Origin of the sequence: Nocardia coffeae (assembly GCF_019890715.1) — a bacterium.
Lineage (GTDB): Bacteria > Actinomycetota > Actinomycetes > Mycobacteriales > Mycobacteriaceae > Nocardia > Nocardia jiangxiensis.
The window spans coordinates 1-43,161 of record NZ_JAINZY010000028.1 but is presented as its reverse complement, the minus strand read 5'-3'; the positions used below and the strand labels follow the sequence as shown (position 1 = coordinate 43,161).

General features: G+C 68.0%; 32 protein-coding genes. 14 read left to right on the top strand and 18 right to left on the bottom strand.

The window, feature by feature from the left end:
- Window positions 1-209 precede the first annotated feature (209 nt).
- From K7711_RS45765 to K7711_RS45730, 8 genes are all read left to right on the top strand, one after another.
- Window positions 210-1,412 (top strand): sensor histidine kinase, encoded by a 1,203-nt coding sequence (locus K7711_RS45765; protein ID WP_222979230.1) that lies wholly within the window; start codon window positions 210-212, stop codon window positions 1,410-1,412.
- Between the two features lie 87 nt (window positions 1,413-1,499).
- Window positions 1,500-2,159 (top strand): response regulator, encoded by a 660-nt coding sequence (locus K7711_RS45760; protein ID WP_040824134.1) that lies wholly within the window; start codon window positions 1,500-1,502, stop codon window positions 2,157-2,159.
- An 87-nt stretch (window positions 2,160-2,246) separates the two neighbouring features.
- Entirely contained in the window at window positions 2,247-2,729 is a 483-nt protein-coding gene (locus K7711_RS45755; protein WP_040823028.1) for an FxsA family protein, read from the top strand.
- Between the two features lie 117 nt (window positions 2,730-2,846).
- Window positions 2,847-4,445 (top strand): amidohydrolase, encoded by a 1,599-nt coding sequence (locus tag K7711_RS45750; protein WP_222979229.1) that lies wholly within the window; start codon window positions 2,847-2,849, stop codon window positions 4,443-4,445.
- A 70-nt stretch (window positions 4,446-4,515) separates the two neighbouring features.
- Complete coding sequence (gene lnt, locus K7711_RS45745) at window positions 4,516-6,204, top strand: apolipoprotein N-acyltransferase (RefSeq protein WP_235748833.1); 1,689 nt, start codon at window positions 4,516-4,518, stop codon at window positions 6,202-6,204.
- Window positions 6,205-6,463: 259 nt separating this feature from the next.
- Complete coding sequence (locus tag K7711_RS45740; protein ID WP_222979227.1) at window positions 6,464-20,152, top strand: non-ribosomal peptide synthetase; 13,689 nt, start codon at window positions 6,464-6,466, stop codon at window positions 20,150-20,152.
- Window positions 20,149-21,141, top strand: a complete 993-nt coding sequence (locus tag K7711_RS45735; protein ID WP_222979226.1) for an ATP-binding cassette domain-containing protein — start codon at window positions 20,149-20,151, stop codon at window positions 21,139-21,141. Before K7711_RS45740 ends, K7711_RS45735 begins: the two co-directional genes overlap by 4 nt.
- Window positions 21,142-21,215: 74 nt before the next feature.
- Window positions 21,216-22,013 (top strand): ABC transporter permease, encoded by a 798-nt coding sequence (locus K7711_RS45730; RefSeq protein ID WP_174435044.1) that lies wholly within the window; start codon window positions 21,216-21,218, stop codon window positions 22,011-22,013.
- A 204-nt stretch (window positions 22,014-22,217) separates the two neighbouring features.
- On the opposite strand, the gene K7711_RS45725 is transcribed toward K7711_RS45730, so the two are convergent.
- The gene (locus K7711_RS45725) at window positions 22,218-22,553 is read right to left on the bottom strand and encodes an RNA polymerase-binding protein RbpA (RefSeq protein WP_040823025.1); all 336 of its coding nucleotides are present in this window, start codon (window positions 22,551-22,553) and stop codon (window positions 22,218-22,220) included.
- 196 nt (window positions 22,554-22,749) lie between these two features.
- Here K7711_RS45725 and K7711_RS45720 point away from each other — a divergent pair, with 196 nt between their 5' ends.
- A complete protein-coding gene (locus tag K7711_RS45720; protein ID WP_222979225.1) occupies window positions 22,750-23,076 on the top strand; it encodes a hypothetical protein in 327 nt (108 codons plus the stop codon).
- A gap of 14 nt (window positions 23,077-23,090) precedes the next feature.
- On the opposite strand, the gene K7711_RS45715 is transcribed toward K7711_RS45720, so the two are convergent.
- The 3 genes from K7711_RS45715 to K7711_RS45705 form a co-directional block, all read right to left on the bottom strand.
- A complete protein-coding gene (locus K7711_RS45715; RefSeq protein ID WP_222979223.1) occupies window positions 23,091-24,116 on the bottom strand; it encodes a hypothetical protein in 1,026 nt (341 codons plus the stop codon).
- 151 nt (window positions 24,117-24,267) lie between these two features.
- The gene (locus tag K7711_RS45710) at window positions 24,268-25,254 is read right to left on the bottom strand and encodes a glycosyltransferase family 9 protein (protein WP_222979221.1); all 987 of its coding nucleotides are present in this window, start codon (window positions 25,252-25,254) and stop codon (window positions 24,268-24,270) included.
- 303 nt (window positions 25,255-25,557) lie between these two features.
- On the bottom strand, window positions 25,558-26,043 hold the full coding sequence (locus K7711_RS45705) for a hypothetical protein (RefSeq protein ID WP_222979219.1): 486 nt from the start codon (window positions 26,041-26,043) through the stop codon (window positions 25,558-25,560).
- A 173-nt stretch (window positions 26,044-26,216) separates the two neighbouring features.
- Between K7711_RS45705 and K7711_RS45700 the strand changes: the two genes are divergently transcribed.
- Window positions 26,217-26,567: a hypothetical protein gene (locus K7711_RS45700; protein ID WP_040824124.1), complete on the top strand. Its 351-nt coding sequence runs from the start codon at window positions 26,217-26,219 to the stop codon at window positions 26,565-26,567.
- Window positions 26,568-26,675: 108 nt separating this feature from the next.
- Here the strand turns inward: K7711_RS45700 and K7711_RS45695 are convergent, their stop codons facing one another.
- The 8 genes from K7711_RS45695 to K7711_RS45660 form a co-directional block, all read right to left on the bottom strand.
- Window positions 26,676-27,866 (bottom strand): Dyp-type peroxidase, encoded by a 1,191-nt coding sequence (locus tag K7711_RS45695; protein WP_222979217.1) that lies wholly within the window; start codon window positions 27,864-27,866, stop codon window positions 26,676-26,678.
- Window positions 27,859-28,377 (bottom strand): copper chaperone PCu(A)C, encoded by a 519-nt coding sequence (locus K7711_RS45690; protein WP_222979215.1) that lies wholly within the window; start codon window positions 28,375-28,377, stop codon window positions 27,859-27,861. The genes K7711_RS45695 and K7711_RS45690 overlap by 8 nt, the downstream gene beginning before the upstream one ends.
- A 372-nt stretch (window positions 28,378-28,749) precedes the next feature.
- The gene (locus K7711_RS45685) at window positions 28,750-29,313 is read right to left on the bottom strand and encodes a hypothetical protein (protein WP_222979214.1); all 564 of its coding nucleotides are present in this window, start codon (window positions 29,311-29,313) and stop codon (window positions 28,750-28,752) included.
- A 29-nt stretch (window positions 29,314-29,342) separates the two neighbouring features.
- On the bottom strand, window positions 29,343-30,116 hold the full coding sequence (locus K7711_RS45680) for an SGNH/GDSL hydrolase family protein (RefSeq protein ID WP_222979212.1): 774 nt from the start codon (window positions 30,114-30,116) through the stop codon (window positions 29,343-29,345).
- Between the two features lie 164 nt (window positions 30,117-30,280).
- Window positions 30,281-30,781, bottom strand: coding sequence for a GtrA family protein (locus K7711_RS45675; RefSeq protein ID WP_222979231.1), 501 nt, complete (start codon window positions 30,779-30,781; stop codon window positions 30,281-30,283).
- Window positions 30,782-30,875: 94 nt separating this feature from the next.
- Window positions 30,876-33,275 carry an ATP-binding cassette domain-containing protein gene (locus tag K7711_RS45670; protein WP_222979209.1) on the bottom strand — a complete coding sequence of 800 codons (2,400 nt, stop codon included), beginning with the start codon at window positions 33,273-33,275 and terminating at the stop codon, window positions 30,876-30,878.
- A 68-nt stretch (window positions 33,276-33,343) separates the two neighbouring features.
- Window positions 33,344-33,754: a VOC family protein gene (locus K7711_RS45665; protein ID WP_222979207.1), complete on the bottom strand. Its 411-nt coding sequence runs from the start codon at window positions 33,752-33,754 to the stop codon at window positions 33,344-33,346.
- 5 nt (window positions 33,755-33,759) lie between these two features.
- The gene (locus K7711_RS45660; RefSeq protein ID WP_040823016.1) at window positions 33,760-34,209 is read right to left on the bottom strand and encodes a helix-turn-helix transcriptional regulator; all 450 of its coding nucleotides are present in this window, start codon (window positions 34,207-34,209) and stop codon (window positions 33,760-33,762) included.
- 79 nt (window positions 34,210-34,288) lie between these two features.
- Between K7711_RS45660 and gloA2 the strand changes: the two genes are divergently transcribed.
- The gene (gene gloA2, locus K7711_RS45655) at window positions 34,289-34,675 is read left to right on the top strand and encodes an SMU1112c/YaeR family gloxylase I-like metalloprotein (RefSeq protein WP_222979205.1); all 387 of its coding nucleotides are present in this window, start codon (window positions 34,289-34,291) and stop codon (window positions 34,673-34,675) included.
- 106 nt (window positions 34,676-34,781) lie between these two features.
- A complete protein-coding gene (locus tag K7711_RS45650) occupies window positions 34,782-35,273 on the top strand; it encodes a peptidylprolyl isomerase (RefSeq protein WP_222979203.1) in 492 nt (163 codons plus the stop codon).
- Window positions 35,274-35,320: 47 nt separating this feature from the next.
- On the opposite strand, the gene K7711_RS45645 is transcribed toward K7711_RS45650, so the two are convergent.
- Entirely contained in the window at window positions 35,321-35,815 is a 495-nt protein-coding gene (locus K7711_RS45645) for a phosphoribosyltransferase (protein ID WP_222979201.1), read from the bottom strand.
- Between the two features lie 286 nt (window positions 35,816-36,101).
- Between K7711_RS45645 and K7711_RS45640 the strand changes: the two genes are divergently transcribed.
- The gene (locus K7711_RS45640; protein WP_222979199.1) at window positions 36,102-36,584 is read left to right on the top strand and encodes a Pycsar system effector family protein; all 483 of its coding nucleotides are present in this window, start codon (window positions 36,102-36,104) and stop codon (window positions 36,582-36,584) included.
- A 40-nt stretch (window positions 36,585-36,624) separates the two neighbouring features.
- Here K7711_RS45640 and K7711_RS45635 read toward each other — a convergent pair whose 3' ends face one another.
- From K7711_RS45635 to K7711_RS45620, 4 genes are read right to left on the bottom strand one after another with little or no spacing between them, the layout of a single operon-like run.
- Window positions 36,625-37,704: an SPFH domain-containing protein gene (locus K7711_RS45635; protein ID WP_222979198.1), complete on the bottom strand. Its 1,080-nt coding sequence runs from the start codon at window positions 37,702-37,704 to the stop codon at window positions 36,625-36,627.
- Entirely contained in the window at window positions 37,701-39,959 is a 2,259-nt protein-coding gene (locus K7711_RS45630; protein ID WP_222979197.1) for a hypothetical protein, read from the bottom strand. Before K7711_RS45630 ends, K7711_RS45635 begins: the two co-directional genes overlap by 4 nt.
- Complete coding sequence (locus tag K7711_RS45625; protein WP_222979196.1) at window positions 39,956-40,687, bottom strand: hypothetical protein; 732 nt, start codon at window positions 40,685-40,687, stop codon at window positions 39,956-39,958. The genes K7711_RS45630 and K7711_RS45625 overlap by 4 nt, the downstream gene beginning before the upstream one ends.
- Before the next feature lie 51 nt (window positions 40,688-40,738).
- Window positions 40,739-41,386: a Crp/Fnr family transcriptional regulator gene (locus K7711_RS45620; RefSeq protein ID WP_222979195.1), complete on the bottom strand. Its 648-nt coding sequence runs from the start codon at window positions 41,384-41,386 to the stop codon at window positions 40,739-40,741.
- Between the two features lie 316 nt (window positions 41,387-41,702).
- On the opposite strand from K7711_RS45620, the gene K7711_RS45615 reads away from it, so the two are divergent.
- On the top strand, window positions 41,703-42,131 hold the full coding sequence (locus K7711_RS45615) for a hypothetical protein (RefSeq protein WP_222979194.1): 429 nt from the start codon (window positions 41,703-41,705) through the stop codon (window positions 42,129-42,131).
- Window positions 42,132-42,205: 74 nt separating this feature from the next.
- On the opposite strand, the gene K7711_RS45610 is transcribed toward K7711_RS45615, so the two are convergent.
- The gene (locus K7711_RS45610) at window positions 42,206-42,937 is read right to left on the bottom strand and encodes an SDR family oxidoreductase (protein WP_222979193.1); all 732 of its coding nucleotides are present in this window, start codon (window positions 42,935-42,937) and stop codon (window positions 42,206-42,208) included.
- Between the last annotated feature and the right edge of the window lie 224 nt (window positions 42,938-43,161).

The window sequence follows — 43,161 nt, the reverse complement described above, 5'->3', positions numbered from 1 at the left end:
GGGACGGAGACGCTTCGCCGCTGGGCACCTTCGAGGTGGTCGGGTCGATACCCCTCTGAGGTCGATACCCCTCTGAGACGGGGCTCGCCTGCGGCGTCGGAGGATTGGTGTGGTGGCGGGGTGTGTTTCCTGGTTGTCCTGGTGTGGCGATGTTTTGCGGGTGGGTGCGTTGGTCGGGGAGTGAGGTGATGCCCACATAGGGTGGGGTGGTGCGTCGATTCAGCTTGTGGCTTCGGGGGAAACCGCTCGTCGCCGATTCCATGTTGGCGGTCGCGCTGGTGCTGGTCGATCTGGCGACCATCGGGCACAAGCGGAATCTGTTGGTGTATCTCGTCTTCGCGGTGATCGTGCCGGTGCCGGTGATCTTCCGGCGCAAATATCCGCGTACGAGTGCGGCGGTGCTGCTCGCGCTGGCGATCGTGTCGACTCTGGTCAGTCGGTTGATCGGGGAGGATTTGCAGGTCACGGCGTTGGTGGCGGTCGGCATCGCGCTGTACACGCTGGTTGCGTACGTGGGTCGGCGGGAGGGGCTGATCTATCTGGGCGGTCTGGTGGTGGACGCCGCGCTCACGGATCTGCTGCTGCACGAGTCGGTGCTGATGACCGTGGCGTTCCTGACGCTGTTCTACGCACTGTGCTGGACGCTCGCCGAATTCCTCGGCGCCCGGCACGCGTACGACACGGAGGTGGCCGCTCGGCTGGCGGTGGCCGACTACGACCGCGAACGCGGTGCGCACGAGGCGGTTTCGGCCGAACGCACCCGGATCGCGCGGGAGCTGCACGATATCGTCGCGCACGCGGTGAGCGTCATCGTCGTGCAGGCCGACGGTGCGAAGTTCGCGCTCCGTAGCGACCCCGACGCCGCCGAACAGGCCCTGGGCACGATCGCGGCCACGGGGCGCGACGCCCTGCGCGAGCTGCGTCGCACGGTCGCGCTGCTGCGCACCGAGCACGCGCCCGAACAACTGCCCCAGCACGGCACCGCCGGATTGGCGAAGGTGGTGCAGATGATGCGCAGCGCGGGGCTCGCGGTCGAGTTGGAGATGACCGGTGAACTCGACGACGTGGCTCCCGAGGTCAGCCTCGGGGTCCACCGCATCGTGCAGGAGTCGCTGACCAACACCTTCCGGCATGCCGGACCGGCCCCGAAGGCGTGGGTGCGGGTGCACCGCCGGGACGCCGACATCCTGGTCGAGGTCAGCGACCTCGGTCACGGTGCGGGTCCGTTGGTCGGCGCGGTGCCCGAACCGGACCTCGCGGTGCGCAACGGTATCGCGGGCAGCGGCCTGGGTCTGGTCGGTATGCGCGAACGCGTGGCGGTGCTGGGCGGTGCGCTCGAGGCCGGGCGGCGTCCCGAAGGCGGCTGGCGGGTGCGGGCGACGATACCGCTCGTGCGTGAGGTCGCCGAGTGACCTCGACGATCGGATGTGCCCGGCGCCCTCGGCGGTGACCGGATCGGTTGGGGCGAGGTGGGAGCGCGGTCCCAGTATGTTGGTCACGTGCCGATCACCGTGCTAGTCGTCGACGACCAGGAACTGATGCGAGCCGGGCTGCGGATGGTGCTGGGGGCGCATCCGGATCTGACGGTCGTCGGGGAGGCCGACAACGGCGCCGCGGCAGTGCAGCGGACCCGCGAACTCGTCCCGGACGTGGTGCTGATGGATGTGCGGATGCCGGTCGTGGACGGTGTCACCGCCACCGGGCAGATCCTCGAATCCGGTTGTGGCAGCAAGGTTCTCGTAATGACCACCTTCGACCTCGACGAACACGCCCTGGGCGCGTTGCGTGCGGGCGCGAGCGGCTTCCTGCTCAAGGACACCCCGCCCGAGGATCTGATCTCGGCGATCCGCAGCGTCGCCGCCGGTGACGCGGTGGTCTCCCCGAAGGTGACCAAACGTCTGCTGGATCGGCTCATCGCGGACGATCCGGGCAGCACCCGCGACGCGGCCGTACTCGATGTGCTCACCGCCCGCGAGCGCGAGGTGCTCGAGCAGATCGCCGCCGGACGCTCCAACGCCGAGATCGCCGCGGAACTGTTCCTGTCCGAGGCCACGGTGAAAACCCATGTCGGCCGGGTGCTCACCAAACTCGGTCTGCGCGATCGGGTGCAGGCGGTGGTGCTGGCCTACGAGACCGGGCTGGTGCGGCCGGGCGCCTGAGATTCTCAGCGACTGCTCAGGCGGGATCGGGAGAAAATCGGACGATCCGGTCGTTGGATGGGGTAGATGGTTTTCGAAAGGATCGCCATGCCCGCGCTGCTGTTCGCTCTCTACCTCGTCGTCGAGATCGCCGCCCTCGTCGTGGTCGGCCACTTCATCGGTGTCGTCGCAACCATTCTGCTGCTCATCGCCTGTTCGGGGCTGGGCCTGATCCTGGTGCGCTCGCAGGGCCGCCGGGTGTTCGACCAGTTCCGGCGCGCGAGTCGCGGGGAGATCGCTCCCGGCACCGCGGTCGCCGACGGTGCGCTGGTCACTCTGGGTGCGGTCGCGATGTTCGTCCCCGGCCTGGTCACCTCGGTGCTCGGCCTGCTTCTGCTGCTGCCCACCCGTCGTCTGCTGCGCCCGGTCGTCTCGGCCTTCGCCACTCGCCGGATCGACCGGCTGAGCATGGCCGCCGGTTACCGCGGCGTGGTCGTCGACCCGTCCGGTGACGTGGTCGACGGCGTCGTCGTGCAGGAGTACTACGACGACGGTCAGGGCCCTGCCCGTCCGATGCTCGACGGCCGGTAACCGACCTCTTGTCACACCGGATCCGGATGGTGGTGACACCATCCGGATCCGCTGTCGTACAGGACGCCGTGACGCCGGAGCCGGTGCGCAAAACGCCGTGCGGCAGACTGATGAGCCGTGAGTACCCAGTTGCTGGTCGGCGGTCGCATCCACAGCCCTAGTTCGCCCGATGCCACATCGATGGCGGTCGAGGACGGCATGGTGGTGTGGTTGGGCGCCGAGCGGCCGGGGCGGGCGCTGTATCCCGGTGCGGAGGTCATCGATCTGGACGGTGCGTTCGTCGCGCCCGGCTTCGTCGACCCGCACGTGCACGTGACCGCGCTCGGTTTGCAGCTCACCGGACTGGATCTGTCCGGGGCGACGTCGCTGGAACAGTGCCTGGCCCTGGTGGGCGAGTACGCGCGCACGCATCCCGACGCGGTGGTCATCGGCGAGGGCTGGGACGAGACCGCGTGGCCGCAGGCCCGCCCGCCCGCGTCGGCGGAGATCGATGCCGCGGCCGGACCCGGCCGGATCGTGTATCTCGTTCGCGTGGACGCACATTCGGCGGTCGTCTCGACCGCCCTGCTGGAATCGGTGCCGCAGATCGCCACGGCAGCGGGATACACCCGCGGTGAGCCGCTGTGCGCGCAGGCGCATCATCTCGCCCGCAGCGCGGTACTCGATCGGCTCGATCGCTCCCAGCGTGACCGTGCCCGTCGTGCGGCGCTCGACCATGCCGCCGCCAATGGCGTTGTGGCCGTCCACGAATGCGCCGGGCCGCAAATCTCCGGCCCGGACGATGTGACCGAATTGCTGGCGTTCGAGCACGGCGTCGAGGTGCGTGCCTACTGGGGTGCGGCGGTGCGCACCGCCGACGAGGCCCGCACTCTGGTCAAGGAACTCGGCGTACACGGGCTGGCCGGAGACCTGTTCGTCGACGGCTCACTCGGCTCGCACACCGCCTGGCTGCACGCGCCCTACGCCGATCGGGACACCCACGGTCTCGGATACCTCGACGTCGATGCCATCGCCGCCCATCTGAGCGCCTGCACCGAGGCCGGGATCCAGGCCGGATTCCACGCCATCGGCGATGCGGCCGTCACGGCCGTGGCCGATGCGGTGGCCCGGGTCGCCGCCGAGGTAGGCGGTCCCGCGCTCGCCGCTCGCGGCCACCGGGTGGAGCATGCCGAAGCGATCGGTCCCGAGCAGATCGCGATCTTCGCCGAATTCGGCGTACTCGCTAGTGTGCAACCGGGATTCGACGCGGCCTGGGGTGGGCCGGACGGCATGTACGCCGCGCGTCTGGGCGTCGAGCGCGCCGCCGCGCTGAATCCCTTCGCGGCCATGGCGGCTGCGGGGATCGGCCTGGCCATCGGCTCGGATGCCCCGGTCACCGAGTTGAATCCGTGGGCCGCGGTGCGTGCGGCCGCCCATCACCGCACTCCCGGACAGCGGATCTCCCCGCGCGCCGCCTTCGCCGCGGCCACCCGCGGTGCGTGGCGGGCCGGTGGCGTCCGGGACGGCGTGGCCGGCACCCTGACGCCCGGTGCGCCCGCCTCCTACGCGATCTGGGACGCGGCCGATCTGGTCGTGGCCGCGGCCTCGGATACGGTGCAGCGCTGGTCCACCGATCCGCGGTCCCGGGTTCCGGGTCTGCCCCCGCTCGACCCGGGCGCGCCGCTGCCGCGCTGCCTGCGTACCGTGCACCGGGGAAACACCATTTATGCGGCGTGAGAGGGACGAGCTCGTGGACGTGCAACAGGACCACGAGAACCCCGGCGCCGCAACGGGTCCGCTCCCGCGACTGACCGCCGCGGCACTGCGGCGCCCGGCGCTCGTGCGCCTGATCGGCGCGATCGTGGCGGGCCTGTTGATCTACGCGAGTTTCCCGCCGCGCACCTGCTGGTATCTGGCACCGCTCGGCATCGCGTTGCTGACCCTGGTGGTGCGGTCGACCCGCACGCTGCGTGGCGGATTCGGCTACGGGCTGCTCGCGGGCCTGGCCTTCTTCGTGCCGCTGCTGCCCTGGACGGGCATCTACGTCGGTCCGATGCCGTGGCTGGGCCTGTCGCTGGCGTGCGCGATCTACGTCGGGCTGTTCGGCCTGCTGGCGCGGCTGGTGAGCGTATTGCCGGGCTGGCCGCTGTGGGTGGCGACGACGTGGACCCTCACCGAATGGGGTCGCTCGAATTTCCCGTTCGGCGGATTCCCCTGGGGCCGACTGGCATTCGGTCAGGGCGACGGTTGGTATCTGCCGCTGGCCTGGCTCGGCGGCGCACCCGGGGTGAGTTTCGCGGTGGCGCTGACCGGAACGGCGTTGGCGGCCTTCATCATCGGCCTGCGCGAGCGGCGCGGCGCCCGGTGGCGAATCGGAATCGCCACCGCCGCAGCGGTTGTGGTTCTCGTTCCGGTCGCCGGGTTGATCTTCCGCACCGCCCTGCCCGCGCCGACCGACGGCGACCGGACGATCACGGTCGCCGCCATCCAGGGCAGCGTGCCGCGCCTGGGCCTGGACTTCAATGCGCAGCGACGCGCGGTGCTGGACAACCACGTCCGGGAGACCGCCGCGCTGGCCGACGCCGTCGCCGCGGGCCGCGCGGCGCAGCCGGATGTGGTGATCTGGCCGGAGAACTCATCCGATATCGATCCGTTACGCAATAGTGACGCGTACGCGGAGATCACCGCCGTATCCGAGCGGATCCACGCGCCGATCCTGGTCGGCGCGGTGCTGGTGAACGACGACGAGACGACCACCAATTCGGTCATCGTCTGGAACGGGGCCGACGGTCCCGGGGAGCGGCACGACAAGAAGATCATCCAGCCGTTCGGCGAATACCTGCCGTACCGGGACTTCTTCCGACACTTCTCGAAATACGCCGATCGAGCCGGATATTTCGTGCCCGGCCACGGTGACGGCGTGGTGCACGCCCAGCCCGTGCCCGGCGGCATGAGCGGGTCAGGGCCGGAGGCGGCAGCGCAGCGTAACCACGCAGGCCCCCCGCTCATGCCCGATGGACAGAGCAAGCCGGTCGCGATCGGTGTGGCAACTTGTTATGAAGTAGCCTTCGACCGCGCGTTCGAGGATTCGATGCACGCGGGCGCGCAGCTGCTGACCGTGCCCACCAACAACGCCACCTTCGGCGACAGCGAGATGACCTACCAGCAACTGGCCATGTCCCGGGTACGCGCGGTGGAACACGGTCGCGCGCTGGTCGTGGCGGCTACTTCCGGGGTCAGCGCCATCATCACCGCCGACGGTACGGTGCAGCAGCAGACGTCGAAATTCGTGCCCGCACGGCTCGAGGCGGCTCTGCCGCTGCGACACAACACGACGCCCGCGACCGCGCTGGGTTCGTGGCCCGAGTGGGTGTTGTGTATCGTGGCCGGGATTGCTGTTGTGGCTTCGGCTATCCGGCGGCGAACCATGCCGTTCCCGGAACCGGCGGGTGATGAGGCTGTCGGCGACCGGGCCGGTCGCCAGCCGCGGATGTAAGCGTTTCCGGATCAGGCTCCCGGTGTCACCCGTTTTCCCTGCGTGATCGAATGTCATCGCGAAGTTTGCGAAGAGGTAGCTGACTAAAGGTCCTATCCGCCAACGCTGTTCGATTCAGAACATTACGAGATCGCTACCGATCCGCACGTCCCGACGCTCCGAATAGTAGGGCGTGGATCAGGTCCCACGGTCGGTGCATGCATGCCTACCGTGGCGATGCTCGGGGAGTTGCGTCAACAGCGGCAGAACGGAGTGATTGATGAGGTCATTGGCCACCGATCGTGTAGACCAATGCTCTTCTGGCGAACTATCAGCACAACCCTTCGAACTGTCGCCCGCACAGACCGCCCTCTGGTACGCCCAACGGATCCGCCCCGACATTCCCCTGACCATTGCCCAGTACGTCGAGATCCACGGTGATCTGGACGTGGGCCGCCTGCTGTACGCGGTCGAACGGTCCGGCGCCGAGACCCAGGTCGGTCAGGTCCGGCTGGTCGAGATCGACGGCGTCCCACATCAGCTGGTCGATCCCGCGCAGCGGCCCGGCTGGGCGCGGGTGGATCTGCGGCACGAGGCCGATCCCCGCGCGGCCGCCCTGCGCTGGATGAACGACCACGCCAGCAGCCAGATCGATCTGGAACACGATCCGCTGATGACGAATGTCGTGCTGCGCACCGGCGAGCGCGACTACATCTGGTACTCCCGGGGGCACCACATCGCTATCGACGGCTACGGCGCGATGAACGCGGTCACCCGGACCGCCGAGATCTACACGGCCCTGGAGAACCAGAGTGAACCGGTGGCCTCCCGCGCGACACCGCTGGCCGACATCTACGCGGGTGAAACGAGCTACCGCGACACCGGCCGGTTCCGTTCGGACCGCGAGTACTGGCTCGAACAGCTCGCCGGTGTCGGTGCGCCCATGAGCCTGTCCGCGTCGGCGGCCTCGGCGCCGGGCTCCGATTCCGGTCGGCATCGCGCGACCCATAAGCTCGGTCCCGAGGTTCAGGCGGAATTGACCAACGCCACGGGCGTTTTCGATACCCAGAACTCCACGATGTTCGTCGCAGCGCTGGCCTGCTACGTCCGCGCGGTGACCGGCAATCAGGATGTGGTGCTGAGTCTGCCGGTCTCCGCGCGCACCACCGTGGCGTTGCGGCGCTCGGCGGGCGTGGTGTCCAATGTGGTGCCGATTCGGGTCCGCTTCGACGCCACCACCACCTTGCGCGATGTGGTCAAGGCCGCCGAACTGCAGATCACCGGTGCGTTGCGGCATCAGCGCTACCGCTCCGACGACATCCGCCGCGACTGTGGGTATTCGCCGGATTCGCGCGGATTCTTCGGGCCGATGGTCAACATCATGCTGTTCCACAGCGAGTTGCACTTCGGCAGCCTGGTCGGCTCGCTGAACGTGCTGTCCACCGGTCCGGTCGAGGACCTGTCGCTCAACCTCTACAACGGCACCGGCGACCGCATCCACGTGGATTTCGAGGCCAATCCGCTGCTGTACGACGTCGATGAGCTGGCGGTCCACCACGGCCGCTTCGTGGATTTCCTGGCCCGGCTGTTGACCGCCGATCCGGACGACGCCGTGGCCGAGGTACCGGTGGTCACCGAGGTGGAGCGCGATCTGGTTCTGCGCCAATGGAATTCCACCGAGGTGCCGCAGTGGCCGGGCACGCTGTCCGACTTGTTCGGCGAGCGGGCCGCGACCTGCCCGGACGCGGTGGCGCTGGAATTCGGCGACGAGACGATGACCTACGCGCAGTTGCGTCAGCAGGCCGACCGGCTGGCCCGGGTGCTGATCTCGCGCGGTGCGGGCCCGGATACGGTGATCGGCCTGGCCGTGCGACGCAGCCTGGATCTGGTGATCGGCATGTACGCGATCGTGCGGGCCGGTGCGGCCTATCTGCCGATCGACCCGGACCACCCCGCCGAGCGCAACGCGGACATCCTCGAGCAGGCGCGCCCGCTGTGCGTGGTGACCGCCGGCGCCGACAGTGTCGAGTTGCCCGAAGACCTCGCCCGGTTCGACCTTCGTGCGATCGACCTGTCCCGGATCTCCAGCGCGCCGATCACCGACATCGACCGCCGCACCCGGCTGCGCCCGGACCACCTGGCCTACGTGATCTTCACCTCCGGGTCCACCGGCCGCCCGAAGGGTGTGGGGGTCTCGCACGCCGCGATCGTCAACCGGTTGCGCTGGATGCAGCACGAATACCGGCTCGACCGCACCGATGTCGTGCTGCAGAAGACCCCCGCCACGTTCGACGTGTCGGTGTGGGAGTTCTTCTGGCCCTTGCAGATCGGCGCGCGCCTGGTGATCGCGGCGCCCGACGGGCATCGCGATCCGGTGTACCTGGCCCGGGTGATCAGCGAGAAGTCGGTCACCACAGCACATTTCGTGCCGTCGATGCTGTCGGTGTTCGTCACCGACACCGAGGTCGGCGGGTGCACGGCGCTGCGGCGGGTGTTCTGCAGCGGCGAGGCGCTGCCCGCGGCGACCGTGCGCGATTTCCATGCGGCACTGGGACATTCGGCTCCGGGTACACCGACCGGGGATCCGTGGCTGCACAATCTGTACGGTCCCACCGAGGCGGCGGTCGACGTGACGGCCTTCAGTTGCGAGGTGGGACAGGACAGCGTGCCGATCGGCGCGCCGATCTGGAACACGCAGGTCTACGTGCTGGACGAGCGTTTGCGGCCGGTGCCACCGGGTGTCGTGGGTGAGCTGTATCTGGCCGGGACGCAGCTGGCGCGCGGCTATCTGGGACGTGCCGGGCTGAGTGCGGGCCGGTTCGTGGCCAACCCGTTCACCCCGGGCGTGCGGATGTACCGCACGGGCGATCTGGTGCGCTGGCGGGCGACCGGCGGCGTGCTGGAATACCTGGGCCGCAGCGATTTCCAGGTGAAGATCCGCGGACTGCGCATCGAACTCGGTGAGATCGAAGCGGCGCTGCTGGCCGCACCGGGCGTGGCGCGGGCGATCTGCGTGGCGCACCACACCCACGGTGGTGACGAACTCGTCGGATATGTGGTTGCCGCACCGGATTCCGACCTCGAGGTCGCCGAGCTGACCCGTGCACTGCAGCGCACTCTGCCCAGCTACATGGTGCCCGCCCAGCTGATCGTGCTGGACGAAATGCCGTTGAGCGCCAACGGCAAGGTGGATCGCCGGGCCCTGCCCGAACCGGAATCCGGTGCGCAGCGCTCGGGCTCGGTCATCGTGCCGCGCACCGAGGTCGAGCGACGGGTCGCCACGATCTTCGAGGAGATCCTGGGCGTCGAGGAGATCGGCGTCGAGGACAGCTTCTTCGAATTGGGCGGTAATTCGCTCTCGGCGGCCCGTGCGATCGCCCGGATCAACACCGCATTGGGCGCGGAGCTGACCATTCGGGATCTTTTCGAATCCGCCACGGTGGCCACACTCGCCACTGCCCTGGATGATCGTTACCCGCTGTCCGCGCAACCCAAACTCGTCGCCGCCGAACGGCCGGAACATATTCCGCTGTCGCTGGCTCAGCAGCGGCTGTGGATTCTGAACCGGTTCGCCGAGCACGCTTCGGCGTACAACATGCCGCTGGCCGTGGAATTGACCGGCAGGGTGGATCCCGACGCGTTGCGCGCGGGTGTGCTGGACGTCCTGGAACGGCACGAGAGCCTGCGCACCACCTTCCCCGATTCGCCGCAGGGGCCGCGTCAGCTCGTCCACTCGGCCGCGCAGATCCCGCTGGCTCTGGACGCGATCGACGCAGAGGGCGCGGACGTGCTGGCCCTGGCCGCCGAATACGCCGGGTACGGCTTCGATCTGCGCACCCAGGCGCCGTTCCGCATCGCGCTGTACCGCACCGGGCCGGATCGGTACGTCTTCCTGGTGATCCTGCACCACATCTGCGGTGACGGCTGGTCGGTCGCGCCGCTGGCCCGTGACCTGATGACGGCCATCGCGGCACGCACCGCCGGGCACGCACCGCAGTGGATTCCGCTGCCGGTGCAGTACGCCGATTTCGCGCTGTGGCAGCGCGAACTGCTCGGCGACGAGGAGGATCCGGCCAGTGCGCTGGGTCGGCAGCTGAGTTACTGGCGTACCGCCCTGGCCGATCTGCCCGATCAGCTGGATCTGCCGCTGGACCGGCCGCGTCCGCAGCAGCGCACCACCGAGGGCGCCCGGGTGGGCGTCACGATTCCGGCCGCGGTGCGCACCGCGGTGGCGGCGCTGGCCGCCGAGCGCGGGGTGAGCGCGTTCATGGTGTTGCACGCCTGCCTGGCCGTGCTGCTCTCGCGGCTGTGCAACACCCGCGACATCGCGATCGGCACTCCGATCGCCGGACGTTCGGATCCGGCGCTGGACGATCTGGTCGGCATGTTCGTCAACACGCTGGTGCTGCGCACCGAAGTAGATCCGGCCGCGGGTTTCGACCGCATGCTCGATCGCGTGCGGGAAACCGATCTGGACGCCTTCGCCAACGCCGATGTGCCCTTCGAACGGCTGGTGGAGGTGGTCAACCCGGCGCGTGATGCCGGACGCCACCCGCTGTTCCAGGTGATGCTCTCCTACGAGAACGATCCGGATCTGCGAATCAGCCTGCCGGGCATGGACGCTCGCGTGCTGCCGATGGAATCCGGCGTCGCCAAATTCGATCTGCAACTGACCGTCCAGGAGAGCAGCGATACGCCGGACGGTCCGTTGCATGCCGAATTCGGTTATGCCACGGACGTATTCGACGAGGCGACGGTGTGCACCATCGCACAGCGGTTCGTCCGCCTGGTCACCGCGACGGTCACCGCGCCCAGCGTGCCCGTCGGGGATCTGGACATCCTCGACGCACGTGAGACGGCCCGGCTGGTGCCGATCACCGGTGCACCGGCCGAACCCCCGATCACCCTGGCCCGCCTGCTCACCGAGACCGCCCAGCACGTTCCCGACGCCGTCGCGGTGCGCTACCTGGGCCGGGACACCAGCTATCGGGAACTCGACGAGGCCTCGAACCGGTTGGCGCGCGTACTGATCGGATGCGGCGCCGGACCCGAGGTGGTGGTGGCGGTCGCGCTGCCGCGCGGACTGGACGCGATCACCGCGATCTGGGCGGTCGCCAAGACCGGTGCGGCGTACGTGCCGATCGATCCGGGATATCCGGCCGAGCGGATCGCGCACATGCTCGCCGATTCCGGCACGATGCTGGGTCTGACCGATGCGAAATCGCATGCGGCCATGCCGGAGTTGCCGGCGCGCCGGGGGCGGCATCGCAAGCGCGACATGGATTGGCTGCTGGCCGGATCGCCGGAGCTGGCCGCGGAGATGATGCGCCAGTCCGGCGCCCCGGTCACCGACGCGGATCGGCCGCATCCGCTGCGGGTGTCGCATCCGGCGTACCTGATCTACACCTCCGGATCCACCGGAATGCCCAAGGCCGTCGTGGTCACCCACGCCGGGCTGGCCTGCCTCGCGCACGAGCAGCGACATCTGTTCGGCGTCACGGATTCCGCACGCACACTGCACTTCTCGTCGCCGTCCTTCGACGCGTCGGTGCTCGAGCTGCTGCTCGGATTCGCCGCGGGCGCGGCGATCGTGGTCGCCCCGGCCGGGCTCTACGGCGGATCCGAACTCGCCGAGCTGCTGCGCGACGAGCGGGTGACCCACGCCTTCATCACACCGGCCGCGCTGGCGACCGTGTCCAGCGAGGGACTCGACGATCTCGAGGCGGTGATCGTCGGCGGCGACGCCTGCTCCGAGGAACTGGTGAGCACCTGGTCCGCCGGGCATCGCATCCACAACATGTACGGCCCGTCCGAGGCGACCGTCGCCGCGACCGCCACCGGGCCGATGGTCGCGGGGCGTCCGGTGCCGATCGGTATGGCCGTGCGCGGTATGCGGCTGTTCGTCCTGGACAACCGGCTGCACCCGGTGCCGCCGGGCGTCCCGGGTGAGCTGTATCTGTCCGGGCCCGGTGTGGCTCGCGGGTATCTGGGTCGTCATGCCCTGACCGCGCAGCGGTTCCCGGCGAATCCGCACGGCCGACGTGGCGAACGCATGTACCGCACAGGCGATCTCGTGGTCGCCGACGCGAACGGGCAGTTGCGGTTCCTGGGCCGGGCGGACGATCAGGTCAAGATCCGCGGCTTCCGCATCGAACTGCGCGAGATCGACCACGCGCTGCGCACGTACCCCGGAGTGCAGTTCGCGCACACCATCGTGCACACCGGCGAGCACGGCACGATGCGGCTGGCCTCCTACATCACCGCCGAGGGGCCGATCGATACCGCGGCCGTCCTCGACTCGGCCCGCCGCCGGCTGCCCGCGTACATGGTTCCGGCCGCGATCGTCGTCATCGACGAGGTGCCGGTGACGCCGTCGGGCAAACTGGACCGAAAGGCGTTGCCGGAACCGGTTTTCGCGTCGGCGAGCGGTTCCCGGGCACCCGAGCCCGGACTCGAGCAGCGGGTCGCGGAGGTCTTCGCCGCGGTGCTCGGGCACCCCATGCCCGGTGCGGAGGACAGTTTCTTCGAGGTCGGCGGCAACTCGCTGCTGGCGACCCGGCTGTCCTCGGCGCTCTATGACGAATTCGGCGTCGATCTGCCCGTGCGGGCGGTTTTCGAGGCGCCGACGGTCGCCGACATGGCCGTGCGGCTGATCGAAACGCCCCGGACGCAGCGAACTGCGCTGGCTGTGCGAGACCCGCGTCCGGGACGTCTCCCCTTGTCGCTGCCGCAGCAGCGGGTCTGGTTCCTCAACCGCTATTCTCCCGAATCCAGCGCCTACAACATCGCTTTCGTGATACGAATCGACGGCGATCCGGACATCGCCGCGTTGCGGGCGGCGCTCACGGATCTGGTGGGCCGGCACGAGGTGTTGCGCACGGTGTTCCCGGAGGATCGCTCCGGTGCGTATCAGCTGATCCTGGACACCCACCGGTGCATGCCGGTGCTCGAGCCGGTCGAGACCGACGAGGCGGATGCGGCCCTGGCGCTGCGGACCCTGGCACAGCGCGGATTCGACCTGACCCGCGAGATCCCGGTGCGAATGACGTTGCTACGCACGGGACCTCAGCAGTTCCGCCTGGGCATCGTGCTGCATCACATCGCGGCGGACGGCTGGTCGCTGATCCCGCTGACCCGTGATCTGGCGATGGCCTATGCCTCCCGCTGCGGCGGGTCGGCTCCGGCCTGGCAGCCCCTGCCGGTGCAGTACGCGGATTTCAGTCTGTGGCAACGTGATTGCCTCGGCGACGAGGACAACCCGGTCAGCCTGGCGGCCACTCAGCTGCGGTTCTGGCGCGAGACGCTGGACGGGCTGCCCGAGGGGATGCCGCTGCCCTACGACCGGCCGCGGCCCGAACAGCCCACCCAGCGTGCGGGCACGGTGCGGTTCACCCTGCCCGAGCATGTTCGCGACGGCATCGACGAGCTCGCCCGCGAACGCGGCGTCAGCTTGTTCATGGTGTTGCGGTCGGCGCTGGCGGTGCTGCTGCGCTCGGTCACCGGCGGTCGCGACATCGTCATCGGCACACCGGTGGCAGGCCGCGCGGACACCCGGCTCGACGATCTGGTCGGCATGTTCGTCAACACCCTGGTGCTGCGTTCGCAGATCGATCCGGACCGCCGCTTCGTCGAGCAGCTGGCCGTCGATCGCGACGGTGAACTCGCGGCGATGGCGCATGCGGATCTGCCGTTCGAGCGGATCGTGGCCGAGGTGCAGTCGCTCGGCGGTCGCGAGGCGCATCTGCGTCCGCTGCTGCAGGTGGCGCTGACTGTGCAGGACGGCCCGATTCCCGCGCTGCGGTTGCCGGGGCTGGCGCTGCGCGCGGAGGAGCTCGACATCGCGCTGGCGAAGTTCGATCTGGAGTTGCGGGTACTGCCCGGCATCTCTGCCGAGGCCCCCGAGAGGCGCTTCGAATTCGTCTACGCCGCTGAGCTTTTCGACGAGGAGACGGTACGCACGCTGGCCGAGCGGCTGGGCCTGGTGCTGGCCGCGATCTCCGCCGATCCGCGAATCCCGGTGCGCGACATCGACGCCCGGACCGAGTATGAACGAGCCCGGCTGGCCCCGGCCTACGGCCCGATCGCCACCCCGCAGTGCAGCCTGGCGAACTATTTCGCCGTCACCGCGCACCTGCATCCCGAACGCGTCGCGGTGCGTTCGGGGGAGACCGAGCTGACCTACGCCGAACTGGATGCCTACTCGAATCGTCTTGCGCGCGAACTCATCCGGCGCGGCATCGGCGCGGGCGACCGGGTCGCCCTGGGGCTGACGCGGTCCCTGGAATCGGTGGCGACGGTGCTGGCGGTCACCAAGGCCGGTGCGGCCTTCGTCCCGGTGGATCCGAACTATCCCACCGACCGGGTGCGGCATATGCTCACCGACTCCGGCTGCCGGTCGGGTGTGACGGTCGGCGCCCACATCGGGCGATTGCGCGAGGCCGGGGTCGGCGGTTGCCACACCGAATGGCTGCTGCTGGACGACCCGGATCAGCGGGCCGAAATCGAGGAGCAGGACCCGGCCGCGGTCGACGACGCCGATCGGCTGCGCACCGTGTGGACCTCGGAACTGGCCTATCTGATCTACACCTCGGGATCGACCGGCACCCCGAAGGGCGTTGCCGTCACCCACGCCGGGCTGTCCAATTTCGCGGACGAGCTGCGTGATCGGATGAAGGTCGACCGCGATTCGCGCACACTGCATTTCGCGTCACCGAGCTTCGACGCGGCGGTGCTGGATCTGCTGCTGGCCATCGGATCCGGCGCGACCATGATCATCACCCCGCCCGACGTGTACGGCGGCGACGAACTGGCCGCGCTGATGGACCGCGAGCGCGTCACCCACACCTTCATGACCCCGGCGGCGCTGGCCACCATCGATCGCGAGCGCTGGCCGCTGCCGGATCTGGTCGGGATCATGCTGGGCGGCGAGGCGCTGGGACCGGAACTGGTGGACCGCTGGGGTCCGGATCACATGGTGTTCAACGGTTACGGCCCCACCGAGACGACCATCGTGATCACCATCGCCGGTCCGCTCTGCCCCGGCCTGCCGGTGCCGATCGGCACCCTGGTGCGCGGGGCTCGCGCGGTCGTCCTGGACGAGCGGCTGCGGCCGGTGCCGGTCGGGGTGCCCGGTGACCTGTACCTCGGTGGTCAGGGAGTGTCGCGCGGGTACTTCAACCGCCCCGGGCTCACCGCGGCGCGGTTCGTGGCAGACCCGTTCGGTCCCGTGGGTACGCGGCTGTATCGCACCGGTGACGTGGTGCGCTGGAACACCGAGGGCGAGATCGTGTACCTGGGCCGCGGCGACGATCAGGTCAAGGTGCGCGGATTCCGGATCGAGCTGGGCGAGATCAGCGCGGCGCTGACCAGCCATTCCTCGATTCGCTTCGCGCACACCGAAGTTCGCGCCATCGCCGGGACCAAGCGGATCGTGTCGTACGTGCTTCCGGCGGACGACGGCGCGAGCGTGGATGCCACCGCGGTGCGTGCCCACGTGGCCGAACGGCTTCCGGCGCACATGGTTCCGGCGAGTCTGACCGTGCTCGACCGCATTCCGCTCACACCGGTGGGCAAGCTGGATCGGGCGGCCCTGCCCGAGCCCGAGCCGGTGGCGAGCCAGGAGCGCGAACCGAGCACCGATGCCGAACGCCTGGTCGCTCAGGTGATTTCGGAACTGGTCGGCGCGGAGACGATCGGCGCGGGCGACAACTTCTTCGATGTCGGCGGAAATTCGCTGCTGGCAACACAATTGGTGGCGCGGTTGGCCGCGGCGACCGGTACCCGGCTCGAGGTGCGATCGGTGTTCGCCACCCCGACGGTGGCCGAACTGGCCGCCCGCCTGGACGGCCGCGGCCGGCCGGCCGACAACTCGCCCGTGCTGAGTCGGCGCACGCGTCCGCAGCGGGTCCCGTTGTCGGCGGCGCAGCGGCGGTTGTGGTTCCTCAACCGGTTCAGCGAGTCCGGGGGATCGGGCGATCGGTCCGGGGTGTACAACGTCCCGGCCGCACTGCGCCTGCGCGGCATCGTGGACGTCGTCGCGATGCAGTCCGCGCTGAACGCGGTGCTGGCCCGGCACGAGACACTGCGGACGGTCTTCGGGGAACTCGAGGGCGAGCCCTTCCAGCGGGTGCTGGACCCGGCCGCGGCGCAGGTCGCGATCGGGATGAGCGAGGTCGCCGAGGGCGAGATCGAGGAGGCGGTGCGGCGGCTGGCCGGGCCGGGATTCGATCTGGCGCACTCGGTTCCGCTGCGCGCGCATCTGCTGCGCGTCGCGGCCGAGGACCACGTGCTGGTGCTGGTGGTTCATCACATCGCGATGGACGGCTGGTCACTCGTGCCGCTGGCCATGGACGTGGCCACCGCCTACCGGGCGCACCACACCGGACAGTCCCCGGACTGGACCGAATTGCCTGTCCAGTACGCGGATTACACGCTGTGGCAGCGGGAAACGCTCGGCAGCGAGGATGATCCGGATTCCGCGGTGAGCCGTCAGCTGGAGTACTGGCGCACCGCGCTGGACGGGCTGCCCGAACTGCTGCCCCTGCCGACCGATCGCCCGCGCCCGCCGGTGCCGAGCTATCGCGGCGGGACGGTGGAATGCGCGATCGATGCGCGCACGCACCGTGAACTGCAGGCGATGGCCAGTGAGCACGGCGTCACCATCTTCATGGTGCTGCACGCCGCACTCGCGACGCTGCTGCACCGGATCACCGATGGCGACGACATCGCGATCGGCACCCCGATCGCCGGTCGCGGCGATCCGGCCCTGGACGGGCTGATCGGCATGTTCGTCGGAACTCTGGTGTTGCGCACCGGAATCGACGGCGATGCCTCGTTCGCCGAACTGCTGCGCGCGGTCCGGGAAACCGATCTGGAGGCGTTCGCCCAGGCCGACGTGCCGTTCGAGCGGCTGGTCGAGGTACTCAATCCGGCCCGCTCGCAATCGCATCATCCGCTGTTCCAGATCATGTTGTCGGTGCGCAACGAGCCGGTGCGTGTGCTGGAACTGCCCGGTCTGCAGATCGAGGCGTGCGATGCCGATCCGGGCATCGCGAAGTTCGATCTGCAGTTCACCCTCACCGAATCGCGGACCGCGGACCGGGAGCCGGACGGCATCACCGTCGCGGTGAACTACGCCCGCGACCTGTTCGACGAGGCGACCGCGGCCCGGCTCGGCAACCGGCTGGTCCGGTTGGTGAGTGCGGCGGCGGCGAATCCGGCCATGCCCGTGGGCGATCTGGACTGGCTCGAACCCACCGAATGGTCGGGTCTGGTGCCGGTGCGCGGGGCGAACCCGGGCCGTCCGCTGACCCTGCCGGAGGTGTTCGCCGAGGCGGTGCGGGTCGCGCCGCAGGCGGTCGCGCTGCGCGGTAACGGCACGCAGATCACCTACGACGCTCTGGATCGCTGGACCAACCGGCTCGCGCGGGTGCTCATCGAACAGGGTGTGGGTCCGGAGATGCTGGTCGCCCTGGGTGTCGCGCGATCGGCCGAGTCGGTGGCGGTCACGCTCGCGGTGGCCAAAACGGGTGCGGCGTTCGTGCCGATCGATCCGGGCTACCCGGATTACCGCATCGCGCACATGCTCACCGATTCCGGTGCGGCGCTGGGTATCACGCTCTCGGTGCATCGGGAGAACCTGCCCGGCGGGGTGAGCTGGACGGTGCTGGACGCGCCCTCGTTCCGGCGTCGGGTGCTGGCCACCTCGGACGCACCCATCACCGCGGCCGAACGTCGGGGTGAGCTGCGGATGGATCATCCGGCGTACGTGATCTACACCTCCGGATCCACCGGCGCACCGAAGGGTGTGGTCGTCACGCACGGCGGTCTGTCGAATTTCGCGGCCGAGACCGCGCAACGTTTCGAGGTCCGGCCCGGCGACCGTGTATTGCACTTCGCCACACCGAGTTTCGACGCGGCCATGCTGGATCTGCTGCTGGCGCTGGGCGGTGCGGCCACGCTGGTGATCACGCCCCCGGGTGTGTACGGCGGGGCCGAGCTGGGCCGGTTGTTGATGGACGAGCGGATCACGCACGCGTTCATCACCACCGCGGCGCTGGGCACGGTGGATCCGTCCGGGATCACCGAGATGCGCCACGTGCTGGTCGGCGGTGAGGCGCTGCCGCCGGAGCTGGTGACGCGCTGGAGTCGCGGCCGGAACCTGTACAACGTGTACGGCCCGACCGAGACCACCATCGTCACCCTCATCTCGCCGCCGACGGCCCCGGACATGCCGATCACCATCGGCGGTCCGATCCGCGGCGTGAACGCGGTGGTACTCGATCGCCGCCTGCACCCCGCGCCCGGCGGCGTCACCGGCGAGCTGTACCTGAGCGGTCCGGCGCTGGCCCGCGGCTATCTGGACCGGCCGGGCCTGACCGCGCAGCGTTTCGTGGCGAACCCGTACGGCAAGCCGGGGGAGCGGATGTACCGCACGGGCGATCTGACGCGCTGGTGCGTGCACGGTCGTCGCCGGGAGTTGGAGTACGTCGGGCGCACCGACCACCAGGTCAAGATCCGCGGCTTCCGGATCGAACTCGGCGAGATCGACGCGGCGATGTCGCGGCACACCGGCGTGGAGTTCTCGCTGACCGTCGGGCATCGGACCCCGGCCGGGGCCACCGCACTGGTGTCCTACGTGAAGCCGCTGGCCGGAACCGCGCCGACGGTGGCCGAGCTGACCGCGCATCTGCGCGATCTGGTGCCCAATTACATGGTGCCGCAGTCGATCATGCTGCTGGACCGGGTGCCGCTGACGCCGGTCGGCAAGCTGGATCGCCGGTTGCTGCCCGAACCCGTCTTCGGGTCGGGCACCAGCTACCGGCCGCCGACCACCCCGGCCGAGCGCGCGCTGTGTTCGGCCTTCGCCGAGGTGCTCGGTGTGGACGCGGTGGGTGTGGACGACGGGTTCTTCGACCTGGGCGGTAATTCGCTGCTGGCCACGAAGGTCGTCGCGCATCTGCGGTCCGCGGGCATCGAGATGCCGGTGCAGCTGATGTTCGGTGATTCCACGCCCGCGGCCATCGCGCGGCGGCTGGACGCCGACGCCGGTGAGGTCCTGGCCGCCGCTCTGCAACCGCTGCTGCCGATCCGATCGGTGGAGGCGGCCGCGCGCAACGGTGCGCGCGAGCAGACACTGTCGGACGTCACGATCCCGGTCGGTGCCGGTATCGAACCGCTGTTCTGCGTGCATCCGGCGATCGGGCTGGCGTGGTGCTACTCCGGGCTGCTCGCCCATCTGCCCGCCGATCGGCCGGTGTACGGGTTGCAGGCGCCGCACGTCACCGGCGCCGAATCCCGGGCGACCCTGGCGCAGACCGCGAAAGACTATGTGGCACAGATCAGGTCGGTGCAGCCCGAGGGGCCCTATCAGCTGCTGGGCTGGTCGCTGGGCGGGCTCATCGCGCACGAGATGGCGGTGCAGTTGCAGGAATCGGGTCAGCGGGTCGAGCTGCTGGCGATGATGGACAGCTACCGGCTCACCGACGAATGGCTCGATCAGGCCGTGCCCGGGGTCGCCGACATCATCGGCGAATTCGGCAGCGACCTGCTCGGCGGCGACCACGCGGTCGATCCGCGCCTGACCCTGGAGGACGCCGCGGAACTGCTGCGCAACCGCCCCGGCCCGTTCGCGGCGCTGACGGTGGACCACCTGCAGCGGCTCTACACCGGCTACGCCGCGGGCGCCGATCTGGCACACGGGTTCCGGCCGCGGGTCTTCGAGGGCGATCTGATCTTCTTCACCGCCGCCGAGGACGAGATCAACCGGGCCGACCCGACCCGCTGCGCACAAGCGTGGGAGCCGTATGTGACCGGTGCGGTCCACGACCAGAAGGTGCGTTGCCGCCATTCGGGGATGACCAATCCGGAGGCCCTGGCCGTGATCGGACCGGTTTTGCGAGAACGCTTGGCCGACAAGGCTTTGCGTGAGGACGAGGTACGAGCAGACGACGCGAAGGAGATGCTGTGACCCTGGCGGTGGAGGTCGCCGGATTGGTGAAGAAGTACGGCCGCGTTCGCGTCCTGGACGGAATCGACCTGGAGATCCCCAGCGGCACCGTGATGGGGCTGCTGGGCCCCAACGGGGCCGGCAAGACCACGACGGTGCGCATCGTCACCACGCTGCTCAAGCCCACCGCCGGGTCGGTGCGGGTGGCGGGCGTCGACGTCCTGGGCGAGCCCGCGCGGGCCCGCACCCGCATCGGCCTGTCCGGGCAGTACGCGGCGGTGGATGCGAATCTGTCCGGATTCGAGAATCTGCGCATGGTGGCGCGGCTGTACGGGATGTCGCACAAACAGGCCGCCGCCCGCGCCACCGAACTGCTCTCGGCGCTGGGCCTGGATCATGCCGCGGGCCGGCGGGCGGCTACGTACTCCGGCGGTATGGCGCGCCGCCTCGATCTGGCGGGTGCGCTGCTGGCTCGGCCGACGGTCGTCGTCCTGGACGAGCCGACCACGGGCCTGGATCCGCGCGGTCGCCTGGACATGTGGCGCGTCATCGGCGACCTGGTCGACGACGGCACCACCGTGCTGCTGACCACGCAGTACCTGGAGGAGGCCGATCTGCTGGCCGATCGGATCACCGTGATCGACCGCGGCCGGGTGATCGCCCGCGGTTCGGCCGACGAGCTGAAGACCTCCATCGGCGGTGACCGGCTGACCGTCACCCTGGCCGCCGGACAGGATCCACAGGCGGCGAAATCGGTCCTGGCCGAGGTGGGGATCGGTGAGCCGTCGCACGAGGCCGGGACGGACGAGGTCGCGATCGTGGTGGGCGAGGGCTCGCGCACCATGGTCGAGGCGCTGCGCCGCCTGGACGACGCGGGCGTCTGCGTGGTCGACGCCGTCGTGAACCGGCCCAGTCTCGACGATGTGTTCCTGTCTCTGACCGGTGCGCCCGCCGCACCCGAGGAGACGTCCGAAACCGATGAAGACGTAGCAGAGGAGATCATGTCGTGAGTACCGTCGAACTCGCGCAGGCGCCGTCGGAAACGACTGCGGCGCACGAGGATCCGGCGACGGGAGTACGTCCGATCCCGGCCCCGGTGCGGGTCTTCCGGGACAGCGCCATCGTCGCGTACCGGAATCTGCTCACGATCCTGCGGGTGCCGACGCTGCTGGTGACCGCCACGGTGCAGCCGCTGATGTTCGTATTCCTGTTCGCCTACATCTTCGGCGCGTCACTGGGCGGCGGTCAGTACCGGGAATTCCTGCTGGCCGGCATCTTCACCCAGACAGTGGCGTTCAACGCGGCATTCACCACGGTCGGCCTGGCCAACGATCTGCAGAAGGGCATCATCGACCGGATGCGCACGCTGCCGATGTCGCGGCTGGCGGTGCTGATGGGCCGCACGCTGTCCGACCTGGTGGTGAACATCCTGTCGCTGGCGGTGATGGTCGCCTGCGGATATCTGGTCGGCTGGCGCATCAACGGCGGATTCCTCAGCGCGGTAGCGGCTTTCGCGGTGATCCTGCTGTTCGCCTTCGCGATGTCGTGGGTGGGCGCGCTGACCGGCCTGCTCTCCCCGAACGTCGAGGTGGCGCAGAGCGCGGGGCTGATCTGGATGTTCCCGCTGACGTTCATCTCCTCGGCCTTCATCTCCGCGGAGACCCTGCCCGGCCCGCTGCGCACGATCGCGCAGTGGAATCCGATCACGGCGGTTTCGGCCGCGGGCCGCAAACTGTTCGACAACGGCTCACCCCCGTCGTTCAAGGTCCCGCACGGCTGGCCCGCGGACCACTGCGTCGAGTACTCGATCATCTGCTCGCTGGTGATCCTGGTGATCGCGATGCCGCTGGCCCTGATCCAATACCGCAAAGTCTCGAGTTAGGGCCGGTCCGCCTCCCCGCGACTTCAGCGTGCCGTCGGGTGCGGGGAGGACCCGCGTTTCGGGCCGACGTTTCGGGACGCGGCACCTTCTGGGCGTTCCCGATGAGTTACCGATGTTCTTGTGAGATCAGTCGTCGGGTTACATACGAAGCCGCACTCACCATTGGTGAGTGCGGCTTCGTAGTTTGATCCGGCGGCTGTGCTGCTACCGGCCGCGGCGGGTCTTCAGCAGCTCCAGGCGCTCCTGCAGGAGTTCCTCGAGCTCGTCCTTGGAGCGGCGCTCGAGCAGCATGTCCCAGTGGGTGCGCGGGGGCTTGACCTTCTTGGGCTCCTGGGTGGTGCCCTCGATCAGGATGCCTTCCTGACCGTTGCGGCACAGCCAGGTGGGCGGGATCTCGGCGTCGTCGGCGAAGGGCACATCGAACTCTTCGCCGTTGTCCGTCCGGTACCGCGCCACCCGACGGGGTGCCAGGTCGTGGTCCCGGTCGGTCTCGTAGCTCACCGCTCCGAGTCGGCTGCCTCGGAGTACGCGATCTGCCATGGTGTGCGGTCCTCTCTTAGCCTGTCGGCAACGTTCTACTCTGATATAACGCGCCATGCCCAGGTTCAGTTCCCGGCGACGGTCAACCCCTGCATTTTACGGGTTGCCAGCGGTGGGGAGAAATAACCGTCCCAACCGGGGGAAAACGGTGTGCCCCGCGTGGCGACCGTGCATTCGCCCGTTAGGGTGTCGGGTCATGTCGCGCCGTGTCCTGTCGTCCTGTTCCTGGTGTGGACGGCAGATCGCTGAATCCGAAGTCGGGCGTCGCCGCCGGTACTGTCGGCAGTCCTGTCGCCAACGGGCCTACGAGCACCGGAAAGGCTTGGAGGGCACCGGAATTCCGGAGGACTCGGTGGTGCTGAGCGCTCAGGAGGCGGCCGATCTGGCCGATCGCTGGTTCGCTGCGCGCTGCGCTGCGGAGGATGTCGCGACCGCGGTCGCCGAGGGTGCGGATCACGGTGAGCTGGCGGAGTTGACCGGCACGTTGATCACCCTGGCGAAGGAGGCCGAGCGGCTGCGCTGAGCGAGACGGGTGTCTCAGCCCGCGCGACCGGCCACCGGCAGCGCGGGCTCGAGGTCTTGCGATGTCGCGGGTGTGGTCGTGGTTCGCCGTGCGGTCAGTATGAGCGCTGTCACAGCTGTGCCGGTGACCACGACCAGGGCCGTGAACGTCAGCAGGGTCGTCGTGTCGGGGTGGATCAGGGGCTGCGCCCGCAGCGCCTGCCACAGCAGCAGCGCGACCAGACCGGTGTAGCCCAGCGCCAGTACTCCGATCAACCGCGCTCGCACCCGTTCGGTCAGCCACGGCCGGCGGTGCGCGAGCCGGGCCAGGACGAGTGCGGTCAGAATCAGCACCTGGATGCCGTGCAGCCCGGCGAAGTGGGGTATGCGCAGATCCCCGCCGATCGTGCTCCAGTGGACCAGCGGCATGTCACCGACGCCGTCCCGCGTCTGCGCGGGGGAGCGCAGCACGGTGTGCCCGGCCGCGAGTTCCACCGGGTGTCCCGCGGCGTCGTGCACGATCTGTTCGCCGGTGAACGCCATCAGGTAACCCAGCGCCATACCGAACACCGCGATCGCCAGACCGGCGTGCACCGCGCGGGCGATCGGCCGGTCCGCGATCCGCTGCCATGAAAGGATCAGCGCGATAATCAGATTCGCGGCGAACAGCCCGGGAACGCCCGAGGCGAACACGATCTGGCCGATCGAGTTGACCGCATCGGATTCGGTGTTGAAATGGCTGAACGTGCCGCGCGCGGCCTGCAGCACGATGAACCCGACGTCCACGAAGGCCGTCACCGCGAACAGGCTCCCGAACCACCGGGTGACGCGGGATCCCTTGTGCGGGAACGACAGCAGCCAGGCGAGCGTCAGCGTGTAGAGAGCGAAGGCCAGCCCGAACTTCATCGGTTTGAGCCAGACCGATTCGCCCAGGAGCATCCGGTGGTCGAATGCCATGGCACACAGACTGAATACGACGAGCCCGGCCATCGCGCACGACGTCACGAGTAGCGGCCGGTGCAGGCGCCGAGCGGGGGAGGCGGCAACAGCGGTAGTGGTCATATTGCGACGCTATGGCCGCGCCATCACCCGACACGTCCCCCGACGGTGCTGTCCGAACGTAATACCGTGGTGCTAGGGGTGTTTCGGGGTTGCGCCGATGCAGTGGCAGATCGACACAGCAGAGAACCGCTGAACTCGGGGACGGGTTCGGTCAGCCGACGCGACGGTAGGGGCTGGGCCGCCCGTTCAGCCCCGTGCCCGACCACGAGCGACTGCGCAATTGCTTGTCGACCGCGTCGATCACCTCGGGCACCGTGATCTCCAGCAATCCGGGATCGGGGGTCTTGCCGTCGTGGTCGCCGGTGTGCCCGGCCCACAGCACCACGTGCCGGCCGAGCAGATGCGGTGGCGGACCACTCTGGTCGGGCGGGGTGGGACCGAACAGCAGCACCGTTCGGGTGCCGAACGCGGTCGCCAGATGAGCGACGCCGGTATCGCCGCACACCACCAACTCGGCCTCGGCCACGGTGGCGGACAGTTCGATGAGATTCTGCTGCCCGGCCAGGACGTGATGCTGCGGCAGTCCGGCCCGTGCGGCGATGCCCAGGGCGATCTCGCGTTCGAATTCGTCGCCGGTGAGCACGACGTCGCGGTCCTGGACGAGCAGATGCCGGATCACCGCGGCGAAACGTTCGGCCGGCCAGCGCCGGGCCTCGGAGCCCGCGCCGATGTGGATGACCACGCAGTCGCGATGGTTCGTGGTGGCGACCGGCGGGACCAAGCCGAGATTGCGGCGGTCGGCGCTGATGCCGGCGGATTCGAGCAGATAGCACCAGCGGTCGACATCGTGCATATCGGCCTGCCACTCCGGGCCGTCCAGATCCGGGAAGGCCGGGTTGCGGTAGGTGAGAATCCGGGTGGGGTTGGTCTTGGCCAGTTCCACGATGCCCTCGGCGCCCGGACCCTGGAGATTGACCGCCAGCACCGGCGGCTCGCCGTCCCAGCGCAAGCTTTCGGGATCCGCGGTGGGCACCATCTCGTCCACCGAGGTGATCAGATCGACGATCGGCTTGAGCCGGTGCGGTGCGGCCAACACGATGCGGTCGTGCGGCCGGGCCCGCCGCAGCGCGCGGAGAGCTGGGACCGCGGTGAGTAGATCACCTAGCCCACGTGCGCGCAGCACGAGTACAACCGCCACCCTCTTCTCCTAGCCATTCACCAGTCATCCGCTCCACCCCGCCTCCGCGCGCGAACTCGGCAGCGCATGGGCGAAGAGAGCCACTTGGCGATGGTTACCCGGGGTGCAATACCTCGAAACGCGTATTCGGTGCGATGTACGTCCCACCGGGTTCGACTCGGACGTGCCTGGTCGTGCGACTGTGATCCGATTGGGACAGTGTTCCCCAGGGCGTCGGGGCTCAATCCTGCTGCGGCTCGGCGGACACCAGATTGTATGGCTGTCCAGCCCTGTCGGAGTGGGGGACAGGGGTGCTGCGTTCGTTCAGCGGGCGGGCGCGGGGCTCGGTGCGGGTGTGGCCGACAGCGCGGTCGGCGCCAGGTGCCGGTGGTGCGGCGTGGTGTCCGTGTCCGCGTCGCTGTAGCGGTGGAACCAGCCCATGTGGTCCTGCCAGAACGGGTGATCGGCGGTGACCCGGTGCGGGTGGTGCGGGGAATCGTCGTCGCCGCCGAACGCGGTTCCGGCGGCGAATCCGATGCCGCTGATGAGTAGGGCCACCACGACCGCCGTCGTGATGCGCAACGGCATCGAGGTGCGCCAGTGCGCGCCGAGTCGGGTCAGGCGGGTGGGCTGCGGTGGCGGACCGGCGATCACGGGGTCGGGGTGTGTCTGCGGCGCTGTCGTCGCGTCGTGTTCGGTCGGGGTGCTCGCACCCGGATCCGCCGGTGGGGCGTCCGGTATCGGGCCGGTCGGTTCGGAGCTCGCCGCACGGGAAGGGGTGTGCTCCCCGTCGCTCTCCTGGTATGTCATCTGTGTGCCGTTCGGTCGTCTGGACAGCTGCCGACTGCCTCGCAGGCTACGGGCCGAGCATGGGATCGATCTGCGTGTCGGATGTGGATCTGCTGTGCATTCGGCAAAAGGTTCGCGAATTTCTACTACCGGGCGTCGTTGACGGTGTCCCCGATGAACTACGCTCTCGTTCCATGACATTCGTCTTCAATCTGGTGCTCGTGACCCACCTGCTGGGTCTGGCGGCCATCATCGGCGGCTACGCGGCCTCGCCGAGGCGGGTATCCGAGGTTCTGGTGTGGGGCGCGCGGGCGCAGATCATCACCGGACTGGTGCTGTTCGGCATGGCGGATTCGATCCACTCGCTGGACAAGCACGTGATCATGGCGAAGATGATCGTCAAGCTCGTGATCGCGGTCGCGGTGGCGGCGTTCGCCGAGATCGCGCGGGCCGATGCCAAGCGCGACAAGATGATCGGCTGGATGCCGCACGCCGCGGGCTGGCTGGCGATCGTGAACGTCTGCGTCGCGGTGCTCTGGACCTGAGCACCTCCGCGGCGTTCGTGGTCAGTCGGTGCGCCGAATGCTCGCATCCGCCAGTGTGATCCGGCACGCCGTGTGATGCGGCTGTGCACGACGTGCCGGAACCGTTTCTCAGCTCTCCAACAACGACTGTCCGATATATCCGCCCGGGTCGGTGATCCCGGGCGGCAGGACGAACACCGCGGACCCGACGGGCGTGGTCCAGGTGTTGAGGGCGTCGAATTCGGCCAGCCGCCGCTGCACGGGGAGATACTGCGACTCGACATCGGCCTGGTACGCGGCGAACAACAGCCCCGAATTCGAGACCGCACCGGGTGCGGGGGATTCGTCGTAGTTGTAGCCGCGGCGCAGGAACCGATCGGTGTCGCCGGTGTGGTGCGCCCGAGCGATATGCGATGACGGCGGGATCACCGGGATGCCGAACTGATCGACGGCCGTGAAATCCGGATCGTCGGACTCACGGGCTCCGGTCAGCGGAGCGCCGGTGGCCACGCGGCGGCCCACGGACAACTCGCGCCCGCCGGTGTCCAGATCGTCCCAGACGTCGAGGTTCATCGCGATGCGGCGCAGCACCAGCGAGGTCCCGCCCGCGAGCCACGGCAGCCCGCGGCCGTCGTGCCAGATCAGACGATCGAAGTCGGTCGTGCCCGCGGCCGGATTCACGGTTCCGTCGACCTGACCGAACAGATTGCGCATGCTCTGCCCCGGCGCGGCATCCCGAAATCCGCGCTGCACCCACCGCACCGACACCAGTGAGGTGACGGTGCGGCTCAATGCCCGCACGGCATGCGCGACCGTCGTCGCCTCGTCCGCGCAGATCTGCAACAGCAGATCGCCGTCGCAGTACGCGGGATCGAGACGATCGATCGTGAAGGCGGGCAACGGCTGCAGCCACCCCGGCCGCGCCGCCTCGACCCCGGCGGCGGTGAACAGTCGCGGCCCGAATCCGATCGTCACCGTGAGCCGCGCGGGCCGCACGGTGAGTTCGGGCTCGGAATCGGCCAGACCGGCCTCACCCCGAGTGAGCCGGGCCGCGTCACCGCTCCAGATCTGCAGCAGCCCGATGATGTCCGCGCGGGCTATCCCGGGTTTCAGATCGAATCCGAGGTAGGTCACATGGCGCTGCGGTGCCGTCGCGACGCCGCTCTGGTGCGGCCCGTGGAACGGCTCGGTCGCCGCGGCGGGATCGGGCTCCCGACCGGAACGAGCGAAATACTCCGTCCCCCAGGTGATTCCGGCGGCACCGGCCGCGACCGCACCGCCGCCGAGCAGTCGCCGCCGGGTCAGGCCCGGCTCAGCCACCGTGCGAAGGGGTGGTGGTGGGCGCGTAGTTCTCCTGATTCCCCGAGAAATCGCGGGCCTGCGCGGTGAACGTGGCGCTCGAACCGTCGGCGAATTTCACCGTGATCGGCGTCCGTGATCCCGTGCGCAACGGGGTTTTCAGGTCCATGAACATCAGATGGTTGCCGCCCGGGGTGAGCGATACGGTGCCGTGCGCGGGCACGACCAGCCCACCGGCCATCGGGCGCATCATCGTGGTTCCGCCGGTATCCACGGTCTCGTGGATCTCCATCCGGGCCGACGCGGGACTGGTCGCGTCGACCACGCGAACCTCCCGGTCGGAGGAATTGCTGAAATCGGCGAAGGCCGAGGACATTCCGGAATCCGCGGCCTTGATCCACTGATCGCTGATTCGGACCGAGGCCGCGTCGTTACTGGATTCTGTTGTCCCGGAGGAACATCCGGTCAGCAGGATCGGCACTGTCAACGCCGCGGCGGCTGCGGCCGTGCGGGCGCGGGTGAAGGTGGACATACGAAGGCTCCGTTTCACGGGGATGGTTTTCAGAGCCACCGTCCGGCGTCGTCGGACCCGCGGGCATCGGCACGCGCCGAGGTGACCCGTGCGAACGCGAGGCGTATATCGACGTGTGCGCGGGGCCGCTGGATGCCTGCTGGCACCTGCACCGGATGCGCGTACCGGCGAACACTCGGGCCGAACACCTACTCGAGCGCACGTCGGCGTGCGCACGAGAGGTCGATCGGCGTGCAGCCGGGCGCGATGCTCACGGCCGCTGGGATGAGGATCCGCATGCGGCCGTGCGTCATCGGTGCCGGGACGACAGTGCTGTCGCGACAGGCACAGACGATCGCGGTGTCGCGATAGTCGTCCGGGTCCGACCCCGGTTCAGCAGACGGCGAAATCCGCTGGACGGTGGAAAGTTTCGATGAACGAATCCCTCGGTGGTCCGCGTCGTCCGATGCCCGAACTGATCAGCAACCGCCGCAACGGGATCGACGGCACGGCAGGGGAGTCGGGCGAATGCGACTGCGGCGCAACCACGGTCGCGATGAGTGCGACCAGTACGCGCAGCACGCTCGCAGACACCCGGCGCAGCGCGGCTTCCGCGCCGCGGATCAGCAGTGCGCCCACGGGAACGGCGAGTCCGTGCGCGGCCAGCATGGGCAAGGTGAGTAGCTGCCCGTGGCAGTGATCCGGCGCAATCGCCAGCGCCACATGCCCGATCGCCTGTCCCGCCGCGAGCATCGGCAGCAGCCGGGCCGGTCCCGGGCGCATCGTGGCCACCACGGTCCCGGTGAGCGTGCAGGCCGCGACGAGCAGAACCACCGACGCCGAGGTCAGCGATACCGGCCCGCCGCCGAGCGCGTGCGCGCCGATACTCACCGCACCCGATGCCGCACCGACACACGCGCCGCGCAGCTGCGCGGTGGGGTCGGTTGATGATCGCACCGAGTCATCGTAACGATGGCCTCCCAGACTCAGGACTCCGCGGTGGTCTGCGGTTCGATCGGCGGCAAGGTCGCCAGACGATCGAGGATGAGATCCGCGACGCCCGCCATCCCCGCGGCGGTGGGATGGAAAGGTGCGCCCGGATATTGCCGCCCCGGCAGCGGAATGTAGCCGCCGGAGGTCCACGCGCCCGCGCTGCCGGGTGGATGGTCCAGGCTGGGGGTGCGCGCGTCGATCAAATCGGCCCCTGCGCGAGCCGCGGCCGAAGCGGTATGCGCGGCAAGGGATTCGGCGAACTGATGATAGTTGCGATCGACCGGGCGGTCCTCGTCGGAGACCGGGCCGAGCAGGGACAGATAGTTCACGACCAGAACCCGGGCCCGCGGTGCGCGCTGCGAGATCGTGTTGAGCACCTCGGTCAGACTCTGCTCGATCGTGTGCAGCCGATGGTTGACGGCGGTTTCGTCGCCGAGGGCCGCGATCGGGGGGATCAGCCGTAACGGCAGGGGTAATCGGTGCGCGACGCGGTACTGGGTGAGTCCGACATCGTTACCGCCGACGGTCAGCGTGACCAGGTCGGTGCCGGCGTCGACCGCGCGGATCTGCGGCGGCTGGCCGTACTGCTGCTCGTGCAGGATGTGCACGCAGGTGGCGCCGCTGCTGGTGACGTCGGTGAGCTGCAGCCGGGCCGCGTCGGCGACCAGGTGCGCGTAGTTGTTGCGTGAGCGGCCCGCCAGTCGCGGCGCCCCGGGCTCGCGGGGTGCGATCGCGGGCCCTGAGGCGAACGAACTGCCCAGTGCCACATACCTCTTGCCGTGCCATCGAGTCGACTCCGGATCCGTGCCGGGTCGGCTGTGGTGGAGAATGGCCGCTCACCTCCCTGGACGTGCCCCCTTTCGGGAGGCATCTCGACGCTGTGCGCGGCGTGTCTCGAGCCGACGGGAGACCCGTCGGCTCGGCCGCTACGTCACAGTGTTTCCAGCGCGGCCTGAGTCAAATCATCCGGAAATACGAATCGGCGCAACGCCCAGTAGCGGAAGGCCATGGCCAGCAGTACGCCCAGGATCTGCCCGGTGATGAAATTGGACAGCGCCTGCGTGGTCGGGCTGACGTGCGGTACGTGGATGTCGAAGATGTACAGCGCGATCGCCTGCGGAACCAGGGTGACGACCACCGCCAGTGCGCTGACGCCGAAGAACAGCGCCGCCTCGTGCGCGCGCTGCCGACCGCCGCGGGTGCTGAACGACCATTCCCGGTTGAGGATGTAGGAGGCGATGGTCGCGATGAGCACGCCGATCGCTCGCGCGGTGAGCGGTTTGTCCTGCAGGACGGTCAGTTTCAGCGTGTAGACGATTCCGGTATCGATGAACCAGGTCATCGCGCCCACCACGGCGAACTTCATCAGCTCCTGATGCTGGTGAAGACGGGCGAGGTAGCGGTCCGGCACTCGATCCAGCGCGGTCTGCATCAACGACACGTCGCCACAATAGCCGGACCGCCGCCATCCGGCACGTGCTGTCGCGCCCGGGTGCGGCGCGTGCCGGATGGCGGCGGCGGGACGGTCAGCCTCCGACGTAGGCCGCCAGATGTTCGCCGGTGAGGGTGGATCGGGCCGCGACCAGATCCGCGGGCGTGCCTTCGAAGACGACGGTGCCGCCGTCGTGTCCCGCGCCCGGTCCCAGGTCGACGATCCAGTCCGCATGCGCCATCACGGCCTGGTGGTGTTCGACCACGATGACCGATTTCCCTGCCTCGACCAGCCGATCCAGCAGCGCGAGCAACTGTTCCACATCGGCCAGGTGCAGTCCGGTGGTCGGCTCGTCCAGGACGTAGATTCCGCCCTTGTCGCTCATGTGGGTGGCCAGTTTGAGCCGCTGCCGCTCACCGCCGGACAGGGTGGTCAACGGCTGGCCCAGGCGCAGATATCCGAGCCCGACGTCGGCCAGGTGCCGCAGAATCTTCTGCGCCGCGGGAAGGCGCGCCTCGCCCTCGCCGAAGAACTCCTCGGCCTGCGCGACCGACATCGCGAGCACCTCGCTGATATCGCGTCCGCCGAGGTGATAGTCCAGCACCGCGGCCTGATACCGCTTGCCCTCGCACTCCTCGCAGGTGGTCGCGACTCCGGCCATCATCGCCAGATCGGTGTAGATGACTCCCGCGCCGTTGCAGGCCGGGCACGCGCCTTCCGAATTCGCGCTGAACAACGCCGGTTTCACGCCGTTGACCTTGGCGAAGGCCTTGCGAATCGGTTCGAGCAGTCCGGTGTACGTCGCGGGATTGCTGCGCCGTGACCCGCGGATCGCGCCCTGATCGACCGAGATCACTCCCGCGCCCGCCGGAATCGATCCGTGCACCAGCGAACTCTTGCCCGATCCGGCGACGCCGGTGACCACGACGAGCACGCCGAGCGGGATGTCCACGTCCACTGTGCGCAGGTTGTTCGCCGTCGCTCCGCGGATCTCGAGGCTGCCGGTGGATGTGCGCACGGATTTCTTGACCGTGGCGCGGTCGTCCAGGTGGCGGCCGGTGATGGTGTCGCTGGCCCGCAACTCGTCGAGGGTGCCTTGGAAGCAGATCGTGCCGCCCTCCGAACCCGCACCGGGGCCCAGATCGACGATGTGATCGGCGATCGCGATGGCTTCGGGTTTGTGCTCGACCACCAGCACGGTATTGCCCTTGTCGCGCAACCGCAGCAGCAGCGAGTTCATTCGCTGGATATCGTGCGGGTGCAGACCGATGGTGGGCTCGTCGAAGACGTAGGTGATATCGGTGAGCGCGGAACCCAGATGCCGAATCATCTTGGTGCGCTGTGCTTCTCCGCCGGACAGGGTGCCCGACGGGCGGTTCAGGCTCAGATATCCCAGGCCGATCTCGACGAAGGAGTCCAGCGTCTCCCGCAGCGATTCCAGCAGCGGGCCGACCGAGGGTTCGGCCAGGCCGCGCACCCATTCGGCGAGGTCGCTGATCTGCATCGCGCACGCGTCGGCGATGTTGATTCCCGCGATCTTCGCCGAGCGGGCCGTCTCGCTGAGCCGGGTGCCGTCGCATTCGGGGCAGATCGTGAAGGTGACCGCGCGCTCGACGAACGCGCGCACATGTGGTTGCAGTGCGTCGACGTCCTTGGACAGCATGGATTTCTGGATCTTCGGGATCAGTCCCTCGTAGGTGAGGTTGATGCCCTCGACCTTGATCTTGGTCGGTTCCCGGTAGAGCAGATCGTTCAGCTCGCGTTTGTTGTACTTGCGGATCGGCTTGTCCGGATCGAAGTAGCCGGAGCCGATGAAGATGCGCCCGAACCAGCCGTCCATGCTGTAGCCGGGGATGGTGAACGGGCCCTCACGCAGGGATTTGGTGTCGTCGTACAGCTGGGTCAGATCGATGTCGTTGACCGAGCCGCGGCCCTCGCAGCGCGGGCACATCCCACCGGTGATGTTGAAACTGCGCCGCTCCTTGATCGTCCGGCCGGAGCGTTCCACGGTGACCGCGCCCGCCCCGCTGATCGAGGCGACATTGAACGAAAACGCTTGCGGCGAGCCGATATGCGGGGTGCCCAGGCGGCTGAACAGGATTCGCAACATGGCATCGGCGTCGGTGGCCGTGCCGACCGTCGAGCGCGGATTCGAGCCCATCCGCTGCTGATCGACGCTGATCGCGGTCGTGAGACCTTCGAGGACGTCGACCTCGGGGCGGGCCAGCGTCGGCATGAATCCCTGCACGAAGGCGCTGTAGGTCTCGTTGATCAGGCGTTGCGACTCGGCCGCGATCGTTCCGAATACCAGCGAACTCTTACCCGAACCGGAGACGCCGGTGAACACCGTGAGCCGGCGTTTGGGCAATTCGACGCTGACGTCGCGCAGATTGTTCACCCGCGCGCCGAGCACGCGGATCACCTCGTGGCTGTCGGCGACGGGCTGTGCGGGCGGCTGCTGTCGGCGCGCAGGGGTGCTCGCGGCCTTGGTCATCGTGTCTCCAACTTTCTGCGCGGCCGCCCGTGCGGCCCGAATTCGGTATGAGGCTGGTGCGGATCAGGTCAGCGCAGTTCCTGGATTCGGACCATATTGCCCGCCGGGTCGCGGAATGCGCAGTCGCGCACGCCGTACGGCTGTTCGGTCGGCTCCTGGACGACCTCCGCGCCGGTGGCCTGCACGCGTTCGAAGCTGCCGTCGAGATCCTTCGTTGCCATCAGGATGCTGCCGTAGGTGCCCTTGGACATCATCTCGGCGATGGTGCGACGCTCGTCGTCGGTGATCCCCGGGCTGGCCTGCGGCGGGTACAGCACGACGTTGACGCCCGGCTGATCTGCGGGGCCGACGGTCAGCCAGCGCATGCCGTTGTAGCCGACGTCGTTGCGGAGTTCGAAGCCGAGCGCATCGCGGTAGAAGGCCAGCGCCGCGTCCGGGTCGTTCTGCGGCAGGAAACTCGAGTGAATGGTGATATCCATGGTGATCAGGCTAGTTGCGGGTCGGTTACCGAAGCTTCTCGATTCCTGATCGGTCTGGTCACCTGTTTCGCTACGCACGAGGGCATGCCCGCCGTGGCGTCGGCCTGCTCGCGCCGGTAGACGCTGGGTGAGACACCGACCAGTTCGCTGAACCGGGTGCTGAACGTGCCCAGCGACGAGCAGCCGACGGCGAAGCAGACCTCGGTGACGCTCAGATCGCCCTGGCGCAGCAGCGCCATGGCGCGCTCGATCCGCCTGGTCATCAGGTAGGAGTACGGCGATTCGCCGTAGGCGAGCCGGAACTGACGGCTCAGATGCCCGGCCGACATGTGCGCGTCGCGGGCGAGCGCCTCGACGTCGAGCGGTTGCGCGTACTCGCGGTCGATCCGGTCGCGCACCCGGCGCAGTCGGGCGAGGTCCTGCAGCCGCTGTTCCTCGGTCGGGGCACTGGTCATACGCCGAATCGTACGTGTCGGGCGCGGCCTGGGAAGTGGCGAATGGGATCGGACGGGGGACTCGATTAGCGTCGGCGGGATGGAACTGCGACGAATCCACCACGCCGCGATCATCGCCTCGGACTACGGCGTGTCGAGGACTTTCTATACGCAGGTGCTGGGTTTGCGGGTGGTTGCGGAGAATTATCGAGCCGAAAGGGCTTCCTACAAACTGGATTTGGCGCTGCCGGACGGATCGCAGATCGAGCTGTTCTCCTTCCCGGATCCGCCCGCCCGGGTCTCGCGTCCGGAGGCGTGCGGGTTGCGGCATCTGGCCTTCGCGGTCCCCGATGTGGCGGCCGCGGTGCGGGAGTTGCAGGACAGGGGAGTGTCCACCGAGGAGATACGGGTGGACGAATACACCGGAAAGCGTTTCGTCTTCTTCGCCGATCCCGACGGTCTGCCGCTGGAGTTGTACCAGGAGTGAGCTTTTCGAGTGGGCCCGCGAAGGCCGCGCCGATCACATCAGAACAGGATCGTCGCTGGTAGCGGTCGGTCGGGGCAGAGGGTGAGCGCTGCCATACGATGTTGCGATGACCACAGTTTTGTTGAAAACCTCAGCAGGGGACATCGCCCTGGAACTCGACGAGACCAAGGCTCCCAAGACGGTCACGAACTTTGTGGACTACGTCAAGTCGGGTCATTACGACGGCACCATCTTCCACCGGGTGATCCCCGGTTTCATGGTGCAAGGCGGCGGACTGACTGCCGATATGAGTCAGAAGCCCGCACCGAACAAGGTGGAGAACGAGGCGAACAACGGGTTGCGCAACGACAAGTACACCGTCGCCATGGCACGCACCTCGGACCCGCATTCGGCCAGCGCACAGTTCTTCATCAACACCGCAGGCAACGACTTCCTGAACTACCCGGGCCAGGACGGCTTCGGCTACGCCGTATTCGGCAAGGTGGCCAACGGATCGGAGGTGGTCGACGTGATCGAGGGCGTCGCCACCACGTCGAAGTCCGGGCATCGCGACGTCCCGGTCGAGCCGATCACCATCGTCTCCGCCCAGGTGGTCTAGGTCCGGAAACGTGTCCTGGGGCCGCGGCGACGCGGCCCCAGGACTTCTCACGCGTCGAGCACGCGCGGTTCGCGCGTCACCACCGGCGGCAGCACCGACCAGGGGAAGTTGATCCAGCGGTCGGTGCGCCGCCAGACGTATTCGCAGGACACCTCCGACCGCGGCTTCTGATAGATGACCGCGCAGCGCACCTCGGCCACTTTGTCGGCGCAGAAATCGCGCACGAGCCGAAGGGTTGCTCCGGTATCGGCGACGTCATCGGCCACCAGCACCCGCGCACCCGCCAGATCCACCGCCGAAGGCACCGGCGGCAACATCACCGGCAAATCCAGCCGCTGATCCACCCCCGTATAGAACTCCACGTTCATGACGTGCAGATTCTTCACATCGAGCGCATATCCCAGCGCCCCCGCCACGAACAGCCCACCCCGCGCGATGGACAGGATCAGATCGGGTTCGAAACCATCCCCGGCAACCATCTCGGCGAGCTCCCGGCTCGCGGTGCCGAAGAGTTGCCAGTCGAGTTCCTCGCGATCGCTCACGAGAGGAGACTAGCCCAGCTGGTCGGTCGGACCGACGGGTATGTGTGCGTCGATCACAGGGGTTGGTGACCTTTTTGCGACATGTGCTGTCGGCCCGCTCGGATCCGCAATCGATGGCCGCGAGGGCGATGGGAGCTCGCCGGACCGGTCGACGGCCGCCCTCGACGTGGTAGCAGTGGCGACGAAACGCTCGAGTGTGCACTTGTACGTGGAAAGCGTTGTCGTGCAATGGTGTTCTGACCATATGGAAATTGGCATGGTGAAAGCGGCTTGCAGGAAACTTCGCTTGGGGCGGCTCGGTCCCGCCGAGGATCTGTCCACGGCGCTGCGGACGGTGTCCGAGATCAATCGCGTCATCGCCGCGACTGATACGAAGGTCGGACTGCTGCTGACCGCCAACGGTTTCGCGCTGACCGGGCTGGTGGCGGCCTCTCACCCGCATGCCACCGTGCTCACCTGCGTGGTGGCCGCCATCCTCGGGGTGTCACTGCTGGTGTGCATGCTGTACCTGGCCGCCACGCTGCGGCCGGACCTGCGCGGTGCGGGGGCGGGGAACTGGTTCAGCTTCCCGACCTTTCCCACCGAGATCCACCGGCGACCGAGTGTCGCGGTGCTGGCCGATCATGCGTGGCGGGAGGCCGCGGTGCTCGCCGAGGTGGCGCGCGGTAAATATCGCAGGTTCGTGGTGGCGTTGCGGTGGAGTGCGGTGAGCCTGATCGTGTTCGTGGTGTGGTTCGTCGTGTCGTCGGTGCCCGGTGTCGGCGGCTGACGGTTCGGCGTGGATCATCTTGGCCCACTACGGAATTGCGTCAGTCGATGTCGTCTTCGTCCTCGTCGTCCGGCCCGGTGTTCGGGGCGCCGATCATCGGGGTGTCGGTGATGATCGCCGACCCGGTCAGTTCGATGTCCGGCTTCGAGGCGGAGGGCCCGATCGCCGCCGGCCCGGTCGCGCTGTCGATGAGCCGGTTGACCTTTGCCAGGATCTGGTCGCTGTCCCGCTTGTTCACCATCCCCTTCTGGAACAGGACGGTGAGTATCTCCTTCGCGGTCTTGGTGGTGACCTCCTGTTGGACGGCCAGCTGTTGGATCACCATGCCGACATTGTCGTTGCGGGAAGCCAGCTGGAGGGCGAACATACCGAGATCGCCGTCGCGCAGTGCCTGGCGGTAGTGCGCCATCCGGATCTGTTCGTGCGCAATGGAATTCTCCTCCTCGGTGGTGGTGATCTCGCGCTCGAACTCGACGGACTGTTTGGTCAGGTCGTGTTTGGCGTCGTTCTCCCTGTGTTCGAGTTTCGCGTCGCGCAGCACCACATCGTGCTCGACCAGACGCCGTTCCTCGGCCCGCCGGTCCAGGGTCCGGTGCCGCAGATGCTCGAGAGTGTCCGGGTCGGGCTGCAACTGCACCCGGCATTCCAGCAGGGTCAGGCCGTGACCCAATTCGATTGTGCGGGAGGCGAAATTGTCGTTGATGTGGTTCTCGGCGTCCAGGAAACTGGCGACATCGAACCCCGAGCACATCTTCCGCAGCTCTTGTTCGACGATCGGACGGTAGACGAATTCCGGGGCACGGATGTTGTCCCGGACCGCGGTCACCGGTTCGGTGATCCGCCAGGACAGGTGCGCTTGGACGTGGAAGTTGAGCGCATTCTCGGCGGTGGGCACCTCGACGTGGAACGATGCGTGATGGACCGCCTTGTTCACCCAGTAAACACCCGTCGGCCGACTTTTGAACATGCCTGTCGGTTTCTGTTCGAGCGGCTCGAGGCGGCCATCCTTCTCCAGGGAGACGGTCGCCCAATGCCCGTCCGATTGCGGCTGGACCTGGCGCCAGTTCCCGCTGGTTATCTGTACGTAGTGAATCAGTTTCTCCGTGCTTTTCGGATTCATTCCGTTTCTTCCTTCGAGTCGAGGTGTTTCGATTCGAGTTGTGCCATCGAATCCAAGGTGCTCAGGATTTCTTGGGCAGCGTGCCGGGGGCCCTTGGGGGCGGCCGCCCAGTCCCGCAGGTAGTAGGGGAGAATCTCGCTGTCCTGCAGAGTATTTCCGAGATCGAACAGGAAGCGTGCGAGCGGTTCGCGCAACGCGGCGTCCTTGTCGGCGATGAGGACCCAGCGCCGGATTTCGGCATAGGTGGCGGGCGGATGGATCGGCGCGCCGAGTATGCGGGCGAACAGGATGATGATGTTCGCGCGATGCTCCCCGGTCACGCACAGTGCCACCGGCCACTCGAGCATGCTCTGTTCGGTCTGCACGTCCCGGTAGCGGCTCAGGTCCAGTACGCACCGGAAGCCGGTGTCACGCAACTGTTCACGGGCCGTGGGTGCGGTCCAGCGCAGCAGTTCGGTCAGGATTCGGCCGGTGAGCTCGCCGGACCAGAACAGTTGAACCATCGAGAACGCCGCAGCCTGCCGAAGCGATGCGCGGGGGCTGCGCCCGGCGCGACGTAGCCGTGGAATGGCCGTGTCCGGCATCGCCTGTCCGATGTCGGTGCCCAGCGCCCGCGCGGCGGTGACTCGCAACGCGAGTGGCTGCCTATGATCCAGCCAACCGTCGAGCATTCGTGAAACATGCGGGGCAAGAGGGGAATACAGGAACGGGAACTGCAACGCCGCCATCGCGGCAGTCCTGTCATAGCGTGCGCCGCTGCGTGCCCAGGGTTCGATGATCACCGTGCGCGCATGCTCGAACTCGAAGGTGGACAGCAGACCGACCGCCACTCCGGCGCGCACACATACCCGGAGATCAGGGCCGCCTCCGAGCGTTCGCAGCCATTCGCGCACCAACTCGTGGGCGGTGTGATATTCCCGCCGTACGTGATCGAGGACTTTACCGGGGTACCGCGAGTCGGTGAATTGTACTGCCTGAACCGGTATTTCGCCGTAGGCGGTGTCTTCGAACGATTGGTAGGTATGAGCCTTCGCCGCTTCGATGAGTGCACTGTTGCGTAATCCGAATACCGGCCACGCGGGCGGGTGTTCGGGCTGTTCCTCGCGGGCGATGGCGCGGGCCAGTGTGTGGGCCGCGTCGGACACCACGTACTGCGGCATGCCATTGAAGACCGCCAGTGCGATCGTGAAGGCCCGAGCCTCGAGGGTGAGTTCGTCGTCGAACCACTGCCGGAACGCCTCCCCGATCGCCGCTTCATGTCGGGCGATGACCTCGGTGAGCTCGGCGCGTTCGTGGACGACCTCGACCAGTTCGTCGCCGAGTTGCGCGAGAAAGCGCGCGGTCGGCCGCTCCTGGGTGTATCTGTCCAGGAGTTCGCGCAGATCGGGATGGTCGAAAATGCCGAGCGGGTCGTGGTCCGCCGCCGGCCGCTGCCGCGGTGACAGACAGTCGCGTACGTGGTTGCGGACCAGCTTTGTCGTGTCGGCTGGATCTCCGGCGTCGACGAGGAATTCGCCGAGGTCCGGCGGAAGATCGGTGGCTTTGTCCAGCAAGACGATCATTCGGCAGTTCTGCTCGCTCAATCTGCCGCTGAGCTGCTCGAGGTGAAATCGGTGCAGGCGCGCGGCCTGATCGGCGCCGAACGACTCCATCAGATATCCGGTGTGTTCGGTGAATTCGATCTCCAGCGAGCGAAGCTCCGCCTGGGGTTCGAGGGTGCATACGCTCGTCGTGGACTCTTCATCCAGTGCGCGCAGGGCGACGGTCCTGCGCCCCCAGCCCTGCGGTGCGCGCAGTAGCAGCAGTGACCTCGTGCCGAGCTTGTGTCTGATGTCCTGAAATACCTTTGGTTCCACGAAGATTCGGCGGAGTCGGTCGAGCTGCTCGGTGGACACCTCCCCACGGGATACGGTCCGGCGGTTCGCGGGATATCCGAGGTTGTCGCGGCCCGCCAGGTTGTTACCGGTCGCGTTGCCGTTGATCAGGTTGGTGGCATTGATCGTCACATGCCGCGTACCAGCGAGGAGACCGCGCAGGGAGTCGATTGCATCGGACATGCTCGCGGCCGTTGCCCGGGTTTCATCGAGTCGCTCGTCGTCGGTGGTCTCGGGCTGTTGCGCGGCGGTGTCGGGAGTTCGGCCGATGGTGGTGGCAGATTCCGGAGTGTCCGAGCCGCGTGACTCGGCGTGAGAACTTTCGGCTTCGTTGGCGGCGGCTCGATCATCCTGGAATGTTTCGGGGTCGTCGTTGCTCATGATCGCCCAATGACATTGTCGCGGCCCGCCAGGTTGTTGTTGCCGGTCACGTTGCCGCTGATGAAGTTCGTGGCTCGGATGGTGGCTCCATCCAGGCCCGAGTCGGGCGCTCGAGAGTCGTCCTCGGATTCCGTCGGTGCGAAATCGGGTTGTGGCAGTGGTGGTTCGGGATATCCCGGCACGCGAACCCAGATCCGCTGGTCGCCTGCCTTCAAACGCATGCTGACGCTGGCATATTCGTCGGGCGTGACGGTATCCCGATAGCTGTGGCGGACCAGACCGCGGAAGACCTCGTCCGAGACGACCACAACTGTGTCCGCGCGGGGGGCGCGCTCGAGCGCCTGCTTGACCGCGCGGTCGGAGTTCATCCGGAACGTCTCGGTAAGCGCGTCGCTGGACCAGCCCTTCTCGTCCCTGCCGACAAAACCTTCGTGAACCGCGATGCGCACTCGCAGCCAGTTCGTCGGCCCCGCCGAGTTGTTGTGCTCGCGCACGCCGGCCAGCATCCCGCCGACGACTCGGTCCAACACGTCCAGGACCGGAATGCGGAATATCAGCAGGGCTCCATCGCCGCGATCCTCTTGATCCACAAGAGAATCGGCCTGGGGCATCGAACCTTCGATGATGCGGTAGAGCGCCGCGCGCATCGCGTGGCCCTGCACATTGGTCAGCGATTCGGAATTCTCGACGTCCACGACGAGCATGGGGCGGCGGGTGGGTTCGGTCATGACTCCTCCTGGTCGGGGTGCGTCCCCCTCGGATCCGGCTGTCCTTCAGGTCTATCGGCGTGGGAGGTGTGTGTCTGCGTCCGAATACACATTCGGCCGCAGACCTCCGGAGATTTCGGCGAGCACCTCGGGCCGCAGCAGTTCCACGCGGCGGCGGGCGGTCCTGATCGCACCGATCTCACGCAGGTGCTTGAATGCCTTGGCCACTGCTTCGCGGGATGCGTTGGCCGCGTTGGCCAATTCAGTCTGAGTCAATGGCAGGGCGATGACCAGCCGATCTCCGTCGGTGCGCCCGTATCGCCGGGCGTATTCGAGCAGCAGCCGGGCCAGCCGCTCGGTGACGGTGTATGCGCCATAGTCCAGGCGCTGCACGTCGGCCTCGCGCAGCCTGGCCACCACAGTGCGCAACAGATCGAACGTCAGCGCGCCGTCGCTGATCAGCAATTCTCGAAAAGCATTGCCCTGCACAACAGTTGCGGTGACCGGCGAGATCGCGGTGATGGCCGCCGAACGTACCTTCGCATCGATGACGGAGAGTTCTCCGAGCAGATCGCCTGGACCGCGGATGCCCAGGACGACCTGTTTCCCACTCGGTGCGGACGAACTCGCTTTCACCCGGCCCGACTCGATCACCAGAACGTGATCGGACATATCGCCCTCGTGTAGCAATATCGCGCCCGTCGGCCAGCGTTGCCGCACACCGGCTTTCAGCAGTGCTGTGCGGTCGAACCGAGGCAGAATGTCGAAAGACAGTGTTGTTCCCTCTGTGAGCCAACGCGTTCCACGGTGATGACTGCGCGACAGAGTAATCGATTGGTCAGCGCCTGTCGCCGGACTCGTTGGAGCTGAGGAGAATTGCGGTGTGCGCGAGGGGATGAGCGCCGCTCCATCGCGAAGCGACCGTCGATGACGAGTGTCCGGTCCGGCGGTTTCTCTGGATCGCCAGGTCGGGCGAGTAAGGTTCCGTGAGTGGCCCCGCTGGGGGATCGTGCGTAACCGCTACGGCGCTCCCGCCATGGCGGGAGCGGAAGCCGAACTGGCCCGGCAAGGTGTGCGCACCACCGCCCTGCGCGAGAACGGCATGCGCTTCGATGCCAGCGGCCACGAGTGGTGGGCGCCGGGCGGTGTCGCCGCACTGCTGGTGATCATGGCCGGCCTCAACCTCGCCGGATTCGACTGGATGCGTCCGGTGAACTGGGTGGTGCTGTCCTTGTTGCTTCTCGGCAACTGCGTCATCGTCTACAGCAACTTGACCGCGGTGCAGTCCGTGCAGGCCGCCTTCCGTCGCAGGAACGATCCCGAACTGGCCCGCGTCGACGTGCCGACCTTGCTCGAGGTCGCGGAATCCGGGTTCCCGGCCTGGACCTGGACCTTGCAGAAGGTTCGTAACACGGTCGTTTTCGCCGGTGCGGCGCTCGGCCTGACCCTGCTGGCCATCGCTTGATGGTCGTGCGAGCCCGCTTTCCGTTCGGCCACAGGGGACGGTCTTCGGCAGCTCCGGAATCGATTGACGGCTCGTCAGATCAAGCGGTGGCCGCCCTCGACGTGTAGGACGGTTCCGGTCATGAATCGGTTGGTCATGACGGTGCGGAAGGCGTGCGCGATGTCGTCGGGGCGGCCGATGCGGCCCACGGGAAGTCGGGCGGCCATGGCGGAGAGGCGTTCGTCCTTGGTGTCGGCGGCGAAGCTGTTCCAGATTGGGGTGTCCACCCAGCCGGGGGAGACGGCGTTGACGCGGATCGGTGCCAGTTCCAGAGCCAGGGCACGGACGAGTCCCTCCAGTGCGGCGTTCACGGTCGCTACGACGGTGCCGCCGACGGCAGGGCGGTAGGCGGCGATTCCCGAAGTGACGGTGAGGGATTCGGTGAGCATGGGCGCGGCGTACTTGGCCACGAGCCACGGTCCGAGCACCTTGGCCTCGACGACCGTCCGGGCATCGGCGAGCGGCAGTTGAGCCAGCGGTCCGTATCCGGCGGACATGTCGGCGGCGGTGACGACGACATGATCCAGCCGCCCGGTGTGCTCGATCAACGAAGGGCCGAACAGATCTCGGACCGAGTCCTCGCGGGTGATGTCCGCCTGCACGGTCCGCAGGCGCTCGGTGCTGAGTTCGGCGGAGACGGCAGCGAGCCGATCCGGGGACCGCCCGGCAATGGTCACTGCCTGCCCGTCGGACAGCAGTTCGCGGGTCAGTGCCAACCCCATGCCGGAACTGCCGCCGATGACGAGTGTGTGCGAAATATCGGTCATGACGATGACTTTGCGATTCGCGGCGGCGGCAGGGGAGACCGTGCGGGGACTGGTCCTGGTGGGGCCACCCGCAGGGGGTGGGGGCCGGGCAGACTGGTGGGGTGAGTGAACGGCGGGTGTTGGGGGAGTTTCTGCGGGTGCGGCGGGGGGGGGGGGGGGGGGGGGGGGGGGGGGGGGGTGGGGGGGGGGGGGGGGGGGGGGGGCCCCCCCCCCTCAGGTGCGCC

Bases quoted from the DNA above. Each gene is read 5' to 3' on its own strand.
- K7711_RS45755 (WP_040823028.1), top strand. From the start codon at position 2,247: ATGCCCGCGCTGCTGTTCGCTCTCTACCTCGTCGTCGAGATCGCCGCC.
- K7711_RS45740 (WP_222979227.1), top strand. From the start codon at position 6,464: ATGAGGTCATTGGCCACCGATCGTGTAGACCAATGCTCTTCTGGCGAA.
- K7711_RS45725 (WP_040823025.1), bottom strand. From the start codon at position 22,553: ATGGCAGATCGCGTACTCCGAGGCAGCCGACTCGGAGCGGTGAGCTAC.
- K7711_RS45720 (WP_222979225.1), top strand. From the start codon at position 22,750: ATGTCGCGCCGTGTCCTGTCGTCCTGTTCCTGGTGTGGACGGCAGATC.
- K7711_RS45715 (WP_222979223.1), bottom strand. From the start codon at position 24,116: ATGACCACTACCGCTGTTGCCGCCTCCCCCGCTCGGCGCCTGCACCGG.
- K7711_RS45705 (WP_222979219.1), bottom strand. From the start codon at position 26,043: ATGACATACCAGGAGAGCGACGGGGAGCACACCCCTTCCCGTGCGGCG.
- K7711_RS45700 (WP_040824124.1), top strand. From the start codon at position 26,217: ATGACATTCGTCTTCAATCTGGTGCTCGTGACCCACCTGCTGGGTCTG.
- K7711_RS45690 (WP_222979215.1), bottom strand. From the start codon at position 28,377: ATGTCCACCTTCACCCGCGCCCGCACGGCCGCAGCCGCCGCGGCGTTG.
- K7711_RS45675 (WP_222979231.1), bottom strand. From the start codon at position 30,781: ATGCAGACCGCGCTGGATCGAGTGCCGGACCGCTACCTCGCCCGTCTT.
- K7711_RS45670 (WP_222979209.1), bottom strand. From the start codon at position 33,275: ATGACCAAGGCCGCGAGCACCCCTGCGCGCCGACAGCAGCCGCCCGCA.
- K7711_RS45665 (WP_222979207.1), bottom strand. From the start codon at position 33,754: ATGGATATCACCATTCACTCGAGTTTCCTGCCGCAGAACGACCCGGAC.
- K7711_RS45660 (WP_040823016.1), bottom strand. From the start codon at position 34,209: ATGACCAGTGCCCCGACCGAGGAACAGCGGCTGCAGGACCTCGCCCGA.
- gloA2 (WP_222979205.1), top strand. From the start codon at position 34,289: ATGGAACTGCGACGAATCCACCACGCCGCGATCATCGCCTCGGACTAC.
- K7711_RS45650 (WP_222979203.1), top strand. From the start codon at position 34,782: ATGACCACAGTTTTGTTGAAAACCTCAGCAGGGGACATCGCCCTGGAA.
- K7711_RS45635 (WP_222979198.1), bottom strand. From the start codon at position 37,704: ATGAATCCGAAAAGCACGGAGAAACTGATTCACTACGTACAGATAACC.
- K7711_RS45630 (WP_222979197.1), bottom strand. From the start codon at position 39,959: ATGAGCAACGACGACCCCGAAACATTCCAGGATGATCGAGCCGCCGCC.
- K7711_RS45625 (WP_222979196.1), bottom strand. From the start codon at position 40,687: ATGACCGAACCCACCCGCCGCCCCATGCTCGTCGTGGACGTCGAGAAT.
- K7711_RS45615 (WP_222979194.1), top strand. From the start codon at position 41,703: ATGGCGGGAGCGGAAGCCGAACTGGCCCGGCAAGGTGTGCGCACCACC.
- K7711_RS45610 (WP_222979193.1), bottom strand. From the start codon at position 42,937: ATGACCGATATTTCGCACACACTCGTCATCGGCGGCAGTTCCGGCATG.